55 protein-coding genes and 1 pseudogene (1 of these 56 running past the window's edge) are annotated in these 57671 nt (G+C 57.0%); 49 read left to right on the top strand and 7 right to left on the bottom strand.

What is annotated here, in order from left to right:
• On the bottom strand, positions 1–347 hold the beginning of the coding sequence (locus tag ACFSYH_RS03685; protein WP_377465167.1) for a carbohydrate kinase family protein. Its footprint begins 517 nt before the window's first position; only the first 347 of its 864 coding nucleotides appear in the window; it begins with the start codon at positions 345–347; its stop codon lies off the left edge, out of view.
• Between the two features lie 337 nt (positions 348–684).
• Here ACFSYH_RS03685 and rpsD point away from each other — a divergent pair, with 337 nt between their 5' ends.
• The 24 genes and pseudogenes from rpsD to ACFSYH_RS03565 all read left to right on the top strand — a co-directional run bounded on the left by rpsD (position 685) and on the right by ACFSYH_RS03565 (position 29790).
• A complete protein-coding gene (gene rpsD / locus ACFSYH_RS03680) occupies positions 685–1311 on the top strand; it encodes a 30S ribosomal protein S4 (protein WP_377465166.1) in 627 nt (208 codons plus the stop codon).
• A gap of 474 nt (positions 1312–1785) precedes the next feature.
• Positions 1786–2169: a DUF948 domain-containing protein gene (locus ACFSYH_RS03675; protein ID WP_377465165.1), complete on the top strand. Its 384-nt coding sequence runs from the start codon at positions 1786–1788 to the stop codon at positions 2167–2169.
• The gene (locus ACFSYH_RS03670) at positions 2169–2540 is read left to right on the top strand and encodes a hypothetical protein (RefSeq protein WP_377465164.1); all 372 of its coding nucleotides are present in this window, start codon (positions 2169–2171) and stop codon (positions 2538–2540) included. The genes ACFSYH_RS03675 and ACFSYH_RS03670 overlap by 1 nt, the downstream gene beginning before the upstream one ends.
• 153 nt (positions 2541–2693) lie before the next feature.
• Complete coding sequence (alaS, locus tag ACFSYH_RS03665; protein ID WP_377465163.1) at positions 2694–5375, top strand: alanine--tRNA ligase; 2682 nt, start codon at positions 2694–2696, stop codon at positions 5373–5375.
• Positions 5372–5920 carry a Holliday junction resolvase RuvX gene (gene ruvX, locus ACFSYH_RS03660; protein WP_377465162.1) on the top strand — a complete coding sequence of 183 codons (549 nt, stop codon included), beginning with the start codon at positions 5372–5374 and terminating at the stop codon, positions 5918–5920. The genes alaS and ruvX overlap by 4 nt, the downstream gene beginning before the upstream one ends.
• Before the next feature lie 374 nt (positions 5921–6294).
• Positions 6295–7491: an endolytic transglycosylase MltG gene (mltG, locus tag ACFSYH_RS03655; RefSeq protein WP_377465160.1), complete on the top strand. Its 1197-nt coding sequence runs from the start codon at positions 6295–6297 to the stop codon at positions 7489–7491.
• Complete coding sequence (locus ACFSYH_RS03650) at positions 7484–8458, top strand: shikimate dehydrogenase family protein (RefSeq protein ID WP_377465158.1); 975 nt, start codon at positions 7484–7486, stop codon at positions 8456–8458. Before mltG ends, ACFSYH_RS03650 begins: the two co-directional genes overlap by 8 nt.
• Positions 8459–8727: 269 nt before the next feature.
• A complete protein-coding gene (locus ACFSYH_RS03645; RefSeq protein ID WP_377465157.1) occupies positions 8728–10401 on the top strand; it encodes a GspE/PulE family protein in 1674 nt (557 codons plus the stop codon).
• 98 nt (positions 10402–10499) lie between these two features.
• Entirely contained in the window at positions 10500–12614 is a 2115-nt protein-coding gene (locus ACFSYH_RS03640; protein ID WP_377465156.1) for a type IV pilus twitching motility protein PilT, read from the top strand.
• Between the two features lie 2 nt (positions 12615–12616).
• Positions 12617–13867, top strand: coding sequence for a type II secretion system F family protein (locus ACFSYH_RS03635; protein WP_377465155.1), 1251 nt, complete (start codon positions 12617–12619; stop codon positions 13865–13867).
• Positions 13868–14050: 183 nt separating this feature from the next.
• Complete coding sequence (locus ACFSYH_RS03630) at positions 14051–14449, top strand: type IV pilin protein (protein WP_377465153.1); 399 nt, start codon at positions 14051–14053, stop codon at positions 14447–14449.
• Positions 14450–14596: 147 nt separating this feature from the next.
• Positions 14597–15010, top strand: a complete 414-nt coding sequence (locus ACFSYH_RS03625; RefSeq protein ID WP_377465152.1) for a type II secretion system protein — start codon at positions 14597–14599, stop codon at positions 15008–15010.
• A 141-nt stretch (positions 15011–15151) separates the two neighbouring features.
• Positions 15152–15610, top strand: a complete 459-nt coding sequence (locus ACFSYH_RS03620; protein ID WP_377465151.1) for a type IV pilus modification PilV family protein — start codon at positions 15152–15154, stop codon at positions 15608–15610.
• Positions 15607–15714: pseudogene (locus ACFSYH_RS03615) on the top strand (type II secretion system protein); the annotation flags it as partial. The gene ACFSYH_RS03620 and the pseudogene ACFSYH_RS03615, both read left to right, overlap by 4 nt.
• Positions 15715–15792: 78 nt before the next feature.
• The gene (locus ACFSYH_RS03610; RefSeq protein ID WP_377465240.1) at positions 15793–16239 is read left to right on the top strand and encodes a hypothetical protein; all 447 of its coding nucleotides are present in this window, start codon (positions 15793–15795) and stop codon (positions 16237–16239) included.
• Positions 16239–18059, top strand: coding sequence for a hypothetical protein (locus ACFSYH_RS03605; protein ID WP_377465149.1), 1821 nt, complete (start codon positions 16239–16241; stop codon positions 18057–18059). Before ACFSYH_RS03610 ends, ACFSYH_RS03605 begins: the two co-directional genes overlap by 1 nt.
• Before the next feature lie 46 nt (positions 18060–18105).
• Positions 18106–18897, top strand: coding sequence for a prepilin peptidase (locus tag ACFSYH_RS03600; protein WP_377465147.1), 792 nt, complete (start codon positions 18106–18108; stop codon positions 18895–18897).
• An 83-nt stretch (positions 18898–18980) separates the two neighbouring features.
• Positions 18981–20036, top strand: coding sequence for a type IV pilus assembly protein PilM (gene pilM, locus ACFSYH_RS03595; RefSeq protein WP_377465146.1), 1056 nt, complete (start codon positions 18981–18983; stop codon positions 20034–20036).
• Positions 20036–20785, top strand: a complete 750-nt coding sequence (locus ACFSYH_RS03590; RefSeq protein ID WP_377465145.1) for a DUF4006 family protein — start codon at positions 20036–20038, stop codon at positions 20783–20785. Before pilM ends, ACFSYH_RS03590 begins: the two co-directional genes overlap by 1 nt.
• Before the next feature lie 2 nt (positions 20786–20787).
• On the top strand, positions 20788–21627 hold the full coding sequence (locus tag ACFSYH_RS03585) for a hypothetical protein (RefSeq protein WP_377465143.1): 840 nt from the start codon (positions 20788–20790) through the stop codon (positions 21625–21627).
• Positions 21628–22055: 428 nt separating this feature from the next.
• The gene (locus ACFSYH_RS03580; RefSeq protein ID WP_377465142.1) at positions 22056–25721 is read left to right on the top strand and encodes a fibronectin type III domain-containing protein; all 3666 of its coding nucleotides are present in this window, start codon (positions 22056–22058) and stop codon (positions 25719–25721) included.
• Positions 25722–26086: 365 nt separating this feature from the next.
• A complete protein-coding gene (locus tag ACFSYH_RS03575; RefSeq protein ID WP_377465141.1) occupies positions 26087–26605 on the top strand; it encodes a helix-turn-helix domain-containing protein in 519 nt (172 codons plus the stop codon).
• Positions 26598–27320, top strand: coding sequence for a nucleotidyl transferase AbiEii/AbiGii toxin family protein (locus tag ACFSYH_RS03570; protein ID WP_377465139.1), 723 nt, complete (start codon positions 26598–26600; stop codon positions 27318–27320). Before ACFSYH_RS03575 ends, ACFSYH_RS03570 begins: the two co-directional genes overlap by 8 nt.
• 373 nt (positions 27321–27693) lie before the next feature.
• A complete protein-coding gene (locus ACFSYH_RS03565) occupies positions 27694–29790 on the top strand; it encodes a VaFE repeat-containing surface-anchored protein (RefSeq protein ID WP_377465138.1) in 2097 nt (698 codons plus the stop codon).
• A 190-nt stretch (positions 29791–29980) separates the two neighbouring features.
• On the opposite strand, the gene ACFSYH_RS03560 is transcribed toward ACFSYH_RS03565, so the two are convergent.
• The gene (locus ACFSYH_RS03560) at positions 29981–30343 is read right to left on the bottom strand and encodes a hypothetical protein (RefSeq protein ID WP_377465137.1); all 363 of its coding nucleotides are present in this window, start codon (positions 30341–30343) and stop codon (positions 29981–29983) included.
• A 279-nt stretch (positions 30344–30622) separates the two neighbouring features.
• Between ACFSYH_RS03560 and ACFSYH_RS03555 the strand changes: the two genes are divergently transcribed.
• The 7 genes from ACFSYH_RS03555 to ACFSYH_RS03525 all read left to right on the top strand — a co-directional run bounded on the left by ACFSYH_RS03555 (position 30623) and on the right by ACFSYH_RS03525 (position 36671).
• Positions 30623–30910: a helix-turn-helix domain-containing protein gene (locus tag ACFSYH_RS03555; protein ID WP_377465135.1), complete on the top strand. Its 288-nt coding sequence runs from the start codon at positions 30623–30625 to the stop codon at positions 30908–30910.
• On the top strand, positions 30907–32145 hold the full coding sequence (locus ACFSYH_RS03550; protein WP_377465133.1) for a type II toxin-antitoxin system HipA family toxin: 1239 nt from the start codon (positions 30907–30909) through the stop codon (positions 32143–32145). The genes ACFSYH_RS03555 and ACFSYH_RS03550 overlap by 4 nt, the downstream gene beginning before the upstream one ends.
• A 255-nt stretch (positions 32146–32400) precedes the next feature.
• Positions 32401–33615, top strand: a complete 1215-nt coding sequence (aroC, locus tag ACFSYH_RS03545) for a chorismate synthase (RefSeq protein WP_377465131.1) — start codon at positions 32401–32403, stop codon at positions 33613–33615.
• Positions 33616–33676: 61 nt separating this feature from the next.
• A complete protein-coding gene (locus ACFSYH_RS03540) occupies positions 33677–34207 on the top strand; it encodes a shikimate kinase (RefSeq protein WP_377465130.1) in 531 nt (176 codons plus the stop codon).
• Between the two features lie 46 nt (positions 34208–34253).
• Positions 34254–35387 carry a 3-dehydroquinate synthase gene (gene aroB / locus ACFSYH_RS03535; RefSeq protein WP_377465129.1) on the top strand — a complete coding sequence of 378 codons (1134 nt, stop codon included), beginning with the start codon at positions 34254–34256 and terminating at the stop codon, positions 35385–35387.
• A 107-nt stretch (positions 35388–35494) separates the two neighbouring features.
• Positions 35495–35938, top strand: a complete 444-nt coding sequence (locus ACFSYH_RS03530; protein WP_377465128.1) for a type II 3-dehydroquinate dehydratase — start codon at positions 35495–35497, stop codon at positions 35936–35938.
• A 106-nt stretch (positions 35939–36044) separates the two neighbouring features.
• Entirely contained in the window at positions 36045–36671 is a 627-nt protein-coding gene (locus ACFSYH_RS03525) for a SatD family protein (RefSeq protein ID WP_377465127.1), read from the top strand.
• A gap of 42 nt (positions 36672–36713) precedes the next feature.
• On the opposite strand, the gene ACFSYH_RS03520 is transcribed toward ACFSYH_RS03525, so the two are convergent.
• Both ACFSYH_RS03520 and ACFSYH_RS03515 read right to left on the bottom strand, forming a co-directional pair.
• The gene (locus ACFSYH_RS03520; RefSeq protein WP_377465126.1) at positions 36714–36971 is read right to left on the bottom strand and encodes a type II toxin-antitoxin system RelE family toxin; all 258 of its coding nucleotides are present in this window, start codon (positions 36969–36971) and stop codon (positions 36714–36716) included.
• Positions 36968–37216: a type II toxin-antitoxin system Phd/YefM family antitoxin gene (locus tag ACFSYH_RS03515; RefSeq protein WP_377465125.1), complete on the bottom strand. Its 249-nt coding sequence runs from the start codon at positions 37214–37216 to the stop codon at positions 36968–36970. Before ACFSYH_RS03515 ends, ACFSYH_RS03520 begins: the two co-directional genes overlap by 4 nt.
• Positions 37217–37333: 117 nt before the next feature.
• On the opposite strand from ACFSYH_RS03515, the gene ACFSYH_RS03510 reads away from it, so the two are divergent.
• The 3 genes from ACFSYH_RS03510 to ACFSYH_RS03500 all read left to right on the top strand — a co-directional run bounded on the left by ACFSYH_RS03510 (position 37334) and on the right by ACFSYH_RS03500 (position 38462).
• The gene (locus ACFSYH_RS03510) at positions 37334–37768 is read left to right on the top strand and encodes a hypothetical protein (RefSeq protein WP_377465124.1); all 435 of its coding nucleotides are present in this window, start codon (positions 37334–37336) and stop codon (positions 37766–37768) included.
• A 173-nt stretch (positions 37769–37941) separates the two neighbouring features.
• A complete protein-coding gene (locus ACFSYH_RS03505) occupies positions 37942–38175 on the top strand; it encodes a type II toxin-antitoxin system ParD family antitoxin (protein WP_377465123.1) in 234 nt (77 codons plus the stop codon).
• Entirely contained in the window at positions 38172–38462 is a 291-nt protein-coding gene (locus ACFSYH_RS03500) for a type II toxin-antitoxin system RelE/ParE family toxin (protein ID WP_377465121.1), read from the top strand. The genes ACFSYH_RS03505 and ACFSYH_RS03500 overlap by 4 nt, the downstream gene beginning before the upstream one ends.
• A gap of 136 nt (positions 38463–38598) precedes the next feature.
• On the opposite strand, the gene ACFSYH_RS03495 is transcribed toward ACFSYH_RS03500, so the two are convergent.
• Entirely contained in the window at positions 38599–39525 is a 927-nt protein-coding gene (locus ACFSYH_RS03495) for a hypothetical protein (RefSeq protein ID WP_377465120.1), read from the bottom strand.
• A gap of 135 nt (positions 39526–39660) precedes the next feature.
• On the opposite strand from ACFSYH_RS03495, the gene efp reads away from it, so the two are divergent.
• The 10 genes from efp to pyrF all read left to right on the top strand — a co-directional run bounded on the left by efp (position 39661) and on the right by pyrF (position 52196).
• A complete protein-coding gene (efp, locus tag ACFSYH_RS03490) occupies positions 39661–40224 on the top strand; it encodes an elongation factor P (RefSeq protein WP_377465119.1) in 564 nt (187 codons plus the stop codon).
• A gap of 1 nt (position 40225) precedes the next feature.
• Complete coding sequence (gene nusB / locus ACFSYH_RS03485) at positions 40226–40651, top strand: transcription antitermination factor NusB (protein WP_377465118.1); 426 nt, start codon at positions 40226–40228, stop codon at positions 40649–40651.
• A 600-nt stretch (positions 40652–41251) separates the two neighbouring features.
• Entirely contained in the window at positions 41252–42970 is a 1719-nt protein-coding gene (locus ACFSYH_RS03480) for an AMP-binding protein (RefSeq protein WP_377465117.1), read from the top strand.
• 266 nt (positions 42971–43236) lie between these two features.
• Complete coding sequence (gene pyrR / locus ACFSYH_RS03475) at positions 43237–43830, top strand: bifunctional pyr operon transcriptional regulator/uracil phosphoribosyltransferase PyrR (RefSeq protein ID WP_377465116.1); 594 nt, start codon at positions 43237–43239, stop codon at positions 43828–43830.
• Positions 43827–44861 (top strand): aspartate carbamoyltransferase catalytic subunit, encoded by a 1035-nt coding sequence (locus ACFSYH_RS03470; protein WP_377465115.1) that lies wholly within the window; start codon positions 43827–43829, stop codon positions 44859–44861. The genes pyrR and ACFSYH_RS03470 overlap by 4 nt, the downstream gene beginning before the upstream one ends.
• A complete protein-coding gene (locus tag ACFSYH_RS03465; RefSeq protein ID WP_377465114.1) occupies positions 44858–46177 on the top strand; it encodes a dihydroorotase in 1320 nt (439 codons plus the stop codon). Before ACFSYH_RS03470 ends, ACFSYH_RS03465 begins: the two co-directional genes overlap by 4 nt.
• Before the next feature lie 9 nt (positions 46178–46186).
• Complete coding sequence (locus tag ACFSYH_RS03460; protein WP_377465112.1) at positions 46187–46723, top strand: PH-like domain-containing protein; 537 nt, start codon at positions 46187–46189, stop codon at positions 46721–46723.
• The gene (gene carA, locus ACFSYH_RS03455; protein ID WP_377465111.1) at positions 46720–47973 is read left to right on the top strand and encodes a glutamine-hydrolyzing carbamoyl-phosphate synthase small subunit; all 1254 of its coding nucleotides are present in this window, start codon (positions 46720–46722) and stop codon (positions 47971–47973) included. Before ACFSYH_RS03460 ends, carA begins: the two co-directional genes overlap by 4 nt.
• Before the next feature lie 6 nt (positions 47974–47979).
• The gene (carB, locus tag ACFSYH_RS03450; protein WP_377465110.1) at positions 47980–51309 is read left to right on the top strand and encodes a carbamoyl-phosphate synthase large subunit; all 3330 of its coding nucleotides are present in this window, start codon (positions 47980–47982) and stop codon (positions 51307–51309) included.
• Complete coding sequence (gene pyrF, locus ACFSYH_RS03445; RefSeq protein ID WP_377465109.1) at positions 51306–52196, top strand: orotidine-5'-phosphate decarboxylase; 891 nt, start codon at positions 51306–51308, stop codon at positions 52194–52196. The genes carB and pyrF overlap by 4 nt, the downstream gene beginning before the upstream one ends.
• 128 nt (positions 52197–52324) lie before the next feature.
• Here the strand turns inward: pyrF and ACFSYH_RS03440 are convergent, their stop codons facing one another.
• A complete protein-coding gene (locus ACFSYH_RS03440) occupies positions 52325–52519 on the bottom strand; it encodes a hypothetical protein (protein ID WP_377465108.1) in 195 nt (64 codons plus the stop codon).
• Here ACFSYH_RS03440 and mihF point away from each other — a divergent pair.
• From mihF to metK, 5 genes are all read left to right on the top strand, one after another.
• Positions 52513–52824 (top strand): integration host factor, actinobacterial type, encoded by a 312-nt coding sequence (gene mihF / locus ACFSYH_RS03435; protein ID WP_377465107.1) that lies wholly within the window; start codon positions 52513–52515, stop codon positions 52822–52824. The two genes, ACFSYH_RS03440 and mihF, sit on opposite strands and share 7 nt — an antisense overlap.
• Before the next feature lie 2 nt (positions 52825–52826).
• Positions 52827–53435: a guanylate kinase gene (gmk, locus tag ACFSYH_RS03430; RefSeq protein WP_377465239.1), complete on the top strand. Its 609-nt coding sequence runs from the start codon at positions 52827–52829 to the stop codon at positions 53433–53435.
• Between the two features lie 200 nt (positions 53436–53635).
• Positions 53636–53908, top strand: a complete 273-nt coding sequence (gene rpoZ / locus ACFSYH_RS03425) for a DNA-directed RNA polymerase subunit omega (RefSeq protein WP_377465106.1) — start codon at positions 53636–53638, stop codon at positions 53906–53908.
• A gap of 101 nt (positions 53909–54009) precedes the next feature.
• Positions 54010–55221 carry a bifunctional phosphopantothenoylcysteine decarboxylase/phosphopantothenate--cysteine ligase CoaBC gene (coaBC, locus tag ACFSYH_RS03420; protein WP_377465105.1) on the top strand — a complete coding sequence of 404 codons (1212 nt, stop codon included), beginning with the start codon at positions 54010–54012 and terminating at the stop codon, positions 55219–55221.
• A gap of 95 nt (positions 55222–55316) precedes the next feature.
• A complete protein-coding gene (gene metK / locus ACFSYH_RS03415) occupies positions 55317–56519 on the top strand; it encodes a methionine adenosyltransferase (RefSeq protein ID WP_377465104.1) in 1203 nt (400 codons plus the stop codon).
• A 107-nt stretch (positions 56520–56626) separates the two neighbouring features.
• Here metK and ACFSYH_RS03410 read toward each other — a convergent pair whose 3' ends face one another.
• Complete coding sequence (locus tag ACFSYH_RS03410; RefSeq protein WP_377465102.1) at positions 56627–57586, bottom strand: ADP-ribosylglycohydrolase family protein; 960 nt, start codon at positions 57584–57586, stop codon at positions 56627–56629.
• Between the last annotated feature and the right edge of the window lie 85 nt (positions 57587–57671).

Here is a 57671-nt window from a genome sequence, read left to right as displayed (position 1 = left end):
CCCGCAGAGGGTGCGTTCATGTAAATAGACAGGCGCTCACCATGCCGGGTCATGAGGTTGGCGTGACGCTCGGTAGATGACCCTTGCGGATTGATGACCGTGATGCTTTCGGCCTCAAGCACGCGGGATATGCGCAGGCCGGCCGAATCGCTGCCAAACTGCGTGCTAAGCGTGACCGCACAGCCAAGATCGCGCAGGTTCAAGCTCTTCCCGAGGGACGTGCCACCGAACGTCTCATAGGCGTTGTCGGCAAACACGGTGTGTGGCGTCGGTTCCGGCAACTCAGCCAGATAGATCAGTGTGTTCCACGAACTTGGTCCCGCCACGAATACGTTGAGACTAGACATAAGGTGTGCCTTTCGGTGCGTGCATACTGGGCCTGTGCGAGCACGCTTGTGCGCGGACTGCGTGAGTACCGGTGAAGAAGTTTGGGATAAGTCTGACACGGGCATCAGGCAATCGCGGTGAACATCACACATGCTGGTCCCTGTTTTTTAGGCGACCCTCGGGACACGGTCGCCCGCAGACTGATATTGTTGTGAGGTTGCCTTCCGGCAGCCACCTGGGACCTCGGCCCGCGAAACCGCGCTGGTTACGGCACGGCACTTCTTCGGCTGGTCCCACATCCGCACACACAAGTGAGCGGATGTGACGTCAACACACAACGACAGGAACGGAAAACTCATGTCTTCTGTAACCCGTTCGCGCCGCCAGGTTCGCCTGAGCCGCGCATTGGGCATTGCACTCACCCCAAAGGCTGTAAAGCACTTCGAGAAGCGTCCATACGCTCCAGGTGAGCACGGCCGTAGCCGCCGCCGCACCGAGTCTGACTACGCGGTTCGTCTGCGCGAGAAGCAGCGTCTTCGCGCACAGTACGCACTTCGTGAGAAGCAGCTGCGTGCAACCTACGACCAGGCTCGCAAGCTCGACGGTCTGACCGGTGAGACCATGGTTGAGTTGCTCGAGACTCGTCTCGACGCACTCGTCCTGCGTGCTGGCTTTGCTCGCACCATCCTTCAGGCTCGCCAGGCTGTGGTTCACCGCCACATCCTCGTTGACGGCAAGCTCGTTGACCGCCCATCGTTCAAGGTAAAGCCAGGCCAGACCATCCAGGTCAAGCCAAAGATGCAGGCAGCAACCCCTTACCAGGTTGCAGCAGCAGGTGCTCACCGCGACGTTCTTCCAGCTGTTCCTGGTTACCTCGACGTTCAGCTCGAGAAGCTCTCGGCCGTTCTGGTTCGTAAGCCAGTTCGTGCCGAGGTCCCAGTTCAGTGCGAAGTCAACCTGGTCGTTGAGTACTACGCTCGCTGATCATTAGGTCTTCGGTCGGCCGGTTCCGCTCCTCTTGCGGGTGCGGTCGGGCCATCTGATCGGTGGAAGAGGCGTCCCGCTTTGGCGGGGCGCCTCTTTTGTTGTGTCCAGTCGGTACTCAAGCTGTTACTTTCTCACCTTCTACTGTCAGCACGTCCGTACCCAGTCAACACCTGCTGGGGCTGGTGGGCTGTTTTTATTCCGGGTGCGTAGTTTTTGTGTGTGCATGTGGACTAATTTCAGCCCATCGGTTTGAAAGGGGATTGGCGACGAGTTGGCTGGTTCCAGCGGCCACTCACGTTAGGTTCGGAGTACGTCCCTGAGTCCTGTGAGTGTTGTGGCGTGTCTGCTCTATTAGGCGGGTTGGGAAGTGCACATTTGTGCGTGGAGTGTGGTGTCTTGTGCATGACGGGTGCAGCGGCGGGTAAGGTTGATCACGGACCATGTGTGGTCCACATCGCCCAACCTAACCCAATGTTTGAGGGAGTAACTGTGATCGGTGATATCGCAGGCTTGATCGCTGCAATCGCGTTCGTCGCACTGGTGGGGCTGCTTGCTGTCCCGCTGATCAAGTTGGGGAAGGTGTTTGATGCAGCAACGCAGACCCTTGAGGAGATCACCGAGCACACCGTCCCAATCTTGGATGAAACCTCGACGACCCTCACCTCGGCGAATGTGCAGTTGACCAAGGTTGACACTGTCACGACCTCGGCAGCGGAGATCACGCAGAACATCTCGGCACTCATTGGTATCTACTCGGCGACGTTTGGCGGCCCGCTCGTCAAGGTCGCAGCCTTTAGTTACGGGGTGCGCAAAGCATTCGGTAACGCATTCTCCAAGGTTAAGGGCGGTAAGTGATGCGTCGACTGTTTTGGATCGGAACCGGTGTCGCGCTGACCGTGTTCGTCATGGTCAAGGGGCGCAAGATCGTGCTGCAATATACGCCAGAGGCAGTTGCGGAGCGGGCAACGGCGCAGGCAGCAGACTTCTCACAGCGTGCGACTGAGGCGGCTACAGGATTCCTGGCTGACTTCAAATCCGCTTTTGCCGAGCGCGAGCAGGATTTGATGAGTGCACTTTCATCTGAGACGCAGGGGAGCGTTGAAGACTTGAGGGAGCGCCGTGCGGCTGCTGCTCGCACGAAGGGCGCACCGGCTGGTCCGCCGCCAACGGCTGCTGACTTCCCGGACATAGACCCGGAAGAGCAGGAACTCGGCTACTCTTTCTGAGCAACCGTTACGGCTGACTGGACGTGATCAAGGTGACGTGACCAGTCAGCCGTTTTATTTGCGCCCACGCCGTAGAATTGTCTGGTGCTCAATGTACTTTTGGATACCTTGTCAGCACTCCTTAAACACCAGTGAACACTTGCAGAGGAACACATGCGTACCGCTGAAATTCGCCAACGTTGGCTCAATTACTTTGAAGAGCGTGGACACGCTGTTGTTCCTTCGGCGTCCCTGATCTCGCCGGACCCTTCACTGTTGTTCACTGTCGCGGGCATGGTTCCATTCATTCCGTACATGCTCGGTGAGCAGACTCCGCCATGGCCACGTGCTACCTCGGTTCAGAAGTGTATTCGCACCGGTGACATTGAAGAGGTTGGCAAGACCACCCGTCACGGTACGTTCTTCCAGATGAACGGTAATTTCTCGTTTGGTGACTACTTCAAGGAACAGGCAATCACATACGCCTGGGACTTCATCACCGGTTCTGAGGAAGACGGAAAACTTGGCTTCGACCCGGAAAAGGTGTGGGTCACGGTCTATGAAGACGACGATGAGGCTCAGCAGTTGTGGGAGAGCATCGCGGGTCTACCCACTGAGCGCATCCAGCGTCGTGACAAGAAGGACAACTACTGGCACACCGGCCAGCCAGGTCCCGGCGGTCCGTGCTCCGAGATCTACATTGATCGTGGCCCAGAATATGGCAAGGAGGGTGGACCTGTCGCAGACGAGGACCGCTACCTCGAGATCTGGAACCTCGTGTTCATGCAGTATCAGCTCACGAACGTGACTGCCAAGGACAAGTTCGATATTGTCGGCCCGCTCAAGCAGCACAACATCGACACTGGTCTTGGCCTGGAGCGTGTTGCATTGCTCAAGCAGGGCGTGGAAAACATGTACGAGATCGATCAGGTGTATCCGGTCATCGAGACTGCTGAGAAGTTGTCCGGTAAGACGTATGGCTCCAATGGCGACGATGACGTGCGTTTCCGTGTCGTGGCTGACCACGTGCGTTCCTCGCTCATGCTGATCGGTGACGGAGTGCGCCCATCGAACGAGGGACGCGGCTACGTGTTGCGCCGTCTGATGCGTCGCGTGATTCGTGCGATGCGGCTGCTTGGTGTGACTGAGCCTGTGTTCCCGGCCCTGATCGAAACCTCCAAGAACGTCATGTCTGAGTCCTACTCTTACCTGGAGGAGAACTGGGCAAACATTCTCCAGGTTGCGAAGGCTGAGGAAGAGACCTTCCGTCGCACCCTCAACGCTGGTCTTGCGATCTTGGATTCTGCTGTCACCGAAGCTAAGTCCTCGACGGCTCCGAAACTGACTGGCGAGCAGGCATTCCAGCTCCACGACACCTATGGGTTCCCGATCGACCTGACCCTTGAGGTTGCAGCTGAGCAGGGCGTGGCTGTTGACGAGAAGGCGTTCCGTTCCCTCATGCAGGAGCAGCGGGATCGCGCACGGGCTGATGCTCTGGCCAAGAAGCAGGGCCACGGCGATATTTCGGTGTACCAGGATGTTGTGTCCGCGCTCAGTGCTCCGGTTGAGTTCCTGGGTTACACGGACGCGAAGGCTCCAGCCAAGGTTGAGGCAATGCTCGTTGATGGGCGTTCCGCAACCCAGGTGACGGCTCCAGCCGATGTGGAACTGATCTTGGACCGCACGCCGTTCTATGCGGAGAAGGGTGGCCAGCTCGCTGACCACGGAACCGTGTTCTCCGATGGTGGTGCAACGTTTGAGGTTGACGACGTGCAATCGCCGGTCAAGGGTTTGTCGGTGCATCGTGGCCGTCTCATCGAGGGCACTTTGAGTGTTGGCGAGTCGGTGGTTGCGGAGATCGATGCTGTTCGTCGTCGTCAGATTTCGCAGGCTCACTCGGCAACCCACATGATTCACAAGGCCCTTCAGGAGACTTTGGGCGACGATTCGACTCAGGCTGGTTCGGAGAACTCGCCAAACCGTATCCGGTTCGACTTCCGTCAGAACCAGGCTGTTCCGACCTCGGCACTGTCCGAGATTGAGGGCCGCGTGAACGACCAGTTGCGTGAGAACTTCGAAGTCACGGACGTCACTACGTCTCTCGATGAGGCTCGCGCCATGGGTGCGATGGCTCTGTTCGGTGAGAAGTATGGCGAGCGGGTTCGCGTGGTTTCGATCGGTGATGACTGGTCGCGCGAGTTGTGCGCGGGTACGCACGTGAAGCAGACCGGTGACATCGGTATTGTGACGATTCTTGGTGAATCGTCGATCGGTTCCGGCGTCCGCCGCGTTGACGCTCTTGTGGGTGCTGGCGCATACGGCTACAACGCGAAGGAACGCGCGCTGGTCTCGCAGCTTTCAGGTTTGTTGAACGTGCGTTCGGAGGAACTGCCGGATCGTGTTGGTTCGCTTGTGGCCAAGCTCAAGGAGTCGGAGAAGGAGTTGGCTAGTCTGCGTCAGGCGCAGATTATGGCGTCTGCTGGCAAGCTTGCCGACGATGCCCTCCGTGTCGGTTCGGCTCGCGTGATTGCGCATGATTTGGGTGAGGTTGCTGACCCTAACGCGCTTCGTACGCTTGCAACGGATCTGCGTAACCGTTTGGGTGAGGGCGACGCTTCGGTGGTTGCTGTTGCTGGAACGCTCAAGGAACGTCCGCAGGTTGTCATTGTGACCAACCAGGCTGCGCGTGACCTTGGCGTGAAGGCTGGCGCCTTGGCCAAGACCGCCTCGGGTATTCTCGGCGGTGGCGGCGGCGGTAAGGATGACATGGCCCAGGGTGGCGGTCAGAATGCTGCAGCATTGCCGCAGGCACTTGAAGGAATCGTGAGTGCTGTTCGTGAGGTTGCCGGAGCGTGACCTTCGAGCAGAGTGCTGCAGGCGAGCCCCGACGCATTGAGCGCGGGGCTCGCCTCGCTATTGATGTGGGTCTGGCGCGGGTAGGGGTTGCGGCAAGCGACCCGGATGGGATTCTGGCGTCGCCTGTGGCCACATTGAACCGGGACAAGTCGGTTGGATACGCAATTGGCGGCAGAATTCCGTCGGTGTTACCCAAGGACATCCGGGAACTCGTCAGTATTGTTGAGGACCGATTCATCAAGATCGTCTACATCGGTCTGCCACAGCAACTGTCGGGGGCGAAGGGGCAGTCAGTCGATATGGCGTTGACCTACGCTCACCTGTTGCAGCAGGCCGCACCTGAGGTAGAGATCTGGATGATTGACGAGCGGATGACCACGGTGACCGCTCACCAGACGTTGCATGCCGCAGGCAAAAAGGCGAAGAGCCATCGCGCAGTCGTGGACCAGGTTGCGGCGGTGGTGATGCTGGAAACTGCGCTCGAGACGGAGAAACGCCAAGGCGTTCGTGCGGGCAAGCCGCTTGCGGACCTGATCGCCCTCTGAGTCGATAGGAGTCGATGTGTGGGTTTCCTCGCCGATGTGTGCCTGTCTGCTGCCCCACAATGACGAGGAAACCCACACATCGATCAGTGCGGCTTGTGGCATCCCTAGCACCTTAGTGAGCATGGGGAGTCAGTACGATATGGGAACGCCCTAGTGCCTCTACGAACAAGGATTTTTCGGGGAGATCGCGACACCAGGCTTGATCACGATTTTGTTTCGGTTTTAGAGCGGGTAGAATTTTGCGCTTAGGTGGAACAACCACGAGTTTTCACTCTCTCGGGGTTCCCGTCATCCCTGAGAGACGACTACACATGCGACAACGCGGTCAAAATAACCAGTGAGTCGCACATCGAAAAGAACCGAAGGATTTTCCAGTGAGCGATCTGTTCGATATGCAGAGGCCACACGAGCGCGACGAACACCGTCTGTCTCGTATGGACCGCCGAGAACTGGCAGCACGCAAGAAGCGGGCTGCCAAACGGCGCCGTGCGTCGATGATTGCAACGTTGATTGCGGTGCTTGTGATCGGGGCCGGCGTCGTGCTGGCGTGGAACACGGGTTCGAAGTTCCTTGCCAATCTTTCCCCGTTCAGTTCGGGCACGCAGGAGACTGAGGGCGGTATCGACTTCACCGGTACCGGTACGGAAGCTGTTGAGGTGACCGTGAATCAGGGCGATGGGGGCGGCGTCATTGCCCAGACTCTGGTGGCGCAGGGCGTTATCAAGACGACTCAGGCGTTCACGAATGCGGCGATCGCCAATCCTGACTCGTCACGTATCCAGCCGGGCACTTACCGCCTGTACAAGGAGATCCCAGCGTCCGAGGCGATTGAGATGCTGTTGGACCTGGACAACATCGTGGGTAACCGCATTCAGGTTATTCCCGGGCAGAGCGTTTCTCGGATCCGTCAGGACATCAAGAAGGTCACTGGCTTCACGGATGAGCAGCTTGACGAGGCGATGTCGGATACGGAGGCGCGTGGCCTGCCGGACGTTGCGGAGGGCGAGTATGAGGGGTGGCTCGCTGACGGCGACTATCGTTTTGGCCCGGAGGTAACCGCGGAGGAGATCATCACCGAGATGGTCAGCCGTACGGTCGCTCGCCTGAACAAGCTGGAGATTCCTGAGGACAAGTGGCAGGAGATGCTGAATGTGGCGTCAATCGTGCAGAGCGAGGGTAAGGAAGACCACTTCGCCGACGTGGCCTCGGTTATCTACAACCGTCTGGATCAGGGCTGGCGCCTTGAGATGGACTCAACGGTTCACTACCACTTCGGCACGCGAACGGATGCGACCACGACAGCCCAGGAACGCGATGACGACAACCCGTGGAACACCTACAAACACCACGGGTTGCCGAAGACCCCTATTGCGAGTCCAAGCGAGGCGGCTCTGGCCGCGGCGTTCAAGCCGAACCAGACCAACTACATGTTCTTTGTGACCACTAACCCGTTGACCGGGGAGACGAAGTTCTCCGAGACGTACGACCAACATCAGGAGTACGTCAAGGAATTCCAGGAGTGGGTCAGGGAGCAGCGTGCAAACGAAGAGGCTGAGACCTCCGATGGCTGATCGTGTGATGCGGGCTGCGGTGTTGGGGCAGCCGATTGCACATTCGCTTTCTCCGATTCTGCACAATGCCGCGTACGAGGCACTTGGGCTGGCTGACTGGGAGTACGGTCGTTTTGAGGTCGGTGAAGACGACCTTGCGGGCTTTTTGAACGGGCTTGGCGACGAGTGGGCGGGGTTGAGCCTGACCATGCCCCTCAAGCAGGTGGTGCTGGGGCTGCTCGACCACGTTGAGCCATTGGCTGGTGTGACCGGGTCGGTGAACACTGTCGTGTTCACCGGTAAGGGTCCGGCGCGCATGGCTGTCGGCACGAACACTGACGTGTATGGAATCGTTACTGCGTTGCGTGAGACAACACCGGGTGCCAACGAACTCGTATCAGGAGAAACAGACCGTCTCGCCGATGTGAAGACTGCCGCGATCGCTGAGGTGGGTTCTGGGGCGGGCGCAACCGGCTCGTCGGCAACGGCGCGCCTGACTGGCGTGAAGACTGCCGCGATCATTGGGGCGGGCGCAACCGGCTCGTCGGCAATGGCAGCGTTAGCGGAACTCGGTTGCCCGACCCCCGTCGTGTTTGTGCGTAACCTCGGGCGTACGGCGACGCTGCGCCAGGCGGCGCAGCGGATGGGGGTGAACCCAACATTCGAACTGATCACCAAGGCGATACAGCAGTTGCCGCATTTTGACGCGGTTATATCAACGCTCCCATCGCACGCAGCGGATGGTCTTGCGCAGGAACTACGCGATCAGGGTGTTAGACCGCGTGGTGTACTGCTTGATGTGGCCTACGATCCTGCGCCGACTGCTCTGATTAATGCTTGGCGTGACCTGTCAGGCAGGAACGAGCAAGCGGTGACGGGGGAGCGGATGCTGCTGCATCAGGCTGCCGAGCAGGTACGACTCATGACTGGCCGACCAGGGCCGGTCGAAGCGATGAGTGCTGCATTGGACACTGCACTCGGTCTGTGAACCGATGCGATAACTGTGTGTAAAGGGAGGTCCCGCCGGGCCTCCCTTTTGCATATCGAGTCCGGTGATGTCGCCGGATGAGAAATGTAGCGACGGTTACAAAACTGCCCGCCTGTACGTCTGCCAATCCATCCTGAACAGGTGGAATACCACCGAAAAGATGTGCAGACTCGGTGAATGAACTGAAACTCTCGGTTACATGACTCATCTTCGCGAACGAATCTGCCGATACACCATCAGATAATCCTCACGGGTATTTTGGAGCAACGGTGAAGCAACTCGGTGAAATCCTGCTGGACGATGGACTGGTCACACAAGACCAGTTGCTGGCTGCACTGGATGAGCAGGTCATTCGTGGTGTGAGTTTAGGACGCGTGCTTGTGGAAGCGGGCGTTTTGTCGGAGTCGCAATTGGTGTCCGCGCTTGCTCAGCAGGTTGGCCTACCTTTTGTCGACCTTGACGAGTACAACGTGGACCGCAAGGCGGTTGTGCTGATCCCAGGTAGCCTGTGCCGCCGGTATACGGTCCTGCCCATCGGGTTTGAGGGCGGTTCGCTATTGCTGGCGATGGCCGACCCTGGAAACGTGCTCGCACTTGATGACGTACGTCAGATCTCCCGCATGCAGGTCATTCCGGTTGTTGCGACCCATGAGGACCTGTCGCGCGCACTTGACCGGTTCATCCGTGCCGACGGTGAGATGACTGAGCTGTCGAATGCTCTGGTTGAGCAGCAGGAGGAAGATGATCTTGATCTGTCTGCGATGGGTGATTCCATCGATGACGATGCGCCTATTGTCCGGTACGTGAACTTGATCGTGACACAGGCGATTACGGACCGTGCCTCAGATATCCACATTGAGCCAACCGAACATGATCTACGCGTGCGCTACCGTATTGACGGTGTGCTCCATGAGATGCAGCGTTCTCCGCGTTCAACTCAGGCTGCTGTGACCTCGCGCGTGAAGATCCTCTCTGACATCGATATTGCGGAGAAGCGTAAACCGCAGGATGGCCGCATGTCGGTCAATCACAATGGGCGCAAGATCGACCTGCGTGTGGCAACTCTGCCCACGGTGTGGGGCGAGAAGATCGTTATGCGTATTCTCGACAACTCCACGGCATCACTCGACCTGCGCGACTTGTCGTTTGGTGAGTCGAATTACGAGATCTACAAGGAGTCTTACCAGAAGCCATACGGCATGATCCTTGTAACCGGCCCTACCGGCTCAGGTAAATCGACCACCCTGTATGCGACGCTGAATGCAGTATCTAAACCTGAGATTAACGTGATTACCGTTGAAGACCCGGTTGAGTACCGTCTGCCAGGTATCAACCAGGTGCAGGTCAATCCAAAGGCGGGCCTGACGTTCGCGAGCGCACTACGCTCAATCCTGCGTTCTGACCCGGATGTTGTTCTGCTCGGTGAGATCCGTGACCATGAAACCGCACAGATCGCCATTGAGGCGGCACTGACCGGTCACTTGGTGCTCTCGACCCTGCACACCAACGATGCGCCCTCCGCCGTGACGCGTCTGACCGAGATGGGTATTGAGCCGTTCTTAGTGGGCTCGGCTTTGGATTGTGTGGTTGCCCAGCGTCTGGCTCGTAAGCTGTGTGACAAGTGCAAGGAACCGTACCTGCCAACTCCTGAGGAACTGGCTGCCGCGAAGTTCCCGTGGGATGGTTCGGAGGACCTTCCGGTTCTGTACCGTCCCGCTGGCTGCACGGCGTGTTCCAAGACCGGTTACCGTGGGCGTCTCGCGCTGCATGAGGTCATGCAGGTGACTGAGGAGATTGAGCGTCTGGCTGTGGCTCATGCATCGGCTGCTGAAATCAGCAAGGTCGCGATCGCTAATGGAATGAAGACTCTACGCGATGACGGCTGGATGAAGGTGGGGGAGGGTCGGACCTCGATCGAAGAGATTCTGCGTGTGGTCGCCTAGTTGGGCCTGGCATTGCGGTTAAGTTCTGTGTGTGGCGTGCCGATATCCCGTTTGCGTGTTCGTGCGTGTTTTTAGCTTTGTAGAGAAGGGTGTCTGGCGTGACTGAGCAGTTCCTGCCACAGGGAAATTTTCCGAATCCCCAGAACAATCAGCGTGATGGATCTGGTGCGGGTGTTGGCGGCGCTGTCGGTGGCCATGGAGGTCAGGCGGCGCAGCCTGGTGCTTTCCAGGGTGCCCCGAGCGGTTCGCCGTTTGGGCATGCGGCTGGGTCTTTTGTGCCGGGTGGGCAACCTGCAATTGGACAGCCGAGCGGTGCACCGCAGGGCGCGCGTCAAGCTGTTGCTCCCGGACAACCGGGTGCCGGTCAACCTGGTGTAGCTGGTCAGTCTGCGGGCATGCAGTCTGTTGGTGCGCCTATCGCTCCGGCCGCTGCACGCGGTGGCGAGTCTGATTACTCGTGGGCGCAGCCTTCTGCCGCGCACACGTTCCGCCAGGAAATTGCGGCTAATGCGGTTGCCGAGGCGCCTACGTTGGGCTCACCTGAGAGTGCTCGTGCTGTGCCGCCTGTTACCCGGACCAGTGCGCGTCAGCCTGTGGCTGTCGCTCCAGTGGTTGGCGGTGCTGGTGCACCGTCTGGTTCATTGCCGACGAACCCTCAACAATCCGCTTCTTCTTACGCGGGTGGTCATCCGGGTCTTCTTGGGGGGCTTTCTGCCGCGGGGCCGCAGGATGATGCTCGACGGAGTGGGCAGGTTCCGGCGGGTGTGGCTCAGCCGGATGCCGTGTCTACTGCGTTGCCGCAACGCGGGCCTGCTGCGGCTGGGCAGGCACCAGCGGCGGATCTTGCCAGTTTGCATCAGAGTGCACCCGTTAACGGTGTGGGTTTGGCTCCTGTTTCCGCGACCGCTGTGCTACCCGCACCAACTGGCTCTCAGCGGTTCATAGCTGGGGGAGTACAAGCTCCTGGTGGCTTTGGGACCATCCAGCCTCAGTCCACAGCACCCGCAACTGGGCAGGCAGAAGCCCCGACTCGTCGTGGACGTGGAATAGTTGAGTCTGATCGCAACGCGGGGGGCCGCGTTGGTATGAGCAACTCGCTGCGTGCGGGGGACTTGGTTATCGATGAGATTCTGCGTGAGGTTGTTGAGCATGGCGCTTCTGACCTTCACTTGACCAACCGTTCGGCTCCTATGCTCCGTAAATCTGGCGCGTTGACTCCGTTGGAGGGGTATGACGTCCTTGAGGCGGATTCGTTGCGCAGGTCCGTGTACCAGATGCTGACGCAGAAGCAGCGTGAGGTGTTTGAGGAGAAACTGGAGCTTGACTTTGCTTATCAGGTTCCTGGTGGTTCGCGCTTCCGTGTGAACATGTATCAGCAGCGTGATTCTGTTGGTGCTGCGTTCCGTGTGATTCCCAGTGAGATTAAGCCGCTTGAGGATCTTGGCGTTCCTCCGGTTGTGGCTACGTTCTCCAAGTTGCCGCGCGGTTTGGTGTTGGTGACTGGTCCAACGGGTTCTGGTAAGTCGACCACTCTGGCATCGATTATCGACCTTGCGAACCGTACTCGCCCAGACCACATCATGACGGTTGAGGACCCGATTGAGTTCCTGCACGATCACAAGAAGGCTCTTGTTAATCAGCGTGAGGTTGGTACGGACACCTGGTCGTTCGCTGCGGCACTGAAGCATGTTCTGCGTCAGGACCCAGACATCATCCTCGTTGGAGAGATGCGTGACCTCGAGACCATCTCGGTTGCTCTGACTGCTGCAGAAACCGGTCACCTTGTGTTTGCGACCTTGCACACGCAGGATGCGGCACAAACCATTGACCGCGTGATTGACGTGTTTCCACCAGAACAACAAGAGCAAATTCGTGTTCAGCTCGCCTCCGCGATTCAGGGCGTTGTGTGTCAGACGCTGTGTAAACGCGCTAACGGTCCAGGTCGTGTTGTGGCAACCGAGGTGATGGTTGCGACGCCTGGTATTCGTAACTTGGTCCGTGAGGGTAAGACCCACCAGATCTACTCGGCTATGCAAGCTGGTAAAAACCAGGGTATGCACACCATGGACCAGCATCTAGCTGATCTGGTGAAGACGGGTGCGATCTCGTATGAGACCGGTGTTGATAAGTGTCACCACATCGAGGACTTTAACCGTTTGGCGGGCCGTACTGGAACGACCTTTAACGCGGACGTAATTAACGGAGGCATGTGATCATGAGTTCAAATCAGCCGACCTTAGTTGACGAACTCCACGAGTACGAGTACACGGTCCGTAACGCTCAGGGCAAGATTGTTTCTGCGCGCATTGAGGCACCAAACGAGCAGGCTGTTGCTGGGCGTCTGGCTCAGATGGGCCTTGTTCCGGTTTCTATTCAGAAGATTGAGAAGTCTGGCCTGAATAAGGAAATCGAGATTGGTTTCCTGAAGAAGAAGATTGAGCTGCGTGACCTTGCGGTGATGTCACGTCAGATGGCAACCATGATTTCTGCGGGCCTATCTTTGCTGCGCACGCTCTCAATCCTCGCCGAACAGACTGAGAATGAGGAACTGGGCAAGATCCTTACTCAGACTCGTGCTGAGGTGGAGAAGGGTGGTGCGCTGTCTAGTTCCTTTGCTAAACACCCAACCGTTTTTCCGCCGATCATGATCAACATTATTCGTGCCGGTGAGACTGGCGGGTTCTTGGAGAGTGCGCTACTTGGGTTGGCGGAGAACTTCGAATCCGAAGTGAAGTTGAAGGCGAAGATTAAGTCTGCGATGACGTACCCGATTGTCGTGTTCATTATGGCGATCTTGGCAACGGTGGGTATGTTGCTGTTCATCGTTCCTATTTTTGATGAAATGTTTACCTCGATGGGCGGTAAACTTCCTGGCCCAACGCAACTCTTGGTGTACATGTCACAGATCATGAAGTGGCTGGCACCGGTTCTTGCGGTAGCTTTCGTGTTCTTCTCGGTGTGGTGGGCTAAGAACAAGCACAAGGATGAGGTTCGTTCAAAGGTTGACCCGGTGAAGTTGAAGGCACCGGTGTTTGGGAAGCTGTTCCAAAAGGTTGCTATCGCCCGGTTTACCCGTAACTTCGCCACCATGCTTGGCGCTGGTGTTCCTATTTTGCAGGCGCTAGACATTGTGGGGTCCACTGCCGGTAACTGGCAGATTGAGGATGCCTTGAAGGATGTCCAGCATGGCGTGCGCCAGGGTTTAGCTCTGTCTGTTCCTATGGCCAAACATGATGTGTTCCCGCAAATGGTGACTCAGATGGTTGCCGTGGGTGAGGACTCTGGCGCGATGGAAACGATGCTTTCCAAGATCGCTGACTTTTATGACCAAGAGGTTGAGGCAGCCACGGAGTCGTTGACGGCGCTGTTGGAACCGCTCATGATCGCGTTCCTTGGTGTGGTTGTTGGTGGCATGATCATTGCGCTGTACCTGCCTATCTTCAACATCATGGAACTCGTACAGTAGCCCAAAACTCTTGAAGAGTAACGGAACGGTAACGATTCAACATTCTTCAAAAATGGTTCTAAAGTTTTTCACCCGGGGGACCGATACCCATTGTGGAACGGAGAGGGAGCATCTTCAGCAGAGGGTGCAGGTACTCTTCGCGACACTCAACATTCACTCGAAACAGAAAATGGAGAGATCAACATGATCGCTCGCGTAGCTAAGGCTATGAACGAGAAGGAAAAGGGCTTCACCCTTATCGAACTCCTCGTTGTTGTTGTCATCATCGGTATCCTCGCAGCAGTTGCGATCCCACAGTTCCTCAAGTACCGCGAGAACGCATGGCGTTCCGCTGTGACCCAGGACGTCACCAACGCGACTCGCGCACTCGAAGCCGCTTCCACACTGAACAACGGTGAGTACCCTGACGATGTTGCAGAAGATGGTTCTGATCTAGAGGGGTACAACAACTCTGACGGCGTAACACTCGATTATTCCACCTCTGACAACTTGACCTACACCCTCGTCGGTGAGCACGCAAAACTCGATGGTAAGACTTACACTTACTCTTCAGACACTGGTATAGGTGTCTGGAACGACTGAGTCGAGTCTCGTTTTGACTTGACACTTCGTTAAGGAACTGCGGCGGCAACTTTTGTTGTCGCCGCAGTTTCTTGCGTATCCACGTGTTCAACATGAGCCGGCATGTCACCGGCAACGTTCACTCCACACAGAACCTGGAGGAGCATTATGGTCGTTCACATAACCCCGAGGCATAGTAAAGATCGCGGGTTCACCCTGATCGAAACCCTCGTGGTCGTAGTCATCATTGGTATCCTGGCAGCAGTCGCAATCCCACAGTTCCTTAAATACCGGGAGAGCCCCTGGAAATCAGCTGTTGTTCAGGATGTCACCAATGCGACTCGCGCACTCGAAGCGTATGCCACAGAACATGACGGCATCTACCCCGCGAGTATCGGTGCCAACGGCTCCGAACTCGAAGGTTACCGTGCTTCACCTGACGTGACACTCGCATACACGTTAACTGACGGCACTGACCGCCTCGCATACCTGCTTGTGGGTGGTCACGCCAAACTCCCCGCCACGGAAGTTTACTCTTTCGCTTCCGAAACGGGAGAGGGAACGTGGAACACTGACGAGTAATCGTCGGCAATTATCATCCAGCGCGTGCTGGGACTGGATTCAATCATGCAATCCCGGCACACGCTGGCATTAAAGTTCTCACCCATACCTGCCGATACACATGTGGTTAAGCGTTGTTCTGCTGCGGAGGCTGTCACAAGCATGAAGTTGAAAAACGACGAGTCCGGGTTCGGACTCATAGAGATCATCGTCGCGATGGTCCTCTTCAGCATCATCTTGATGGCGGCCGCGCCCGTCATGGTGCAGTCACTCGCGCAAACCGCGCGCAACGTCACCATGGCAGCGGCAACCCGCATTTCCGACGAACACATCACCGCAGCACGCGCCAACAGCAACAGCTGTGAAACGTTCCGTATGTTTGTCACCGAACGTAACGACAAAGAAGTGGCACTATCTGGCGACCCGCGGGCCAACACCTACCACGTCACTGTCCAAGCTTGGCAAGACGGCAAAGCCATTACGGCAGACCCGGATGACGCTGCGTGCGTTGAAGAAGGACCACCGGCCGTGCTCCGTATCAAAGTTGCCTGGAATGGTGACCGCAACCCGGACCCCGTAGTTGACGTGACAACCCTTGTAGCAATTCCAGGAGTCCAATGATGAACTTCCGCGCGAATGCACAAACTACCGAACATCAAGATAAAGAATCTGGGTTCACCCTCGTAGAACTCATCGTTTACTGTGTGCTCCTCGGAATTATTAGCGTCGCCATAGTCACGTTAGTTATAAATACTGAACGCACCACCTCTTCAGTAGTGACCACAAATGCTAGTAACAGCGACATGCAGCTCCTCATGGAGCGGATCGAATTGAGTGTGCGCAACTCGACCGCCTACCAGGTCAAAGAACTCGATGGGGGAGCACAGGCGCTGATTGCTCAAGTCCGGTCAACCGACAGCACTCAATCCGACGCACCCGAATCCCAACGATGCGTGGGATTTGTGTTTGACCCGAGCAGCGAAACCGTCTACTACTCAACAACCACCGGCGTGGCCAACCCCAGCCCAGTGAAAGCGGTTGCGAGCAATGGAACTTGGTCAAAAGACAGTTGGGCCCCATTCATTCAGGGCCTAGCGTCAGACAAGGGCATCTTGACGTCCGCTGCTAATGGTTCGCTCGATGTGAAGTATGAGATCCAGCCCCAAGACCGTCGGCAAGCCCCGGTCAAATTCGAATCTTCCTTTAGTCCCATCTGGCCAAACTCCAACAATAGGGAGTGCTTCTCCTGATGTTCAAGCAACTACGTAACCGCAACGAGGACGGCAATGCGCTTATCCTCGTTATCTCGGCAATCTTCCTCATCGGTGTTCTTGTGATCACTATGGTTGTGGGCGCAATCGGAGGAACCACAGCAGCGGCAGCAACGCGCGCTAACTCTCAAGCAGTCGCTGCCGCCCAAGGTGGCATCGACGATGCAACGGTCAAGATGCGTGCTGGCGCCTGTCCTGAAGTAGGGGTAAAGACGACACTCAGCGCAGGTAGTGACACGCTCTTCGCTTACACAATTACCGAACTGTCAGTTGATGGTGGTGGGTGCTCAACCGGTGCACTGAAGTCCGGGAAAACCATTCGGCTAGTGGTCGAAGGCGAAGCTTCTGACTTCGGTGTGTCAACCAGCCGGAAGGCAGACCAAACACGGAACATCGCGCAGTTGGAACGAGTGTTCGAGTCCGAGGTGGTCAAGACCTTCACCGCAGCCGTTATGGCAGGCGCTAAGCTCGCGCCAGACAATGGTTCTATCATCTCAACAAGTTCAGTTGACAGTGAGCCAGCGGATCTTATCTCTCACGGATACTGGGGCTGCTATGGTGGGACCTCATCCACAGAGGGTGACTCCTATGCTTTAGGCGGTATCAAAGTTGACAACCCTTGTGTCATAGGACGCGACCTGTATGCGCGTGGAACAGTTGATGCAAACTATCTTGAAGTGCGTGGTGACCTTTACGTTGTAGGCGACGTCAAAATCCACAATACTCTAAAGGTTAGTGGTACAACCTACATTATTGGCAACTTGGAACTTGCAGGTGGTGACTTCAAAAAGTCGGTTTATGTAACTGGTGATGTCACGTACTCCACTGCTCAGAAATTTGCTGATAATTTATATGTCGGTGGGCAATTTTTTCCGAACTATGCGTCAACGACCTTCGGCGGTGACGTATATCTTTCAGATGCTACAAGGCTCACAAACCCCAATTTTCACAGTGGTCTTGGAGCGGGAAAGAGTATTCATGTAGCACATTCTAAAGACGTGGTAGGTAACGAATGGTTCCGCACCTCACATAATTCGGTCGGCGTATTATGGGACTCGGCAGCCGTTTCTGCACAACTGAGCGCTAACGAAAAGCCAGTTCCGGATGCACTCATTCCGGACAAAGAAGAGGAAGTTGGTATCAATTTCCCCTTCATCACGAAGAATGATGAGTTGTTCACTGGTGCAAACGTTATCAGCAGTGGTTCTTTTTTGGCTTCAGTCGGCGGATCACGGTCCGGGAGCAAGTGTGTCGTTAACAATACCGGTACACACAAGTTTGCTTTTAACACCAAAACCGTTATTGATCTCTCTGACTGCGACTTCGAATGGCACAACGGGCATATCGAGATAGATATGTATAGTGATGTCTACATTATTGCTCGAAGGTTTGACTCTTCGACCGCAGGAAACGGTTCGCTTACGGTACGGGGGCCCCGCGTGACTGGTAAGTTACCGGTCTTTGGAATTGTTGTTCCTGCGGATGATGGGCAAACTCAATGCGATGCTACGACTTCCGGTCATTCGGGTGGCCCCTACCAACTGTTCTTCACCAATGTGAAGTTCAATCAGATGGACACCATCAATGGGATTACCAACTCGGAGCCATCGGTCCAACTTTTCTTATACTCCGGTAAGAAGGTGCGTCTCGGTACAAGTGCCACGCCGTTGTATGGACAAGTCTACGGCTGTGAGGTCAGCGCCTACTCTAACCAGAACATTCGGTTCTCTGTCCCTGGCAGCAAGGACAATAACGAGTTCAACTTTGTGACTCGTTCGGTTCGCGACGTTACCAAATGATGTTCCGTTGTTACCGAATTCTTACGGTTAATGGCAGGGGTAAGTTTTGTTTGTAGTATTATGTGGTTTATTTGGGCTTGCAATCGGGTCGTTCTTGAACGTCGTGATTTGGCGGCTACCCCGAGGTGAAAATCTTAACCATCCGCCAAGCGCCTGCCCCAAATGCGGTAACCGGATCAAACCATACGACAACATCCCCGTACTGTCATGGCTGATATTGCGCGGAAAATGCCGGAATTGCAAAGACCCTATCAGCGCGCGCTATCCGGTCGTTGAAACCCTCACAGGACTGGTATTCACCAGCGTAGCGTGGAAGTTTGAAAGCTCAATTTGGACAGGCGACGACTTCCTTGTGCTCCTACCATTCCTCTACGTCGGAGCAATCGGAGTTGCGTTAGCTTTCATCGACCTCGACACACAAAAACTACCCAACAAAATAGTGTTGCCCGGCTACATCATCCTCCCAGCACTACTCGCCGTAGCGACTTGGGTCATGTCACAACCAATCACTTGGATGTGGCGCGCTCTCCTAGCAGGAGCAATCCTGTACGTCTTTTACTTCCTGCTCTGTATTGTGGGCGGAATGGGATTTGGAGATGTCAAACTTGCTGGACTTCTCGGGATGGCACTCGGCTGGCTTGGGTGGGAGTACCTCATAATTGGAGCCTTCATGCCGTTCCTGCTCGGGGGGATCTACTCCCTCACACTCATCGCCCTAGGTAAGGCAGGACGCAAAGACGGAATCCCATTCGGCCCTTGGATGATCTTGGGATATCTCATCACTTTCATCACAGCACCAACACTGTCCAGTTGGTACCTGAACACATTTGTGTTCTAACCAACGCGTAGCGCAGTAAAGAATGGGGCGATCCATGCCGATAGCCCACATAGACATAAGAAGGCTCTGAGAGAGGTGCTTCCGTGGCGAAGACATCCATAGTCGGTTTAGACATCGGTTCGACGGCGATACGCGCCGCTGAACTATCCATTTCATCCGGCAAGTTCGGTACAGATGCAACTCTGACTAAATTTGCGCAAGTAGCTTTGCCTATCGGCGCGCTCCAAGACGGAGAGGTCGTTGAACCAGGTACTGTCTCCTCAACGATCAAGCTGTTATGGGAGCAAGGGAAGTTCTCGTCTAAAGATGTGGTAATCGGTGTAGGCAATCAGCGTGTGATTGTCCGTGAAGCTGACTTGCCATGGCAGCCACTAGATGGGCTGAAAAAGTCGTTGCCCTATCAAGCCCAGCAGTTACTTCCAACTGCTGCAGGCGATGCGCTACTGGATTTCGTGCCCACAGACGAGTATGAAACTGCAGATGGTCGATATGTAGCAGGGCTTTTCGTAGCGGCTATACGTGAAACCGTAACGGCCAATGTGCTTGCCTCAGAATCCGGCGGAGTCCGCCCCATGGTGGTCGATCTCAACGCATTCGCCATACAGCGCGCTTTGACCCAAGGCGAGTTAGCTCAATACACGGTAGCGATCGTGGACGTTGGAGCTCGTATCACCAACATCGTAATCGCTGAGCATGGCAAACCGCGCTTCGTCCGTGTCATCCCTCACGGTGGGCAAGAAGCAACGGACACCGTCGCACACGCGTTTGGCTGCACCCTAGTAGAAGCTGAAAGAGCCAAACGTGAGATAGGTGTAGGAATGCAAGTCACTCCGGATAGAGCCCACGCCGCTGAAGCCCTCATGGGAACTACAACCACACTGGTTGAGTCAATCCGTTCAACGTTCGTGTACTACCAATCCAAAAACCTAGGCGCGCCAATCGATGCAATCATTCTCTCTGGTGGCGGCTCATTACTCAACGGATTCGGTCAGTACCTCTCCTCAGCAACACGACTTCCAGTGCAACTCTCCAATCCGCTCGAACGCGTCAAAGTTGCTAAGGGCGTTGACCTCTCAGCAGTACAAGGTTCCGAACAAATGCTTTCGACTGTTCTCGGTCTAGCCTATGGGGTGGCCTGATGAGTGTGCTAACAAAAAAACAAGACGACGCACCGACCAACAGCGCAAAACGGTTCACAACGTCAAAGAAGGCTTTGAAAGAAGCCGGAATCAACTACAGCGCACCACCGCAAGTGAACCTGCTTCCGGTAGAAATCGTCGAAAAGCGGAACCTCAAAGCCCTGCAAATTCGAATGGGTGTCTATCTACTTGGACTAGTCCTTGTCCTAGGACTTGGATACGCTGCCGTTAAGGTTGAGCAAGTCGTGGCACAAAACCGCTACGACAAAGCAATCGAAGAAACGGCACGACTCAAAGCTGAAGAACTCAAATACGCTGAAGTTCCCCTCGTGCTTAACCAGATCGATAAGTCAGAAACAGCATTACGCGACGGCATGTACCGCGAAATCCTCTGGAACCAATACCTCGGGGCAATAGCTGCAACTGTTCCTGACGACGGCATCATCACCTCTCTAGCAGTAACTGCGGCAACCCCAAACGAAGCAGGCCCTGGCATAGTCGATGAGTTGCAGTCAGACTCCATCGGCCAACTCACCTTCACCGCAAATCTTCTGACAGTGCCGGACGCATCAGCATGGCTAGCCGAACTCAACTCGATCCCAGGTTTCCAAGACCCACGCCTCAGTACCGCAACCTACGAAGACGTTGACGGCACAGTGACCTACAACGTTGAAGCCAACGTGCGAATCACCGAGGAAGCCTACTCTGGCCGATTCGAACCACAAGAAGACAACGAGGTGGACGAGTAGTCATGCCTACAACACAAAAGACATGGGTCGCAGGCGCAATAATTGTGGCGCTCGTAATGATTCTCATCGCCTGGACCTTTGTGCTTTCCCCAGTGCGCGAAGAATCATCAAAGCTAGAAGAGGACTCAACAACCGTTGAAACCTCCAACGCTGCCCTCGAGTCAAAAGTAAACAGGTTGCGTCAACAATTCGAGAAGATCGATGACTACCGTAAGCAGTTACACGATCTGGAAGTTCGAATCCCACGCGACATCGATTACGTTCAGCTCACGAAGGAACTTGAAAGGTCTGCAGAAGATGCTCAAGTTAACCTTATTTCCGTAGACAGCAGCGCTGGTATTGTCCGTGTGGTGCCTTACACCTCCACGAAACAGGCAGCACCCGCAGCCGAGGCTGACCCAGACGCCCCAACATCGTCCACAGAAGGCGAAGCAACAACGGAAGCCGCACCGGAAACCATCTCAGGTGCCGCACCAACCGCTACCGGCGCACTGTCAACTACGGTAGACGGCCTCTACCAAGTGCCACTAGACATCGTGGTACAAGGAACATACGAAGAAGTGCGACAGTTCTCCACTGCCCTACAAGAAGGATCAGAACGCGCCATTCTCGCCTTCAGTGTAGAGGTGACTCCACTCAAGTCCAGCGACGGTGCCAGCGGCGAGTTTGCAGCTGAAGATGGGGAACTTTCCTTCAAACTTTCGGCGCTAGCCTATGTCCTCGACTACGACACCAGCGTTCTCGGAGACCTTAACCCTGACAATGCCGATGGTGCCAACGAAAAAACCATGCCAAAGCCAGCGACAGACAACGTGTTTCTCCCGGAACGCGGCAGTAACTAGCAGTTAGCTACGACAAAGAGGGGTGTCTTCCAACGGAAGACACCCCTCTTTTCGCATGCTGATACGGCGTAAAGGTTTGAGCAGATCACGCCGATGAAGATGGTGACGTCCACATTCCCTCACAGAGGATCCTCATGCGAATACGAAAACTGCTAGGCATCGCCGTTAGCGCGGCACTAACGGTAACACTCGGACTCGCGGCTCCCGCGACCGCAACAACCGTTGCCCCCGAAATCAACTCTTCACAAACAAGTACCCCTGCCACCGGTAACGTCCTCCTCGCGTGGAAACCCATTTCAGACGCCGCGCGCTATAAAGTCGAGGTCTATCGTGGAACGGGTTCGGTTGGAACCCCTATCGCATCAACTGAAACCACGGCCTTGTCCTGGGCACCAACGGTACTACTGAATTCGATTCAGGAATCTGGGGTGACAGGTTATACATGGCGGGTCGGTGCTATTTACCCAGGTTCAAGTACTCCAGTGTGGTCAGATGACGAGTTCTTTGATCGTGGCGCATTACAGCCTGCTGGCGAAGACTACACACCTAGCGGTACAGTGACGTACCCAAGTAAGGATGTATCTTTCTCTTGGCCACAAGTCCCCGGGGCCTCGGGCTACAAGTTTGAATACTCAACCAACGAAAGTTTCGCTGGCGCAATTACGAGGTACACCACCTCCACAACGCTCTCTCCGGACTTTCCGATCTCTCGTTTGAAACTACTCGGTGGGCAAGAGGAGCACTTCTGGCGTGTCACCCCGCTTGACGGTGCTACATCAGCAGCGAAGGCAGTCGGAAAGACATCGGATAATAACCGCTTCGTCTTGGTATGGGCAGACTCCACGCCCGACCTGACCTTTCCCGGCCCGCAAACTGAGACTTGGCCAGAGCTCAATGATGTTCGTTTTACGTGGACGAAAGTTAAGGGCGCTAAGTATTACGAAGTCAAACTTAGTGGTGAAGAGGGCGCGGGCTTCGTACACACGGCGAAAGTGCCGACAACTTCCTATACTCCTAAGAGGCAGTTGACGCGTGCTTCTTACCATTGGCAGGTAACCGCGTACGATGCAAATGGCCAGCCTGGCGTACCTTCTGAAGTTCGGCAATTTAGGCGTTCATGGGGTGGTAACGTCGGTGAGGCTTTTGACGGCACCACGCCAAATCCACAACTGCGAAAAACATCGACGGGGATCGACTGGACCACCCAAGGAACAGAGTCGAGCAATCCTGTTGAAATTTCCTTGACGGACCTTGAGTTTGCGTGGCATCCAGTGGCGCGCGCCGCATACTACGAACTGGAAGTCTCAGCCGCTCGAGAAAACGGCAGGTTTTCTTTTGATAAGAAGAAAACCTGTATCACTCCAAATACTGACGCGACACCAATGCGCGCGACAGCCCGGGACGTAGCTTCGACTGGTGTGAACTATCAAACACTCAACGCAAACTGTCTTGTGGCAACTAACACTCCAAGTCACGCGGATAATCTACAGGTCGGCGAAACATACGCGTGGTTTGTGCGAGCATTCGACACGAACGCGCAAGGTAAGCTCATACCAAGTTACGGTGATGAGAGCATTGAATTCACTGGTTATAGCGCATTACGGTACTTCACAATCCTGCCCGCAGAAACTAGCACTAAACCAGCACCAGTGCTGCGAGTTATGGATGTGGGCGGTGTGTCAATCGACGACAGTCAAGTAGGTAGCGCAACTCCGCTACTTTTGTGGGACCCATTGCCAGGGGACTGGCCTATTACAAGGGTGCGGATCCGACAAGGCACACAAACAGAAGGTGGATGGGTAGTTACCAGCTATGTGTATGGCGCAACCACAGCTCGCCTAAACGGAATATTGAGTAACTACACCACAACGCAAGGCTACAACTGGTCGGTTACAGGTTGTTTATGGGAAAAAGGAAATGAGCCGTCCTGCGACGTTAATCCAGCAGGTGAGTATGACAGCCAAGTTTACGGTGTAGACAAGCACAAATCATTCCAAAAGGAAGCACCGAAGGTGCAATTTACCTCAGGGCACACAGCCTCTGAAGTTAGCACCGATCAATTCCATGTGTCATGGGAGCCCTACCAGGCTGATAGTTTAAAGTACGGTGGTTCTGCTGGTTACAGCGTCCGTATTATCGACACAACCAGTCAACCTAACACCACTGTTTTGTCGGAAAGGGTTGAGGGAAACTCGTGGCAATATGCGGAGGGTGATGTTGAGAAAAAGACTCCGTTAAATCTTGCCTACGGTCGAAACTACACGCTTTCCGCCGCGCCGCTTGACGCACGTGGTGAAGTAGGAACCTATAATGAGGGATTCGAGTTCCAGCTGAAACCACCTAGTGCTAGTGAGTTCAAAGGTGAAGTAGACCCTACTGCTAGCGGTGTGACATTCACATGGAGCGATTCAGATACCTCAGTCAAGTACGGAGTTGAATACGCGCCGGTTGGTTCTTCTACCTGGACCAAAATTGGCTATGTATCAAACAAGCCGGCACTCACACAACGCAACGTCACCATTCCACGGCCAAAAGACGGGGAATACCAGTGGCGTATTCAATCGCTCGACCGCAACGGAGCTACGACAACCGTCAGCACCCAAGATAACTTCACGGTCAGCGGGCAGGCGTTTAAACCGACACTCACAACCGCGAACAACACGGTACTCAAGCCAAATGCTCGCGTGCTCAAGTGGAACCGCGTAGCCGGTGCTAGTTCCTACCAAGTGTCACTGAACACCTCCACGACGTTTGCTTCCGCAAACAAGGTGACAACCGTACAAAACCAGTTTGTGCCGGTGGGCACGACTGCAACCTATGCGGCCAGCCGTGACTTCGCGTTCAAGAACGGCACGTATTACTGGCAGGTCGAAGCACTCAACGAAGCAGGTGCAGTAATCGGTGTATCCGATGTACGAACCTTCACCGTCGAGAACGAACCAACCACACCATCCATCGGCTCACTCACCGTCAACGGCACTGCCATCACAGTCAACTGGAAGGCTCTTACGGGCGGCGATCGTGGCTCAAACGGAAACGTAACCTACTCTGTCCAACACCGGAAGGTCACTTTCCCTGAAACGCCATGGCCAACAAGTGCAATCACTACTGCCCGTGATGCTGCTTCATATACCGTGAACGGTTTGGCGCGAGGCACAGAATACGAATTCCGTATCCGGGCCAACAACCCAGTGGGATCATCCGTGTGGTCAGCAACAAAGAAGACCACAACGATTGATGTTCCTGCTGTGCCCAGATCGCCCAAGGCAACTGCAACCACCGACACAGTCACATTGAGTTGGAGCGCACCAAGCGGTACTAACAAGGCAACCTCGTACAAGGTCCGCTACCGTCCATCCACAACCACGAGTTGGACAACCATGACCTCCACAAGCACAAGCCTCAAACTTGCCGGACTAAAGAATGGCACAACTTACTACTACGAGATCATCGCAGTAAACGCAGTAGGGGATGGGCCTGCCGCAGCAGGTTCAGTCAAAACTGCTACACCACCCAAAGCGCCAAGCACCCCCACCAACTTCACCGCTAAAGCAGCAACCGGTAAGGCGACTCTGTCGTGGAAGGCACCGGCTGCAGGCACAGCAAAGATCACTCGTTACACGATTCAGAGCCGCCAGTATGACGCCAAGAAGAAAAAATGGTCTGCTTGGAAGTCAGCTGGAACGGCAACCTCCACCAAGTTCACTGCAGGTAAGTTGACCAACGGAACAAAGTACGAGTTCCGCGTAGCAGCAACCTCATCGGTGGGAACCGGTAGTTACACCGCTGCAAAGTCTGTAACGCCGGTAGGCAAGCCGACTGCACCAAAGGTGACTGTTTCGTCGAAAAAGAAGAAGCAGATCACCGTCAATTGGTCTGGTGCTAAGGCCAACGGATCGAAGATCACGTCCTACCGTGTTCAGGTTTCGACCAACGGTAAGAAGTGGACAACGGTGAAGAAAGCCAAGGCCTCTGCCAAGTCCTTTACCTGGAAGAAGGCTAAGGCCGGTACGAAGTATCAGGTTCGCGTTGTCACTTACAACAAGAAAGGCAACGTTGCTTCCGCAAAGAAGACGGTAACCGTCAAGAGGTAATCGTCTGCTAGGCAAGAAGATGGGTTGGGTTCGCACTTGCGAACCCAACCCATCTTTATGCAGGTCTATCCAAGCAAGAACCGGCTGGATTCATAACGGATCTACGAAGTGCGATCTCACCAAATATTCCGATACAGGGGAGTCCCACCGAAGCCGGTCCGGGAAACCCTCAGCTCTTCGATTACTGGGGCGCAGAGCAACCAGCCAAGCCACGTAACCCGAACCGCTCAACTGAGCCGACTCGTCGACAAGCAGTCGCGTGCTTGGGCTGGTGCTTCTGACACAAGAAAAAGTCGACGAGGAGTGCTTGTCACACAATTAGGCAACGTATACGATGAGATACATAGATGTGACGGAGGGAACAGATGGACGCCGGAGCCCTACTGCGCGATGCCCGCGCCCACGCAGGCCTAACTTCACAGGAACTAGCCAATAGCTCGGCAACTACGCGTACAGCGATATCCGCCTACGAAAACGGTCGCAAATCACCAACAGTTGACACGTTGAGGCGACTCCTAGCCAGCACTGGCCACGATCTCACCCTGGTCCCGACACCCACGTGGCGTGAAGTCCCCGGTCCGCGCGGTTTCACCTACTTCGTGCCATCCCAACTACCGCAACTCTCTCCACATCGCGCCACACGGACCATAACCTTGCCCAAGCATGTGGCATGGTCGGGCCAGCGCCGCACGCTAAACCTTGCAGACCGAGCTGACCGCATCCGCGCCTACAGGGCTGTGATGACCGAAGGGACACCCGAGGACATGCTTGGCATCCTCGATGCTTCCCTGCTCATTGACGCCTGGCCGGACCTTCTCCTGCCGCGCGACCTAGCGCCACACTGGAGACACCTCATCGAGCGCGAAGATACGGCAATTGGCTAGGAACCGCACGGCTCATGGGGCACCCACCGGAGGCGAAAATACAGTTGAAGCCAAAGCGATCCTCAGTACGCAGAGCGGTCCCACCCCGCTCCAGACCGAAATCGCACAGGGATTCTTTGAATTGCCCGAGTCAGAAGGCTTCGCAGTCCATGGCGGACTTGCACTCAGCGCGCTTGGCGTGACCACCCGCCCCTCCGAAGATATTGATTTATTCACATCAAGGGCAGGAGCGGTGACAACCGCCGCAGACGCATTAATCCGTATGTCCGAGACTCGAGGATGGTCGACGGAACGTGTTAGGTGGAGCGATACGTTCGTACGCATAGAGATCTCAGAAGGTCCTGACTCCACCCTTGTTGACATTGCTCAAGACGCGCCACCGCTCTTTGAATTTGCGGATACTTCACTCGGGCCGACAGTTAGCGAGCGCGAGATGCTGGGGCGAAAGCTCGCCACAATTATGACGCGTACGGAACCGCGTGACTTTTCTGACCTCTACGTTCTCTTGCAGACAAGTACACGTTCCGAAGCGATCGCCGTGGCACAAGAGATTGACCTTGGTTTCCACTTGGGCTTTGTAGCTGAATCAATGGCGAATATCACGAGATTTGACGACGCAGACTTCCCGCAACAGGGCCCATCTCCCAGTGACTTAAAGGCCTACTTCACTGATTGGTCCAAGAAACTTGCGTTGGCGGCACAATCCGATTTCTAACACAACCGTGGCATGGATAGTGAAGCGCCGGAAAACCGAAGGGCTGAAATTGGTCCGGGTGCACAACTAAAATCTGTGCACCCGGACCAATTTCAGCCCTTCGACTATTGGGGTTCAGCTCATCCAGCGGCATAAAGGTTCGATCTCCTGGGGAGATGACAACTCGTCGCAAATCTTCCTTGTGACGTGTGCCATACTCTGCAAACTTACTGGTGAAACCCGAAAAGACCACAAATGTACGGTTTGTGACGCCAAAGTCGGGCGGGTGAAAGAAGTACCCAGTTAGCAGTCCCCTGGGCAGGGGGTCTTCTCCCCATCCTTTTCGCAGGTGAGGGGTGTGTTACGCGGTTTACAGAGGTCTATCTTTCTGTATATGCACAAAACCGAACACTCCACCCCCTTTCTGAAAAAGATCGGGCACATCGCAGCGCTCATCGCGCTGGTCGCGGCAACGCTCGTCGCACCCGCTAGCATCGCATCAGCTAGCGAGTTTCCTAACGGCTACCCAAAGATGGGTAAATCAAGCGAATCCATCACCGGATACAACGTCGGCTCTGGACGCAGCTCTTACCGAACCGCGCTATTCCCCGTCTACACTCACCCAGGTAGCGCAGCCGACCACTTCGCCTACTGCGTTGAACTCTCTGTAGGCACCCGCTACGAAATCAACCTCAATGTAGGCGGCTGGGACACATTCCCAGGCGACAATAACTTCAGGCACGATCAACTCGCTAGAGAAAAAGCAGCGTGGATCGCTAACAACTCCTTCCCCAAGCGCGAACTGCGCGAAGTAGCTGAAAACGCAGGCATTGATGTCAGTCGCCTGACCGAAAAAGAAGCTATCACCGCCACCCAAGCAGCAATCTGGTCCTACACTGACGGTTACCCAGCACGAACCGGATTCAAGTACACGAAACTCGCTTATGAGAACGGCAAGCCAGTCAGCTCGGATAAGCAAGAGCGCATCAACAAATTGTTCGACTACCTCACCGGTTCCGCCAACACCGGACGGCCAGAAGTGCTTGCTCCAACCCTGAACGTCAACAGTCCAGCAGAAGCAGGCAAAGCCGGCACGCGCGTAGGACCAATCGTCATTGACGCATCCGAAGACTTCGTCACGGTTACTACCGACACTGACTACATCGTCGTTGACGCAGATGGAAACCAAGTAGACCTCAACAAAGTTCCAGGAAAATCCGCACTATACGTTGAGGTACCGCAAGACGCCCTCACAGGAACTGCCACTTTCAACGTGGCACTCACCGGATCGCGTTACACCGGACAGCTCCTCACCAACGTTAAATCCCGGACCCAGTCACTCATCATTTCGCAAAGTGACACAGTAAACCTAAGCGCGGCAGCACGCGTTGACTGGAAGCGCGGACCGAGTATCGCCACGACCGCCCGTTCAGGCGATGCCGGTAAAGCAGAGGGCGGTAACGCCAAGTTCCTCGTGGCAGGTAACGAAGCAACCGTTGTGGACCTAGTCGAATACACCGGACTCACCCCAGGCGTTGAGCATGAGCTCCAAGGTGAACTCATGATCCGTGACGGCGACAACGCCGTAGCCACAGGAATTACCGCCTCGACCACGTTCACGCCAACTGAGCAATCTGGCACCGTGGAACTGACCTTTGCCGTTGACGCTGCTGAACTCAACGGTAAAATCATCGTCGCGTTCGAACGCGTTCTCGTGAACGGTGAAGAGGTCGCCGCACACACGGACATCTTTGACGAAAGTCAGACCGTCTATCGTCCAGCGATTGAAACCGACGCTTTCGATCTTGTCGACTCCGACCAAGTGCTTGACGTCAATGGCGGAACGCTACGGGACCGTATCAGCTACGAAGGGCTCCGCGTAGGCTCCAACTACGTGGCTCGTGGCGTGATCATGGATCAAGCCACTGGCGAAAGCACCGGAGTCATCGCTGAAACCGTGTTCACTGCGACAACCCCAGACGGGTACGTCGACGTCGACTTCGAGGTGCCTGCAGGCCACGCGGGCAGGGTGCTCGTAGTGTTCGAGGAACTCTACCTACTTGAAGGTGACGAGCCAGTTGAGGAAACACTCGTTGCTAGCCACAAGGACATCATGGACGGGCGGCAAACGGTCACCGTTGCTGAGGAGCCGGTGATCGAGGAGCCAGAACCAGAGGAGCCTGCCGAGCCAGAAGAACCAGGCAAGGAAGTACCTCCGGTCGAGGAACCACCAGCCGAAGAGCCTCCAGTTGAAGAGGAACCAAACTCGGATGAGGAACCTGCTGATGAGGAAACCCCAGTGGTTGAGGTTCTGGATGACGTTATCGAGAACGACGATGAAGATGAGGACGTCACGGTCACTGAAGAATCCGACGAGGACGACGACCTCGCAGCGACCGGATTTGGAATCGGCGCCCCAGTCATCCTGACTGGTAGCCTTCTCATCCTCGCAGGAGCCGGGCTCGTCATTGCTCGACGACGCACCGCATAAACTCAACTGAAAGCAGCCATCTGCCTTGGCGCGGTACATGCCGCGCCAAGGCAGATGGCGATGCTATTGGACCCCTAGCAAGGCTGCATTTCACCTTCGTGGAAGTTCCCATAAAACAAAGCACCTTCGATGACGGATGATCCTCAGGTCTCCGCACCGAAGGTGCTTCTGTTGGGGCCTTGTGAGTTAGCTATTGCTGCTTTGCTGCGCCTGAATTCTCTGCACGAAGCGCAATCAAGTTCTCGATGCGGCGTTCGGCCAAGCGCTCAAGTGCCCGAATCTGATTGGATGACCCCTCGTCTCTCTTGAGGGGCTTGGCGGCAGAAGATCCTGTGGACTCAGTGTTCACCTGAATAACGCTTTCACGGCTGAGTGCGGCTAAAGACTTTGAAGCGACCAAAATAACGTCCACCATCGGGTTGTTGGCAAAAAACTGTTCAGCGTGCCGATACTTGGCCGTGGCCAACTCCGCGTCGCTCACATCAAATTCGGTGTGGGTCCACTTGTCTTCACTCCGGTCAAACACAAGGAGGTGATGTTTCAGATTCTTCACTTCAACTCCTGATCATGTCTGGCACTGGACGAGACCATCACGAACTGCAGATGGCACGAATCTAATAACACCAATTACCTGCGTTTTTGCACATGGGAGGAAGTATCCGGTGAGAGGTGCGCTTGCATATTCGCTGAACTACGCCCTTCACGCTACGGTCATGCGACCTAAACGGCTTATGGTGGGTGAAGGCTCAGGGGGACGTTTTTAATGGTTAATATGTTGCTCGTAAAAGTCTTTTATGGATAAGATGGTATCCATAAAAGAGGGGAATGTATCATGGCAGGCTATCGGATTGAGCGACAGGTCAGTACGTTTGGTGAGCATGTGCGTGGCTGGCGTATGGTCCTTGGGCTTACCGCCGAGCAGGTTTCCCAACGTGCCGGGATAACTCGAGCGACACTGCGAAAAATAGAGACAGGCAACCCAAACGTCAGCTTCAACAGCGTCACACAAGTGCTGAGAGCCCTAGGTATCCTCGATCAAGTAGTTGCTTCAATCGATCCACTTGATAGCGATATTGGGCGGCTCCGTGCAGAAAAACTGACAAGGACCCGAGCCCGATGACTGCTGTAGAGGTGTATCTCGCACAGGTTGATGGAGATCGCTTAGTTGGACGGGCTCATTTCACACGCCAACGTCGCGTAATCTCGACTACCTTCCTCTATGACCCCACCTATCTAGCAGTGGGTGGACCGAACATCGACCCTGCATTCATGCTAGTAACTGGTTCGCAGCATCAACAAGGACTACCTGGCTCGTTTGCGGATACAGCGCCCGATAGATGGGGTAGAAACTTAATCGAAAAGGCCGAAAGGGTCGTAGCACGCGAAGAAGGTCGGGTGCCGCGTAGTCTCGATGACCTTGACTTCTTGCTGGGTGTTAGCGATGACACGCGGCAAGGAGCACTCCGATTTCGATACGTTGACGCCACAGAGTTTCTTGGCAAGCCTTCAACTGTCCCCAAACTTATAGCACTTCCAACCCTGTTGCGGGCGAGTGATGAACTGGTCTCGACAGATGACTCAGCACCTGCGGTGAAACAACTGCTTGATACCGGGACAACAGGATTGGGTGGCGCTCGGCCGAAAGCTTCCGTCCGTTTAGACGATGGTGGTTTGGCAATAGCCAAGTTCCCACATTCCAGTGACGGCTGGGATGTAATGGCTTGGGAAGCCACCGCGCTTGACCTGCTCGAAGTGGCGGGTGTACGTACGCCCGAACGCATACTTGCTCGAATCGGGGACCGCAGTGTGCTGGTTCTGCGCCGTTTTGACCGAACTCGCACTGGCGAACGGATCGGCTACATTAGCGCGATGACGGCAACACAATCTCGTGATGGAGAACAACGAGATTATGTCGATATTGCGCAAGCGGTAAGGGACATCTCATCGAATCCAAAACAGGATCTGAGGGAGTTGTTTCACCGAGTGGCGGTGAGTGTTGCAATCGGAAACACTGATGACCACCTTCGTAATCATGGGCTGCTCAATGATGGAGACTTGTGGCGGCTGAGTCCTGTTTTCGATGTAAACCCAAATCCAGACTTGGCGCGTAGTCGATCCACAACAATCTGTGGGGCAGACATCCTCAACGATGAGCCGGACGGACTGCTAGCTCTCGCCCAAGATTGCGATCTCACACAGCCACAGGCAGTGGGCATCATCGCGGATGTTTGTCAGAGGTTGGCCGGGTGGCGTGATTATGCTCGTAACAACGCAGTCCCTGGGCGGGAACTTTCAATGATGGCATATGCGATAGACAGCCGACTCAAGGCTTTGCAGGCTATTACGCAGAGGTAGTAAGACGCGATGGCATGAGATTAGCGCTCTGGGACACGTGGGCTGGACTACGGACTAGGGGGATCGTCGGCAATCAGCCGCCTCAGGAACATGAGCCGCAGGTTTAAAGTGTGCAGGAAATTGCTGCACCGCGCAGCAATTTCCTGCACACTCAGACGAATCCAGCCCACGATAGAACCATGCCGATGTCGGCACTTTGAGTCCAGATCACGGTCAGAGGCGCGTTTACATGGCGAAAGGTGGAATGATAGGGGAATGCTTCGTTGGATCACATCAGGTGAGTCGCACGGCCCCGCGCTCGTTGGAATCATTGAGGGCCTCCCTGCTGGAGTAGAGGTTGTGACCTCCGATATCCAAGATGCGCTTGCGCGTCGGCGCCTCGGCCATGGTCGCGGCGCACGTATGAAGTTTGAGAAGGACGAAGTACGCGTCCTCGCGGGACTGCGCCACGGCGTCAGCCAGGGCGGCCCAATGGCCATCGAAATCGGTAACACTGAGTGGCCCAAGTGGGTGGACGTCATGTCCGCTGACCCTGTCGACGAGTCGGCGCTTATGGTCGACGCTGGCAAGGGCGATGTCCGCGAGATCGCACGCAACCGCAAGATTACGCGCCCTCGTCCCGGGCACGCGGATCTTGTCGGTATGCGCAAGTATGGTTTCGACGATGCCCGTCCGGTGTTGGAGCGCGCCTCAGCGCGCGAGACCGCGACCCGCGTGGCACTCGGAACTGTTGCGGCGAAGTTCCTGAAGCAGGCTTTCGGCATTGAACTCGTATCGCATGTCGTGGCGATTGGTCCGGTAAGCGCACCGCGTGACGCTGAACTGCCAACTGCACGCGATGTTGCATACCTGGATGCTGACCCGGTGCGCTGCTTCCACAAGGAAACCTCTGACGCCATGGTCGCCGAGATCGATCAGTGCCACAAGGATGGAGACACTCTTGGCGGTGTTGTCGAGGTCCTCGCCTACGGCGTGCCATCTGGTGTCGGAACCTACATTCAGGGCGAGTTGCGCCTCGACTCGAAGTTGGCTGCCGCTCTCATGGGCATTCAGGCGATCAAGGGCGTTGAGGTCGGTGACGGTTTTCTGACCGCAACCCGTCGTGGTTCGCAGGCTCACGACGAGATCGAGCCCGGTCCTGACGGTATCGTCCGCAAGTCCAACCGCGCTGGCGGCATCGAGGGTGGTATGTCCAACGGTGAGGTCATTCGCGTTCGTGCCGCGATGAAGCCGATCTCGACTGTGCCTCGCGCTCTCGCCACGATTGATACCGCTACCGGTGAGGTCGCGACCGCACAGCATCAGCGTTCTGATGTGTGCGCTGTGCCGCCTGCCGCTGTTGTTGCCGAGGCTATGGTTGCGTTGACTCTCGCTGCTGCTGCGCTTGAGAAGTTCGGTGGCGATTCCGTGGTTGAGACCCGCCGCAACTACCGTGCATACCTCGACTCCATTCCAGAGAACATGCGATAACTCATCGCGTGCGAACCCACCACTGACTGCCTCGAACTTGAAACAGGTGTGCTGAGAACTAATGGCAACCCAACCACTCGTCGTGCTTGCCGGACCTCCCGGAGCCGGGAAGTCCACCGTTGCTAAGGTACTTTCTCGTCTCAAGGGCGTTCAGGTACGTGACACGGACCAGGACGTTGAAGCGAACGCCGGTAAACCGATCTCTGACATCTTCATCGATGACGGGGAGGCCGCGTTTCGAGAACTTGAAGTTGCCGCCGTAGCTGCGGCGCTGACCTCGCATGATGGGGTTCTGGCGCTTGGCGGCGGGGCCATTATGCGTGAGGAAACCCAGGAGAATCTAGCCCGTTACCGTTCGCAGGGTGGACTGGTGGTTTTTCTCGACGTCACGCTATCGCATGCTGCTCCGCGTGTGGGATTTAATCAGGCTCGTCCATTACTGCTCGGCAACCCGCGAGCTCAGTGGAAAATCCTCATGGATCAGCGTCGTCCCACCTACGAGGCGGTTGCGAACTTTCAGATCCTCACCGACGGTAAAAGCCCGCAGGAAGTCGCGCAGGCGATTTCCGCGGAACTTGCCCGACTCGCCTAGAATTCGTGGCGCACCAGCTTGCGTGTCGCTTCGCCAAAGGAGAACCATGAACGCAACACCCACCCGCGTAACAGTGACAGCCGAACGCACCTACGATGTCGTGATTGGGAAGAACCTCCTCGGTGAACTTCCAGCTCTCCTTGGTGAGGATGTCAAGAAGGTGCTCATCATGCACCCTGAGGCACTCGAGGCCACCGCTACCGCCGTGCGGGAGGACCTTGAGGCCCAGGGGTATACCGCGCTTCTGGCTGTCATCCCGGATGCCGAGGAAGCCAAGAACGTTCAGGTTGCCGCGTTTGCGTGGCAGATCCTTGGACAGTCTGACTTCACTCGTTCCGATGCGATCATCGGTCTGGGTGGGGGAGCAACCACCGACCTTGCGGGCTTCGTCGCTGCAACCTGGCTGCGCGGGATCAAGGTTATCCAGATCCCAACCACGCTGCTTGCGATGGTCGATGCCGCGGTTGGCGGCAAGACGGGTATCAACACGGCTGAGGGCAAGAACCTGGTGGGAGCATTCCACAGTCCGAGTGGCGTGCTGTGCGATTTGGCTGCGCTTGAGACCCTGCCGAAGTGGGACTTTATCGCTGGACTTGGTGAGGTCATCAAGACCGGTTTCATCGCAGACCCCGAGATCTTGCGGTTGGTCGAGGAGAACGCCGAGGCGTTGAAGAATTGGCCAGAATCCGCCGAGAAGATCTGGCCTGTCGTGCATGAACTTGTTGAGCGTTCCATCGCGGTGAAGGCTGAGGTTGTTTCGGCTGACCTGCGCGAGGCGTCATTGCGAGAAATCCTCAATTATGGGCACACCTTTGGTCACGCGATTGAGCTGACTGAGCGCTACTCGTGGCGTCACGGCGCGGCCGTCTCGGTGGGTATGGTGTTTGCAGCCGAGCTATCCCGGCTCGCAGGTAAACTGGATGAATCCATCGTGGAACGCATGCGTTCCATTCTGGTGTCTGTTGGTCTGCCCATCACGTACCGGGGGGATAAGTGGGAGGCGCTGCTCTCGGCTATGCGACGAGATAAAAAGTCTCGTGGAGACCTGTTGCGTTTCGTTGTGCTTGAGGATATTGGCAAGCCTGTGCGTCTTGAAGGTCCAGACCCGATGCTGCTGGTGTCGGCATATGCTGAGGTGTCGAGTGATCCTGCACCGACCTCGCAGAAGGTGTTTCTCTGATCTCCGCATGATGCAGATCCTTGATCTGTCGCGGAGGCTCGGCATAGATCGCCATTGTCCGGTGGTGACCACCGTTGATCTCACCAAAGGAAGATGTAGGAGTAGGTATGGCAGACGTCCTGGTATTGAACGGTCCCAACCTTGGCCGTCTGGGGGTGCGCGAACCAGACGTGTACGGTTCGCTGAGTTTTGCCGATCTGGTTGAACGGTGTGAAAGCTGGGCATCTGAGGCAGGCTTGAGTGCGCAGGTGCGTCAGACTGATAACGAGGCCGAGATGATCGCGTGGATTCACGAGGCCGTTGACGCAGGTAGCGATGTGGTGTTGAACCCGGCCGCGTTCACCCACTTTTCCTACGCGATCCGAGATGCCGCCGCTATGATCACCAAGGGTGGGCACCACCTTGTTGAGGTGCACATCTCCAATCCGTACGCTCGTGAGGAGTTTCGTCACAACTCGGTGGTTGGTGGCATAGCTACCGGAACCATCGCAGGATTTGGATTCGACTCCTACCGTCTGGCGATCTCTGCTATCGCCGCATTGCGCAAGTAGCCGCACGTCGCTGGAAGTGGAACGCATGCTGGGGCGCATCGGCTCGTCGTCAATAAATTAACCCTATAGGGTTGATTCTGCAAAGTTAACCCTATAGGGTTGATTTATGTTTGTGATGACGGTGGATCAGCAAGGTAGTCGTTCCAGTAGCGACCTCGTGCCTGAAGTGCTCAACTCCCTTGAGCGTGTGTTGCACGGACGCAAGGGAGTTGCGCTGCCTTTCACCCGCACGATTGGTGACGAAATCCAAGGGGTTCTGACGTCGCCAACTGCAGTTGTTGCATGCTCGCGTCGACTGCTACGACTTGGGAACTGGTATGTCGGGATAGGCGTCGGGGGAATCCAGCAGCCGATGCCTGCAACCTCCGTTGAGGGAAACGGTCAGGCGTTCATCCATGCACGTGAAGCCGTTGAAGACGCGAAGATTCAGCGCGGTAGCGTTCCTGCGTCTGTGCGTTCCGACAACCCTGAGGCGGCTCAACATCTCCAAGCACTTCTACGGCTAATCGGCTTGACCTGGCGGACGCGTTCCGAGGCTGCATGGCAGGCTGTCGACCTGCTCGTGAATGACCACGGTGAGCTGACCGGAGCCACCCAAGCTGATGCGGCGGATGCTCTCGGTGTTTCTGCCGCGGCAATCTCGAAGCGCCTCAAAGGTGCAGCTTTCGATGAAGAGCAGGCGATCTACCCTCTGCTCCAACGCCTCCTCCTTCGCGCTGATTCACCCACTTAAAGTTTGAGCAGATCGTTTCTGGAGGGCGGTTCGGGGCGTCGCCTAGCGCGTATAAATCTCTTTGCTGTGTCCCAGATCTACTACAACCACCAGCAGAACATGATCCTGGATCGTATAGATGATTCTGTAATCGCCCACTCGCACACGATAGCCGTCGCGTCCTTTCAGGCTAATTGCCCCAAGAGGGCGCGGATACTGTGCGAGCAGTGTGATTGCGCCTTGGATGCGGGATCTATCCTTGGGATGGACTTTACGAAGAGCCCTAACAGCGGACGGTCGTACTTCAACCCGATAGTTCATGCCCACCCTAGATCGGCTTTAACCTGCTCCCACGGGATATTGTCGCCTTCTTCGGCCATTGCTTGGTCGAATCGAGCAATATCTTCGAGTTCCTCGGTGGCTTCGACAAACTGGTCAAAGAGTTCGGGTGCAATGATGACAGCTTCTCGATGCCCTCGCCGTTCGATGGTTACGGGCGAGACGCGCGTTTGACGAATGGCTTCAGCAAAGTTCTTGCGTGCCTGCGAGGCTGAGATGGTGACCATAGCTCAATTGTACAATTGCGCGGACAAAGCGTACATCTCTAATGCGTTGCATTCTTGGATTAGGGGACTAGGCCCCCAGCTGGTAGCAGTGTCAGAGGCTCGTGGGAACATAACCACATGGCATTTCTGATCTGGGCGGCAACCCTTGTTGTCGCGGCTGTGGGCGGATACTACTTCACTAAACTTGTGCTCAATCTTGCGCAGCGCCGTACCGAACATGAGCGTCCTCCTCGGCCGGAATCGGCGGAAACTGGGGAACCCGGTGGATCGGCAGGGGCAAACGGCAATGATGGTCCGGACAGTGAGGCGGCTAAGAGTGGCCTGCGCGGCGGAATGTGGATCGGCATCCTCGAACGAGTGCTTGTGACCTCGTTCCTTATGACCGGGCAGATCGCTGGAGTCGCAGTCGTTGTGGCGGTGAAAAGTCTTGGTCGATACCCGGAACTCAATACTTCAAACTCGGAACGGTTCATCGTGGGCACCATGGCATCACTTTTATGGGCGCTCTTCTCTGCGTGGGCGGGAACGGCGGCGCTACATCACTTCCTCTAGTTCAACGTAGCGCCGGTTCGGGTGGGTGATGTGGTGCTCCACTCATATTGCGATTCTCCGGTAACAGTAACCACAAAGAGTCGCATGCTCACCGGAAAACCACCATGCAGACAGTGGCTAGGCGGTGAGGCAGCCGCCTGTACCGCAATACCAATTCTTGGTAATCTTGGTGGATGGCACAGAACACCTCTATTAGCTTGGATCAACACTTTTCCGAGTTCTTGGCGCGTGAAGTCGCATCGGGACGCTACCGCTCAGCAAGCGAAGTGGTGCGGGCAGGTCTGCGCCTGCTGGAAGACCAGGAAACGCATCTGTCCGCGTTGCGTGCGGCATTGGTTGAAGGCGAGCAGAGCGGGTCTGCGGAAGACTTCGATTTTGATGCGTTCATCGAGCGTAAGAAATCGTGAGGGTGTATCGGCTCACTCCGGCGGCTCAACACGACCTGTCGTCAATCTGGGATTACACCGAAGAGCGCTGGGGGATCCGGCAAGCTGAACTCTATATTGGAGATATTCGGGCTGCTATTGAACGCATCGCCGACGATGCGGAACGCGGGCGCCCCTGTGATGACATCCGAGAGGGCTACCGGCGGTACACAGTGGGGCGCCATATCGTTTTCTACAAGGAGAACGCCAACAGCGTGGACGTCATCCGCATCCTTCATCAGCGCATGGATGTAACTAGGCACCTCTAATTACCCGCGGCGAGTATCGTCGCAATTTGCGATTCTCCGGTAACAGTAACCACAAAGAGTCGCATGCTCACCGGAGAACCACCATGCAGACAGTGGCTAGGCGGTGAGGCGGTCGCTAGATAGCGTTAGCGGGCTGCTAAGCCACCTGCCCAGCCCACGCGGACAGGAAGAACTCGCCCGCCTCGTCGAAAATCAAACTCGGGTGCGTGAGCACCGGGTAGTCGGTCTGCGGCAACTGCTCGGACGGGCGAACATCCACATGCGACGCGGTGAACCCGTGCACGAACAACCAGTCGGTCATCTTGTAGTCGCTACGCGAATCGCCCATCGTGAACCAACGTTGTGGGGGAGTGATGCCCTGCTCAAGGAGCAGGTCAATGAAGCGGCGCGCGCCGATATCCTTACCCGTCCGGGAATGTTCCACGTCTGTTGCGAGTACCGACGAGTCGATTCGATAGTTCGTGCGGTTCCCGTTGACAGCGGGGTCGGTTTCGAGGGCCTTGAGTTCAGCGCTGATATTGCCGTGCCAGGAAATATCGAACCCGGCATCCAGTACGATCTGTGCGACTGCCCCGTCGAGGGGTGCGCGGCGTGCAATGAAGTCGTCGTTGGTGATGTCAAGGCGCTGTTCGAGGGAAACCATGGTGCGTTTGGAATCATCGAAGAACACGAGGTCCGAGAACTCACCTTCGGCCAGATGCTGCATTTTCTGGCGGACGTCATCCGGCACAATCAGGTTCTCATCAACCACGAGTTGCTCCGGCGAACCGAACCGGAACCACGTGCCACCCTTCTCACCGATGCCCCACACGAGCGCATCCTCGTGCATACCTGCCGCGTACAGCGGCCCGGACACCTCGCGTACGAGGAAATCATCGCCACGGCCCGTGTTGAACGCGATCGGCACGCCCGAGTTCGCTAACGTGACCAGAGCCTCAAGTAGGCCGGGCTGTGAAACAGTCCGCGTGATCGGGGAAGAAATGGGGCCATCAACATCGAGTAGGAGGCCGAAACCATCGGGTTGTGTGACGCAGTACGGGGTGGGGTCAGAAGAATTGAGCACGTTATAATGGTACGCACCCTCGTGAGCCTTAGCTGAGCTGGACTCCTGATGCGAGGCATTCGATGCCCATCAGTGCAGTGACCTCACGGCACAACGCGGGGACGTACTTTGTTAACTAAAAAGGAAGTTCAATTCGTGGCTACCACCAACGACATCAAGAACGGCACCGTCCTCAAGCTCGACGGTCAACTCTGGACCGTCCTCGAGTTCCAGCACGTCAAGCCAGGTAAGGGTGGCGCATTCGTGCGCACCAAGATCAAGAACGTCACCACCGGCAAGCTCGTTGACAAGACCTTCAACGCTGGACTCAAGATCGAGACCGCAACCGTTGACAAGTCGGACATGCAGTACCTGTACCAGGACGGCGACGACTACGTATTCATGGACAACTCCACCTACGACCAGATCCTGATCCCAGCATCGGTTGTTGGAGACGCCAAGAACTTCCTCCTCGAGAACGGCAACGCAACCGTTGCCCAGAACGAGGGCACCGTGCTCTACATCGAGCTCCCAGCATCGATCATCACGGTCATCACCTATACCGAACCTGGCCTCCAGGGCGACCGCTCGTCCGCAGGCACGAAGCCAGCGACCATCGAGACCGGCTACGAGATCCAGGTTCCCCTCTTCCTTGAGGTTGGCACCAAGGTTAAGGTCGACACCCGCGACGGTTCCTACCTCGGACGTGTGAACGACTGACGTGGCAGGAGTAAACGCACGTACCAAAGCTCGAAAGCGCGCTATGAACGTACTTTTCGAGGCCGAGCAACGCGACATCGCACCGCTCACGCTCCTTCGCGAGCGACTTGTCAACCCCGGAGTGGAAGCCGCGCTTCCCCAGTATGCGTCCGACATCGTTGAGGGCTACGCCGAGAATAGTGCCCGTATCGATGAGATCCTCGAGACCTACTCCAACGGCTGGCCACTCGACCGTATGCCCGCCGTTGACCGCGCCCTGCTGCGCATCGGTGCATGGGAGATCATCTACAACGACGATGTCCCGGACATCGTTGCCGTGGATGAGGCGGTCGAGTTGTCGCGCGACCTGTCAACGGACAGTTCGCCAGCGTTCCTTAACGGGTTGCTTGCGCGCATCGTTGAGGTCAAGCCGTCTCTGGTTGACTGATTTTTAGCCCCACGGCTTTGTGTCATGGTGGTTTGGAGGGCCGTTCCCGATCTGGGGAGCGGCCCTCTTCCCATTGGTGACGCTCCGCCGCAAGCAGGATGGGGTTATAGGCCACGAGTGTGCCTAAGAGACAACATGGTGATTTTCCGGAATCAAGGCCTAAGAAAAAACACCCTAACTCCGGAAAATCACCATGTTGTGCTGTTCAGGTGTGGAATGAACGGCTTGCCCCACTATCGGCGGGCTGTTTTTGGTCCGGGTGCGCATACTTTGTATGCACACCCGGACCCTTTTCAGCCCTTCAATTTATTGGCGACGATTCACGCTGTCCTCGCAGCGCCTCCCGACCCAGCCGGGCCACACGAGGGCACCTTGCCGAATCGTCGCCAATCTGTGTGCACTCGCGTGTACCCAGAATGTTTGAGAGTTACGAAAGTCGCACCCGCAAACACGGAGAGTGCGCATTTGTGCACTCTCAAATCGCAGTGGGCTGTGTGAGTGCGCACTTTCGTTGCCAAGACGGAAACAAGTTGTGTGAAATGTGAAAAACCCGAACCTACGGTCTCGTAACTTACGGGTGCGTAAGTTATTCTGGTGCTTGTGAACGCAACAACACAGCCATGGCTTGAACACTACCCATCAACGGTGCCCGAAACGGTGCAAGTACCCGACACAGACGTCACTGAACCGCTGTGGACCAGCGCGAATCGGTTCCCACAGCGCGACGCACTCGATTTCATGGGGGTGTCCACCACCTACACCGAACTGATTGACCAGATTGAACGCGCAATCACGATACTGACCTCCCATGGCGTGAAGAAGGGGGATCGCGTGGCTCTCGCGCTCCCGAACTGCACCACCCATGTTGTTGCCTTCTACGCGGTGCTGCGCATCGGCGCGATCGTGGTCGAACACAACCCGCTGTACACGCGCTCGGAACTTGTGCACCAACTCAAGGATTCGGGCGCAAAGTATGCGATCTTCTGGGACAAAACCGCTGCCGAACTGGGCGATGGCGTGAGCGGTACCGATGTTGAAACGCTGTTCAACGTTGATGTGTCCCGTGACCTCCCGGTAGTCAAGCGACTGCTCCTGAAACTCCCCGTTGCCAAGGCACGCGAGACCAAGGCTGCTCTATGCGCGATCCCACCCAGCTACGCTAAATCCTGGGTCTCCCTGATGGGTCAGGCTCAAGCAGGACTCGCATCGGAGCCAGTCGCTGCTGCAGATGACATCGCGGTCATTCAGTACACCGGCGGTACCACTGGAACGCCGAAAGGCGCGGTGTTGACCCACCGCAATCTCGTGGCCAACACCGTTCAGGGAACCGCCTGGACCGGCGCGGATCAGAACATGGGTACCGAGGTGGTGTACGGTGTGCTGCCGTTCTTCCATGCGTTTGGACTCACGCTCTGCCTCACCTATTCGCTGCGTATTGGCGCGACCGTTGTACTGTTCCCGAAGTTCGATGTGGATCAGTTCCTCGCTGCCCACAAGAAGCGCCCTGGAACCTTCCTGCCAGCCGTACCTCCGATGCTGTCACGCCTCACGACTCGTGCCGAAGAGAAGGGTGCGGACCTCACATCGTTCAAGATCGCACTGAGTGGCGCTATGCCTCTACCACAGGAGACCGCAGAGGCATGGGAGCGTGTGACCGGTGGGCTGGTCATCGAGGGTTACGGCATGACCGAGTCCTCGCCGGTTGCGCTCGGAAACCCGGTTTCGCCGGATCGTCAGCCTGGCCGGTTGGGGTACCCGTTCCCGTCGACCGATGCGATCATCGTGGATCAAGATGACCACACCAAGGTGCTTCCGCTGACCGAACGTGGGGAGTTGCTCGTGAGCGGTCCGCAGGTATTCCAGGGCTACTGGAACCGCCCGGAAGAAAACGAGCACGTTCTGGTGGAGATCGACGGCAAGACCTGGTTGCGTACCGGCGATGTCGTCGTGATGGATGAAACCGGTTCCTTCAAAGTGGTTGATCGGATCAAGGAGATGATCATCACCGGTGGTTTCAAGGTGTTCCCATCACAGGTGGAAGAGCATGTGCGCGAGATGCCAGAGGTTTCGGATGTCGCGATCGTTGGTGTTCCAGCTGGGGACCTAGGGGAGCGGGTTGTTGCCGCTGTCGTTCCCGCTGACCTCGGTAAGCCCGTCTCACTGAAGGCGATTCAAGACTGGTGCGACGACAAACTCGCACGTTACGCGTTGCCCCGTGAACTCGTGGTGGTCGAAGACCTCCCACGCTCCCAGATCGGCAAGGTGCTGCGTCGAGTGGTCCGCGAACAGATTCTTGAGGGTGCCGCTGCCAAGGCCTGATTGAACAGTCTTCGTTCCGGTCAGGGTATGGTTTCTGTTCCGCCTAATAAGTGATTAGGCGGAACAGAAACCATACCCTGACCGTTGGCGGTCTATGGGACAACGCAGGGTGCAGGACGTTGAGGTTCTGTTGCACACGTTAAGCGGAGCACGTGATGGTCAACACGTGGGACGGTAACATCCCCCCAAGGGAGAAGTTGTAGGCTTGAAAAGTCCAATGACAATCCTTTAACTACCGTCCTGTGAGGCGGAGAAGGTGGGGCACGGTGTCAGCATCGACGCACGCCAGCGACAACGGACCACAGGTACCTGATGGTGCCTCCGAGGTCCTCGGAGATCAGGAGATCTCCCGTGCGCTTACTCGTATCGCGCATGAAGTCCTTGAACGGAACAAGGGTGGCGAGAACATCGTCATCCTTGGAATCCCAACCCGCGGTTACCCAATCGCAGCCAGGCTTGCACAGCGGCTGCAACAGGTGGAGCCCAGCCTTGAGGGTGCTTCAATCCTCGGCTCGCTCGACGTGACCATGTACCGCGATGACCTTCACAAACAGCCGCCCCGGGCTATTGGCGCGACCGAACTCCCACCACAGGGGATCGACGGAAAAATCGTGATCCTGGTGGATGACGTGCTGTTCTCGGGACGCACCATCCGTGCGGCTCTCGATGCTCTGCAGGATCTGGGACGTCCACGCAGCGTCCAGTTGGCCACGCTGGTTGACCGCGGACACCGGGAACTGCCTATCCGCCCCGACTATGTGGGGAAGAACCTGCCCACGTCTTTGACTGAGCGCGTGGATGTTCGTCTCGTGGAAACAGATGGCGTTGACGGCGTCTACATCTCTGGAGGTGCAAAGTGAAGCACCTGCTGAATACCGCAGACCTGTCACTCGAAGAGGCCGTTCTGCTCCTTGACACCACTGCTCAGATGGCTGCGACCCAGGGCCGGGAGATCAAGAAACTCCCAACCCTACGCGGACGCACAGTGGTCAACCTTTTCTTCGAGGACTCAACCCGCACCCGAATCTCGTTTGAGACTGCGGCGAAGCGCCTGTCTGCGGATGTCATCAACTTCTCCGCCAAGGGCTCCTCAGTGTCTAAGGGGGAAAGCCTCAAGGACACCGCACTGACTCTCTCGGCAATGGGAGCCGATGCAGTGGTCATCCGCCACCAGGCGTCCGGCGCTCCGCACCTGCTGGCGCACTCGGGGTGGATAAACGTCCCCGTGATCAACGCGGGAGATGGAACCCACCAGCACCCAACCCAGGCACTGCTTGACGCCTTCACGCTACGCCGTCACCTTGGCGGCGAACTGGTCCCAGCCGGTGAGTTGCCTGCCGTGATGAACGGGCTTGGCGGCGACTTGCGCGGCCGGAAGATCGCGATCGTGGGCGATGTACTGCACTCCCGCGTGGCGCGTTCCAACGTGTTCCTGCTGCACACGCTCGGTGCGGAGGTCACCCTCGTGGCCCCACCGACGCTCATTCCTGTGGGCGTGGAAACCTGGCCATGCGCGGTTTCGTACAACTTCGATGAGGTGCTGTCCGACTGGAAGCCAGACGCGGTCATGATGCTGCGGGTTCAGCGCGAGCGCATGAGCGCGTCCGGGGGAGGTTTCTTCCCTAGCCCACTTGAGTATTCGCGCTTGTATGGCTTGGATGCGCGGCGCCTCGATTTCCTCGAAGATCACGCAATTGTGCTTCACCCTGGACCGATGAACCGTGGTTTGGAAATCTCTGCGCAGGCCGCCGATTCCAAGCGATCCGTCATCGTTGAACAGGTCGCAAACGGTGTGGCAACCCGTATGGCTGTGCTCTACCTGCTGCTTGCGGGCGACACCACTCCAACCTCACTCAACGCATCCGACAACACGAAGGCAGGCAACGCGTGACCTCCACGACCCACGTTATCCAGAATGTCGCTCCCTACGGTAAAGAGCGCGTTGACCTCGTGCTGCGCGATGGAGTCATTGCCGCTATCGAACCAGCGGGAACCGCGAGCGCCGAAGGCGCCGAGGTCATTGATGCAAGCGAGCTGATTGCGCTACCGGGTCTCGTTGATCTGCACACGCACCTTCGTGAGCCTGGCCGTGAGGACGCGGAGACGGTGTTCACGGGTACTCGTGCGGCTGCGGTTGGTGGTTTCACGGCGGTGCACGCGATGGCGAACACCACTCCGACGCAGGACACTGCTGGTGTTGTTGAGCAGGTGTGGCGTTTGGGTAAGGAAGCTGGCTGGTGCGACGTGCACCCGATTGGTGCGGTATCGGTTGGCCTTGAGGGTGAGCAACTGGCTGAGCTGGGGGCGATGGCTGCCTCTGAAGCTCAGGTTCGAGTGTTCTCCGATGATGGTAAGTGCGTGCACGACCCGGTGTTGATGCGCCGCGCGCTTGAGTATGTGAAGTCGTTTGACGGTGTCATCGCCCAGCATGCGCAGGAGCCACGTCTGACTGAGGGCGCCCAGATGAACGAGGGCATCGTGTCGGCTGAGATTGGTTTGGCTGGCTGGCCTGCCGTTGCCGAGGAGTCGATCATTGCCCGCGATGTTCTGCTTGCGGAGCATGTGGGGTCGCGCGTGCATATCTGCCACCTCTCCACTAAGGGGTCCGTTGAGATCGTGCGCTGGGCCAAGCAGCGCGGTATCAACGTGACGGCCGAGGCGACTCCGCACCACTTGATCCTGACGGACGAGTGCGCGCGCGAGTACAACCCGGTGTTCAAGGTGAACCCGCCGCTACGCACGCAGGAAGACGTTGACGCGGTGCGTGAGGGTCTGGCTGACGGCACGATCGACATTGTGGCCACTGACCACGCTCCGCACCCGACGGAGGACAAGGACTGCGAGTGGAATGCCGCAGCGTTCGGTATGACCGGGCTTGAGACTGCGCTGCCAATCGTGCACGAGACGATGGTGAAGACCGGGAAGTTCACGTGGGAGGACGTTGCCCGCGTGCTCTCGGTGAATCCTGCTCGCATCGGACGCATTGATGATGGTGAACTTGCGCAGGGCCGCCCGCTTGAGGTGGGTGAGCCAGCGAACGTGGTTCTCTACAATCCAAACAGCCCCGTGGTGGTTGATCCCGAAGCCCAGGCAACGCTTTCGAATAACTCTCCATTCGCTGGAATGGAACTCCCCGGCCGAGTTGTGGCGACCTTCCTGCGCGGACGCGCGACGGTGTTGAACTCGACTCCGATCACACAGAACTAGGTTAAGCACATGACATTCCCTGAAGCAGTCGCGCTGATGATCGGTGTTGGCATCTTGATGTTGGGGTTGATGTGGTTGGGCTGGCGTGGACGCCAGCGGCGTTCCGCTCCTCTGGTGGGGGCGCTGCCAACCGCACCCGAGAACCTGGGTGACCAGCTCGTCGCCAATGTGCCCGGTATCTATGTCTCCAGCACAACGCACGGCGACTGGCTGGACCGGGTCGCCGCACAAGACCTCGGCTACCGATCAACCGCTATCGCCCGAGTATTCGAACACGGTGTGCTTATCGAGCGCGCCGGTGCTCGCGACGTGTACATTCCGGTCGACCAACTCATCAACGTGTCATTGACCAACGGAATCGCGGGCAAGGTTCTTGGAACTGACGCCATTGTTTTGATCGAGTGGCATGTTGGCGCCAAATACGCCGATGAGGAAACGCTGCTCGACACCGGCTTCAAACCCGACAGCAAGCATGATCGTGCACTCTTGGTGGATGCGATCAGCAAGATTATCCCAAGTACGCCCCAAGTTAAGGAGTCTAAGTGACCTCCCACAACACCGTCATTGATGCGCCGAGCGCGCCAGACGCCGCTCTTTTGGTCCTCGAGGACGGACGCACCTTTGTAGGACGCGCCTACGGGGCCAAGGGAACGACCTTCGGTGAGGTCGTGTTCAACACCGGTATGAGCGGATACCAGGAAACCCTGACAGACCCGTCGTACTATCGCCAGATCGTGGTGATGACCGCACCGCACATCGGCAACACCGGTGTAAACGACGAGGACCCAGAGTCGCAGCGAATCTGGGTGGCCGGGTTTGTTGTGCGCGACCCGTCGCGCAACGCGTCGAACTGGCGCGCAGAGCGCTCCCTTGACGACGAGTTGGTTGCGCAGGAGATCGTCGGCATTTCCGATATCGATACGCGGGCATTGACGCGACACCTGCGTGAGCGCGGTGTGATGCGCGCCGGAATCTTCTCCGGTGACTCGCTACGCGAAGGTGGCCGCCATCCGCGCCGCGTCGAAGAGCTGGTAGCCGAGGTTCAGGCGCAGCCTTCCATGAAGGGTGCTGCTCTCGCGCAGACTGTCTCCACCGAGGCCGCGTACGTGGTCGAACCGCAGGGTGAGTTCGAGGGCAAGGAACCGCTGAAGACTGTGGTTGCCCTTGATCTTGGTATCAAGGCGATGACGCCGCAACGTCTCGCGGAGCGCGGCATGCGCGTACACGTCCTGCCGGGTAACTCGACTATCGAGGACATCCTCGCGATCAACCCAGATGGCGTGTTCTTCTCGAACGGCCCCGGCGACCCGGCAACTGCCGAGTCTGAGGTAGCGCTGCTGCGCGAAGTTCTTGACCGTAAGATCCCTTACTTCGGTATCTGCTTCGGGAACCAGTTGCTGGGCCGCGCGCTCGGCTTCGGAACCTACAAGTTGCCATACGGACACCGCGGCATCAACCAGCCGGTCATGGAACTGTCCACCCGCAAGGTGGAAATCACGTCCCACAACCACGGCTTCGCGGTAGACGCACCAATCGGTGAGGTCGCAACAGCACCGCACAGCGATGGCAAGTACGGTCGCGTGATCGTTTCCCACGTTGGCCTGAACGACAACGTCGTTGAAGGTCTAGAATGCCACGACCTTCCCGCATACTCCGTGCAATACCACCCAGAGGCAGCAGCCGGACCACACGATGCGTCCTACCTGTTCGACCGCTTCCTGGACCTCATGACCTCCGGCGCGCCAACCGCTGCTGGACTCTCCACAGCAGCCCGCGCAAAGACTCAGGAGAACTGACACACAATGCCACGCAGGACAGATATCCAATCCGTACTCGTTATCGGATCGGGCCCGATCGTCATCGGTCAGGCATGCGAGTTTGACTATTCCGGAACCCAGGCATGCCGGGTTCTCAAGAGCGAGGGTTTACGAGTCATCCTCGTGAACTCCAACCCGGCAACCATCATGACGGACCCGGAGTTCGCTGACGCCACCTACATCGAGCCCATCACCACCGATGTGCTCACCTCCATCATCGAGAAGGAACGCCCAGACGCGATCCTGCCAACCCTCGGCGGACAGACCGCCCTGAACGCGGCAATCGACCTCGACGAGGCCGGGGTTTTGGACAAGTACAACGTCGAACTGATCGGCGCGAACATTCCGGCCATCCAAAAGGGTGAGGACCGTGAACAGTTCAAGCAGGTCGTGGACGTGTGTGGGGGAGAGTCCGCTCGCTCCGCAATCGTGCACACCATCGACGAGGCGCTCTCGGCAGCTGACACGCTCGGTTACCCGGTTGTTGTGCGCCCATCGTTCACGATGGGTGGTCTCGGCTCCGGTTTCGCGTACAACGAGGAAGACCTGCGCCGTATCGTTGGCCAGGGCCTGCACTATTCGCCAACCACTGAGGTTCTGCTTGAGGAGTCCATCCTCGGCTGGAAGGAATACGAGCTCGAGCTCATGCGCGACAAGAACGACAACGTCGCCGTGATCTGCTCGATCGAGAACGTTGACCCGGTTGGCGTGCACACCGGTGACTCGGTAACCGTTGCTCCGGCACTGACCCTGACGGACCGCGAATACCAGAAGCTCCGCGACATCGGTATCGCCGTGATTCGCGAGGTCGGCGTGGACACCGGTGGATGTAACATCCAGTTCGCCGTGGACCCAGACACGGGCCGCATCATCGTGATCGAGATGAACCCACGTGTCTCGCGTTCCTCGGCTCTGGCATCGAAGGCGACCGGTTACCCCATCGCAAAGATCGCGGCGAAGGTGGCCATCGGTTACACCCTCGATGAGATCCAGAACGACATCACCGGAACCACGTCCGCGGCGTTCGAGCCAACCATCGACTACGTCGTTGTGAAGGTGCCACGCTTCGCGTTCGAGAAGTTCCCAGCAGCCGATGACACCCTCACCACGACCATGAAGTCCGTGGGTGAGGCAATGTCGCTGGGCCGTAACTTCACCGAGGCACTCGGTAAGGCCCTGCGTTCAATCGATAAGGCTGGCACGAACTTCCATTGGAACGGCACCCCGGTAGCGGGCGCAGAACTCGACGCACTGCTTGAGGAAATCAAGCGTCCAACCGAACGCCGTCTCGTGCAAACCCAGCAGGCTCTGCGTGCCGGTGCGACCATCGAGCAGGTGTATGAGGCAACCAAGATCGACCGGTGGTTCCTCGACCAGATCCAACTCATGAACGAGATCGCGCAAGAGGTAGCCGACGCCCCAGCGCTCACCCGCGATGTGTTACTGCGCGCCAAGCGCAATGGACTCTCGGACCAGCAGATCGCCGACCTGCGCGGCATCAAGGGTTCCCGGGCCGCAGCCGAGGGTGCTGTGCGTGAGGTGCGCCGCGCGCTTGGTGTGCGCCCAGTGTTCAAGACCGTTGACACCTGTGCGGCCGAGTTCGACGCGAAGACCCCGTACCACTACTCGAGCTACGACGAGGAAACCGAGGTTGCGCCGCGTGAACGTGAGGCAATCCTGATCCTTGGTTCCGGTCCAAACCGTATTGGGCAGGGCATTGAGTTCGACTACTCGTGTGTGCATGCGGCGCTTGGTCTCAAGGATGAGTACGAGACCATCATGATCAACTGCAACCCGGAGACCGTTTCCACGGACTACGACACCGCAAACCGTCTCTACTTTGAGCCACTCACGTTTGAGGACGTCCTCGAAATCTACGAGGCCGAACTTGCTGCAGGCCCGATCAAGGGCGTTATCGTGCAGCTTGGCGGTCAGACCCCACTGAGCCTCGCCGCACGTCTCCAAGAGGCCGGTCTGCCGATTCTGGGTACCTCCCCGAAGGCGATCGACAACGCTGAAGACCGCGCAGAGTTCGGTCGAGTACTGAGCGAGGCGAACCTGCCCGCACCGGCATTCGGAACCGCAACGACTCTCGGTGAGGCGAAGGAGATCGCGAAGGGAATCGGTTACCCGGTTCTGGTGCGTCCGTCCTACGTGCTCGGCGGACGTGGCATGGAGATCGTCTACTCCGAGGAGCACCTGACCGGTTATGTGGAGCGTGCACTTGGCGAGGCTGCGTTGTCCGGTGGCCCACTTGCGCCGATCCTGATCGATCGCTTCCTGGACGACGCCATGGAGATCGACGTCGACGTTCTGTTCGACGGTGAGGAAATGTATGTCGGTGGAATCATGGAGCACATCGAGGAAGCCGGTATCCACTCCGGTGACTCCGCGTGCGTTCTGCCTCCGCTGACCCTGTCAGATGCCGAAATTGACCGCATCCGCCGCTCGACCCTCGCCCTAGCCAAGGGAATCGGCGTGCACGGTCTGATGAACGTGCAGTACGCGCTCATCTCGGATGTGCTGTACGTGCTTGAGGCAAACCCACGCGCATCGCGCACCGTGCCGTTCGTCGCAAAGGCAACCGGTGTTCCGCTTGCTAAGGCTGCGGCGCTGCTCATGGCCGGCAAGTCGATCAAGCAGTTGCGTGCTGAAGGCGTTCTTCCAGCGGAGGGAGACGGTTCGACCCTGTCGATTGACGCCCCAATCGCTGTGAAGGAAGCGGTTTTGCCGTTCAAGCGTTTCCGTACCACAGATGGCGTTGCGGTGGACACCCTGCTCGGCCCTGAGATGCGTTCGACCGGTGAGGTCATGGGCTTCGACGTGGACTTCCCAACGGCGTTCGCCAAGTCCCAGGCTGCGGCGTTTGGTGGCCTGCCAACGTCCGGTCGCGTGTTCGTGTCGGTTGCTGACCGCGACAAGCGCCAGGTGATCTTCCCGATCAAGCGCCTCGCGGAACTCGGCTTTGAACTGCTCGCCACCGCTGGTACCGCTAAGGTGCTGCGCCGAGCGGGTATTGCTTCTGAGATCGTGCGCAAGCACTCGGATGGGCGCTCAGAGACCGGCGAGCCCACCATCGTGGACCTGATCACCAATGGTGAGGTCGATATGGTCTTCAACACTCCGTCAGGTCAGGGTGCACGCGCGGATGGTTATGAGATTCGTGCGGCTGTGACTGCAGCCGACAAGCCAATCATCACGACCGCAGAGGAACTGACCGCTGCCGTCCAAGCTATCGAGGCTATCCTGTCCGGCCCGTTCACTGTGACCTCCATCCAGGAACACGCACAGCGCAACGCGGGTGTCTCAGCATGACCGCAGCAGTATCACCGCAGCGGGCACCGTTTGGTGCCCGCCTCGCGGCGGCCATGACCGAGTTTGGCCCGCTCTGCGTTGGCATCGACCCACACCCCGGTTTGCTGGCCGCATGGGGGCTTGCCGACGACATAGCCGGTTTGCGGTCCTTCTCACTCACCGTGGTCGAAGCGTTGGGTGGGAAGGTTGCATCCTTCAAACCGCAGTCTGCTCTGTTCGAACGCCACGGGTCCAAGGGCGTGGGCGTCCTTGAGGAAGTCATCGCTGCGGCGCGCGATGCAGGAACGTTGACTATCGTTGACGCCAAGCGTGGCGATATCGGATCAACCATGGCTGGGTATGCTGACGCGTTCCTCGCAGATGGTGCTCCACTCGCCGGTGATGCGTTGACGGTCTCTCCTTACCTTGGTTTTGGATCTCTGGCACCTGCGGTCGAACTTGCGCACGAAACTGGTAGGGGACTGTTTGTGCTGTGCCTGACCTCGAACCCTGAGGGGAAGCAGGTCCAGCACTCGGTAACTACGACGGGTACTTCGGTTGCCGCAGACATGGCGGCTCATGCTGCGGCGTTGAACGCGGATGCGGCATCTCGTGGTGAGCTTGGCTCGATTGGACTCGTTGTGGGCGCAACCATTGGCGACGCGGCTCGCGACCTAGGCGTCGATCTTGCAGCGGTAAATGGCCCGCTCTTGGCACCCGGTGTGGGTGCACAGGGTGCAGGTGCTGCTGAACTTGCCCAAGTGTTTGGTGGCGCGCGGACAAGTGTGCTGGCCTCAAGCTCCAGGGGCGTTCTGAAAGCTGGTCCAAGCCATGAAGCACTGCAGCGTGCAGCGCTAGTGGCAGCAGCCGAAGCTCGTGATGCGTTGCGCGACACGCCGAACGGATAGCTGTCACACGCTTTGGCGTGGTAAGGCAAACGTTTTACGAAGGCTCGGAGGGAATCCCCAGTTCATAGGGATTTTTCCCAGCCTTCGTCGTTTGCCAAATGCGCGAAATGTCCGATTTCTACGGGTATTCATGGGGTGTTGTGGCTGAATTTTTGTAGAAATCGCACGTCGTATGCCATTTTGGGCGTCATTTTTTCCAATTCCGGGTTACGGTAAAAATCGAGACGTTCCGAACTGGTGCAGATCAGGGCGGGAATCTCACCCCTTGGGTGCTCATCCGAGGACTCAACCGATTGATTGAGGAAGGTGACGAACGTTGCCATTACCAGAACTGACTCCAGAGCAGCGCGCCGCAGCGCTCGAAAAGGCGGCTGAAGCTCGTCGCGTGCGCGCCGAGGTGAAGGGTCGCCTCAAGAACTCAGAAACCAAGCTTTCCGAGGTGCTCAAGAAGGGCGAAACCGACGAAGCTATCGGCAAACTCAAAGTAGTATCACTACTTGAGTCCCTTCCCGGGGTAGGGAAGGTCAAGGCACGTGCGATCATGGGAGACGTCGGTATCGCTGAGTCTCGTCGCGTACGTGGTCTTGGGCCACACCAGGCGGCAGCTTTGATTGAAAGGTTCGGATAATCATTTCCGCTGCAGCACCATCCAACAATTCTCATACTTCGAGTGCGCCGCGCAGGCTGACCGTAATGGCTGGACCCACGGCAGTAGGCAAGGGCACAATCTCCGCTGACATCAGAGCACGCTATCCCGAAGTGTGGTTGTCAGTGTCTGCCACCACTCGAGACCCACGCCCGGGTGAGGTGGACGGAGTGAACTACTTTTTTGTTGGACCGCAGCGGTTCAGCGAGATGGTGGAGAATGACGAACTGCTGGAATGGGCTGTTGTCCATGGCCGCAATAGCTATGGAACCCCGCGGAAGGCCGTTGAGGAACAATTGAACACTGGCGTTCCCGCGCTGCTGGAGATCGATCTCCAAGGAGCGCGCCAGGTCAAGGAATCAATGCCTGATGCACAATTCATCTTTTTAGCTCCGCCGAGCTGGGAGGAACTAGTCCGACGTTTGATTGGCCGAGGCACCGAGAGTGCTGAGGAACAAGAACGTCGGCTAGAAACCGCACGCGTCGAGTTGGCGGCTCAAGCCGAGTTCGACCACATCGTCATCAACGATGACGTGACACGTGCAACCGATGAGATCATTCGGCTTATGGGTCTCGAGCCGAAGAACTTCTGAGTCTTCTTAGGTGCGGTGTGGATGGCTGAATGTCATCCACACCGCACTTTATTGCGTGGTGGGATTGTTGAGTTATAAACAATCTCGCACTACAATGAGACGGCTAGTGTTCACACTGGCCTGAACCCCTGGAGTTCAATCTGCACGATTGAATTGCCAGAGGAACCCAAGTTTTCGAACCCAAAACGTCGGAGTTCATTTTGTCTGGAACCGTTGCAGAACCAGTGGGCATCACTGACCCACCAATCGACGAGCTTCTTGGAGCCGTTGACTCGAAGTACGCGCTCGTGATCTACAGCGCGAAGCGTGCGCGTCAGATCAACGCCTACTACTCGCAGTTGAGCGAGGGTCTGCTCGAGTTTGTCGGTCCCCTCGTGGAAACCGAGAACCAGGAGAAGCCTCTCTCAATCGCTATGCGTGAGATCAACGAGGGCCTCCTGACCTTCGAACTCAAGGACGAGGACGCTAACTAGACGTTAGCCCTTCAACTCTTCCCATCTCCGCTCGCCCGTTCGGGCGGGCGGAGATTTTTGTTTGCTCAGCGCTGCCACGAATCTAGGTAAAGGGTCGAAACATGCGAATCATTGTGGGCGTCACCGGAGGTATCGCAGCATATAAGGCTGCCCATCTCGTACGGTCCTTTACCGAGGCTGGCCATGACGTCCGGGTCATTCCGACTCAGTCGTCGCTGAACTTCGTCGGTGCGGCGACCTGGGAAGCGCTCACCGGCCAACCTGCCACCACGAGTGTCTTCGAAGACGTGGACCAGGTTGCTCACGTCAAATTGGGGCAAGAAGCCGATCTCATCGTGATCGCACCTGCGACTGCGGACTTCGTGTCGAAGATTGCCACCGGGCGCGCAGATGACCTGCTCTCTGCCTCGGTTCTTGTAGCAACCTGTCCGGTCGTTGTGGCTCCCGCGATGCACACGGAGATGTGGCGCAACCCTGCAACTGTTGCGAATGTGTCTACCCTGCGCGAACGAGGCATCCACGTGCTTGAACCAGCAAGTGGGCGGCTCACCGGCAAGGACTCAGGCCCCGGACGTTTACCGGAGCCGGAAGACATCGCTGCATTCGCTCTATCGGTGAGTCAGATCAATCAGGATCTCGCCGGACTCAAAGTGGTCATCACTGCTGGTGGCACCCACGAACCCCTCGACCCCGTACGTTTCCTTGGCAACAACTCTTCAGGTCTCCAGGGCATCAAGCTTGCTGAGGCCGCAAAAGTTCGAGGTGCCGACGTTACGCTCATTGCCGGTGTTGTGACCGTGCCACTCCCACACGGGCTGGATGTGCGGCATGCAACGACCGCCCTCGATATCGAGCGCGACGTCAACGACCTTGCACCAGGAGCTGATGTCGTCATCATGGCCGCCGCCATCGCTGATTTCCGTCCCGTAAAGCGTCTCGATGCGAAGATCAAGAAGGTCCAGGGGCAAGAACCAGAACCCATCCGTCTGACGAAGAACCCAGATATCCTTGCGGGTCTTGCCGCCAATCGTCAGCGTCCAGGGCAGATCATCGTTGGCTTCGCCGCAGAGACCGGAGATGAGACTGGAACGGTACTCGACCACGGGCGAGCCAAAGCACTACGCAAAAAAGCCGACCTGCTCGTCGTCAATGAGGTGGGGGATGGGCTAGGCTTCGGCACTCCACACAACACCGTCACCATTTTGGATGCCGCAGGCGAGCCTGTAGGCGAGACAACCGGAGACAAACTTGCCGTATCGCACGCGATCCTCGATCACGTGGCCAAACTCGCTGCGGACAACCGCAAAAACTAAAGTCTTTCACGGCGTGAACAACGCCATACCCGAAAACCGTATTAAACAGCGAACAAACCCCAGTTCGCATAGTGGAAACAAGTATTCTTAAGATCATGACTGAATCCCTGCGCCTGTTTACGTCCGAGTCCGTTACAGAAGGACACCCGGACAAGGTGTGCGACCAGATCTCGGACGCAATCCTCGACGCAATCCTCGAAGAAGACCCCACCGCGCGCGTTGCCGTGGAAACACTGGTGACCACGGGGCTCGTGCATGTCGCAGGCGAGGTGAACACCACCGCATACGTCGAGATCCCCAAGATCGTGCGTCGAGTGGTCAAGCGCATCGGATACACGTCATCGGCCATCGGATTCGACGGAGACTCATGTGGAGTGTCCATCTCCATTGGCCAGCAGTCACCCGATATCGCTCAGGGTGTGGACAAGTCGCTCGAGTTCCGTGACGATGCCTCCTCGCACGACGACCCATACGACCTGCAGGGTGCAGGTGACCAGGGACTCATGTTCGGTTACGCGACCGACGAGACCGCAACGCTCATGCCCATCCCGGTGTACGCTTCGCATCGTTTGGCCGAGCGTTTGGCATATGTGCGTAAGGAAGCAATCATCGAGGGGCTGCGCCCAGACGGAAAAACCCAGGTGACCGTTGCATATGACGGTGACCGCCCCGTGTCGATCGAGACCGTTGTCCTCTCGACCCAGCACGACCCAGGTATTGACCAGGATGAACTGCGTGCCGAGATCGAAAAGCATGTTGTGCTTCCCGTTCTTGGATCGCTTGAGATCGACTCATCGAACTACCGCCTCATCGTGAACCCAACCGGTACGTTCGTGACCGGTGGTCCAAAGGGCGACGCGGGTCTGACCGGACGCAAGATCATCGTGGACACCTACGGCGGTATGGCCCGCCACGGTGGCGGTGCCTTCTCCGGTAAGGATCCTTCGAAGGTGGACCGTTCCGCTGCATACGCGACCCGTTGGGTGGCAAAGAACGTTGTGGCTGCCGGGCTGGCTAAGCGTTGCGAGGTTCAGGTTGCGTACGCGATTGGTAAGGCACACCCGGTCGGTGTGTATGTGGAGACCTTCGGAACCGAGAAGGTGCCCGTCGAGCAGATCCACAAGGCCATCACGTCCGTGTTCGATCTTCGCCCAGCCGCGATTGTCGACCAGTTGAACCTGCTGCGTCCGATCTACTCGAAGACAGCGGCTTACGGTCACTTTGGCCGCGAGTTGCCGGAGTTCACGTGGGAGCAGACCAACAAGGTCGAGGAACTGCTCGCCGCGATCGAGAACTAGGCGGTTTTGGCCGCGCAACCAGTCTGTATACGGCCTGCGTTTTGAGGTTGTCGCGGTGCGAGTCGCGCAACTCGTGCAACGGGGCCGGTACCGCGAACCGTCACGACTTATCCTGCGCACTGGTCTTGCTCGGCTGCTTGGCGAACTAACCGCTCTAGATCTGTGGCCCGAAGATCCGGGTAGCCATGCAGTAACTCGGACCACTGTGCGGGTACCTGCGACGCTCCGTAGATGGCACCGGCAAGCTGACCTGCGATGGCCGCAACCGTGTCGGTGTCCTTTCCACCACGCACCGCGGCTTCCAAAGTCTCTACGAGGTCGTTCGAGTTCATGATTGCGCTCAGCGCCGCTTGGAATGCTCGGACTACCCAGCCATTTCCCTCAGCGAAGTCTCGCGGATGCGTACCTGGCGTGCTGGCCTCGGCGATGAGTTCTCGCCAGCGGTCACGACGTTCACATGCAATCCATTCAAGCCCTGCGGTGACATCTAGTTCTCCGGTGCGAATGGCGTGGCGGATAGCAAGATTCCAGAGTGCGCACGCATCAACGTTGTCCTGTTCCCAGTGAGTCAACTGGGCGATTCGACCGGCGGCCTCAACGAGTTGAGCTTCGGTTCCGTCTTTCAGGAATCCCAGTGAAACGGGACCCGTGCGCATCAGCGAACCGTTCCCGCCACTGCGTCCACTTCGTTCGTGTACTTCCGCGGCGGCGGCCCGCGCATCGGCTTCGGTGAACGGTTGATTCAGTTGCTGAAGCACAGCCCGTGTTTGGGTGCCCACGTCCTGTGCGGTTTCGGACCAGTTACGCCACTGCGCAGCGATATCCGCCAACGTTTCGGGGTCTAGGAGGTTTCGTGCGTCCGCGAGAGCAAACAGGATAGGCATCGCCATGGAGGTGTCGTCGGTCCACTCGCCGAGTCCGTGGCCGAAGAAACCGATGCCAAACGTTATTTTCTGGGTATCGGAGAGGGAAGGACCGAACTCGTACTGCGACCCCAAGGCGTCACCTGCTGCGCTGGCCAGTACGGACCCAATTGCACGGTCAAGCTGCTGTTCGTTGAGTGTCATCGATGTCTGCCTCTCTTGCCTGTCTTTCAGGCGAGTGTATTACTCGCTTCTGACATTTCATGTGCGTGTCTTCTCGGTTGGGTAG

The sequence above is a fragment of the Populibacterium corticicola genome, assembly GCF_042683685.1.
GTDB classification, from domain to species: Bacteria; Actinomycetota; Actinomycetes; order Actinomycetales; family Cellulomonadaceae; genus Timonella; species Timonella corticicola.
The sequence above is the reverse complement of the archived record's forward strand: the minus strand, read 5'-3'. Positions and strand labels throughout refer to the sequence as shown.

Bases quoted from the DNA above. Each gene is read 5' to 3' on its own strand.
- rpsD (WP_377465166.1), top strand. From the start codon at position 685: ATGTCTTCTGTAACCCGTTCGCGCCGCCAGGTTCGCCTGAGCCGCGCA.
- ACFSYH_RS03675 (WP_377465165.1), top strand. From the start codon at position 1,786: ATGTTTGAGGGAGTAACTGTGATCGGTGATATCGCAGGCTTGATCGCT.
- ACFSYH_RS03670 (WP_377465164.1), top strand. From the start codon at position 2,169: ATGCGTCGACTGTTTTGGATCGGAACCGGTGTCGCGCTGACCGTGTTC.
- alaS (WP_377465163.1), top strand. From the start codon at position 2,694: ATGCGTACCGCTGAAATTCGCCAACGTTGGCTCAATTACTTTGAAGAG.
- ACFSYH_RS03650 (WP_377465158.1), top strand. From the start codon at position 7,484: ATGGCTGATCGTGTGATGCGGGCTGCGGTGTTGGGGCAGCCGATTGCA.
- ACFSYH_RS03635 (WP_377465155.1), top strand. From the start codon at position 12,617: ATGAGTTCAAATCAGCCGACCTTAGTTGACGAACTCCACGAGTACGAG.
- ACFSYH_RS03630 (WP_377465153.1), top strand. From the start codon at position 14,051: ATGATCGCTCGCGTAGCTAAGGCTATGAACGAGAAGGAAAAGGGCTTC.
- ACFSYH_RS03625 (WP_377465152.1), top strand. From the start codon at position 14,597: ATGGTCGTTCACATAACCCCGAGGCATAGTAAAGATCGCGGGTTCACC.
- ACFSYH_RS03620 (WP_377465151.1), top strand. From the start codon at position 15,152: ATGAAGTTGAAAAACGACGAGTCCGGGTTCGGACTCATAGAGATCATC.
- ACFSYH_RS03610 (WP_377465240.1), top strand. From the start codon at position 15,793: ATGCAGCTCCTCATGGAGCGGATCGAATTGAGTGTGCGCAACTCGACC.
- ACFSYH_RS03605 (WP_377465149.1), top strand. From the start codon at position 16,239: ATGTTCAAGCAACTACGTAACCGCAACGAGGACGGCAATGCGCTTATC.
- ACFSYH_RS03590 (WP_377465145.1), top strand. From the start codon at position 20,036: ATGAGTGTGCTAACAAAAAAACAAGACGACGCACCGACCAACAGCGCA.
- ACFSYH_RS03585 (WP_377465143.1), top strand. From the start codon at position 20,788: ATGCCTACAACACAAAAGACATGGGTCGCAGGCGCAATAATTGTGGCG.
- ACFSYH_RS03575 (WP_377465141.1), top strand. From the start codon at position 26,087: ATGGACGCCGGAGCCCTACTGCGCGATGCCCGCGCCCACGCAGGCCTA.
- ACFSYH_RS03565 (WP_377465138.1), top strand. From the start codon at position 27,694: ATGCACAAAACCGAACACTCCACCCCCTTTCTGAAAAAGATCGGGCAC.
- ACFSYH_RS03555 (WP_377465135.1), top strand. From the start codon at position 30,623: ATGGCAGGCTATCGGATTGAGCGACAGGTCAGTACGTTTGGTGAGCAT.
- ACFSYH_RS03550 (WP_377465133.1), top strand. From the start codon at position 30,907: ATGACTGCTGTAGAGGTGTATCTCGCACAGGTTGATGGAGATCGCTTA.
- aroC (WP_377465131.1), top strand. From the start codon at position 32,401: ATGCTTCGTTGGATCACATCAGGTGAGTCGCACGGCCCCGCGCTCGTT.
- ACFSYH_RS03540 (WP_377465130.1), top strand. From the start codon at position 33,677: ATGGCAACCCAACCACTCGTCGTGCTTGCCGGACCTCCCGGAGCCGGG.
- aroB (WP_377465129.1), top strand. From the start codon at position 34,254: ATGAACGCAACACCCACCCGCGTAACAGTGACAGCCGAACGCACCTAC.
- ACFSYH_RS03530 (WP_377465128.1), top strand. From the start codon at position 35,495: ATGGCAGACGTCCTGGTATTGAACGGTCCCAACCTTGGCCGTCTGGGG.
- ACFSYH_RS03525 (WP_377465127.1), top strand. From the start codon at position 36,045: ATGTTTGTGATGACGGTGGATCAGCAAGGTAGTCGTTCCAGTAGCGAC.
- ACFSYH_RS03520 (WP_377465126.1), bottom strand. From the start codon at position 36,971: ATGAACTATCGGGTTGAAGTACGACCGTCCGCTGTTAGGGCTCTTCGT.
- ACFSYH_RS03515 (WP_377465125.1), bottom strand. From the start codon at position 37,216: ATGGTCACCATCTCAGCCTCGCAGGCACGCAAGAACTTTGCTGAAGCC.
- ACFSYH_RS03510 (WP_377465124.1), top strand. From the start codon at position 37,334: ATGGCATTTCTGATCTGGGCGGCAACCCTTGTTGTCGCGGCTGTGGGC.
- ACFSYH_RS03505 (WP_377465123.1), top strand. From the start codon at position 37,942: ATGGCACAGAACACCTCTATTAGCTTGGATCAACACTTTTCCGAGTTC.
- ACFSYH_RS03460 (WP_377465112.1), top strand. From the start codon at position 46,187: ATGACATTCCCTGAAGCAGTCGCGCTGATGATCGGTGTTGGCATCTTG.
- carB (WP_377465110.1), top strand. From the start codon at position 47,980: ATGCCACGCAGGACAGATATCCAATCCGTACTCGTTATCGGATCGGGC.
- pyrF (WP_377465109.1), top strand. From the start codon at position 51,306: ATGACCGCAGCAGTATCACCGCAGCGGGCACCGTTTGGTGCCCGCCTC.
- ACFSYH_RS03440 (WP_377465108.1), bottom strand. From the start codon at position 52,519: ATGGCAACGTTCGTCACCTTCCTCAATCAATCGGTTGAGTCCTCGGAT.
- coaBC (WP_377465105.1), top strand. From the start codon at position 54,010: ATGCGAATCATTGTGGGCGTCACCGGAGGTATCGCAGCATATAAGGCT.
- metK (WP_377465104.1), top strand. From the start codon at position 55,317: ATGACTGAATCCCTGCGCCTGTTTACGTCCGAGTCCGTTACAGAAGGA.
- ACFSYH_RS03410 (WP_377465102.1), bottom strand. From the start codon at position 57,586: ATGACACTCAACGAACAGCAGCTTGACCGTGCAATTGGGTCCGTACTG.